Below are 57445 nucleotides of genomic sequence, written 5' to 3' on the forward strand. Positions count from 1 at the left end.
CACATCCATGTATTGCTTTTTCGCACTATCAATTGCTTTTTGCGCTATAGCTAATGGTTGTTCATGAGATTCTGCTGGGAAAAAAGTGACGTCAATTTGCTCTGCTAATACTTTTAGCTGTTGAATTGCCGCAGGTCGATATACGTCGACACTGGCTACCATGACTTTTTTATTTTCGGTTTCTTTTAAATAGCGAGCCAGTTTTGCCGTACTGGTAGTTTTACCAGAACCTTGCAATCCAGCCATTAAAATTACTGCTGGGGGCTGCGTTTTAAAATTGAGCTCCGCACGTTCACCACCCATAACCTGAATTAATTCATCATGGACAATTTTTACAAAGGCTTGATCAGGATTTAAGTCGTTTAAAACCTCTTGCCCAAGAGCCTTTTGTTTTACTTGCTCAATAAACTCTTTAATAACTGGTAAGGCAACATCCGCTTCAATAAGAGAGAGTCTGACTTCACGTAGGGCGCTTTGTACATTCTCTTCGGTTAAGCGGCCTTGTCCGCGTAAATTTTTAAAGGTGCGGGTCAAGCGTTCGGTTAAAGTGTCAAACATGATGGTGGTACCCGAAAAAAATAGTCACTATAGCACATTGAGATTATATTTTGCCAGCCTGGGATGTGCTTGTTTGTAATCGCTTTGATAGGGTACATCACTGTTAACTGCCATTAGTTAATGATTTCTTTTCTGCGCGCATTATTTAACGGCAGTAAGGGCCCCTCTAAGGCGATTACGTCTTATTATAGTTCTTTATGTAACGGTTTCTTTCATAAAGAACGACAAAATTGCAGAGATTTTCTATTTAAATCGTGGTATTTTAACTCAGCGATAATGTTTATCGTGCTCTGTTCGTGCTTTTCTAGATTAATAACAGAGGATTTTGTTTATTTATTACGCTATTATTAAGGGTTTCTTAAGCTTTGACTTATATAATGAGAGCTTCTGTGGGCCCAACACTGCAACGAAGGAATGCGATGAGCAATAAAAAACACTCACTAACTATTTTTAGCTTAACCATGATTACGGTTGGCTCTGTAGACAGCATCCGTAATTTACCGGCAACCGCTTTATTTGGTAGCCAACTTATATTCTATTTTGTTTTAGGGGCACTATTTTTCTTGATTCCTACGGCTCTTGTTTCCGCAGAACTTGCCTCAGGATGGGCTAAGCAAGGTGGAATTTATATTTGGGTTAAACAGGCCTTTGGGAAAAAGATGGGCTTTTTAGCCATTTGGTTACAGTGGATTGAGAATGTAATTTGGTATCCCACTATATTATCTTTTGTTGCAGGCACGATAGGTTATTTAATTAACCCTGCATTAACTAGCAATCCTTATTTTCTTTGGTCGGTCATCGTAAGTTGTTTTTGGGGGGCTACCTTACTTAATTTACGTGGTATGAGCTCTTCGGCTTTGTTTAGTAATCTATGCTCATTGGCCGGTTTATTATTACCCATGTCGCTGATTATTGGTTTAGGCGTAGCTTGGATAGCTCAGGGAAATCCATTACAAGTTCAATTTGATGTACCCAGTATTGTTCCTCATTTATCAGATCAATCAATGTGGGTGTCCTTAACTGCAATTATTATGTCGTTTTGTGGTATTGAAATTGCAACGGTTCATGCCAATGATGTAAAAAATCCTCAAAATGCCTTTCCTAAAGTATTAGTTTATTCAGTAGGGATTATTTTAAGTACATTAATCCTTGGTTCTTTAGCCATTGCCATCGTACTGCCGCAAAATGATATCAATTTAGTGGCCGGAATTATGCAAGCCTTTGAAGCGTTTTTTTCTAGCTATCATATGACTTGGATGATGCCCGTAGTTGCGGTGATGCTGGTGTTAGGAGGCCTTGGAGGGGTGAGTAACTGGATTATTGCTCCGACTACAGGTTTATTAGTAGCAGCAGAAGATGGTAATTTACCGAATGCATTCCAAAAGACTAATGCGAATGGTGCACCGGTAGTAATGTTGTATACTCAAGCAACTATTGTGACGGTATTGTCAGGTCTATTTTTATTTATGCCTAGCGTTAATGGCTCTTATTGGCTATTAACTGCATTAGCTGCGCAATTGTACATGTTGATGTATTTTATTATGTTTATTGCCGCGATTAAATTGCGTTTGTCTGAGCCGGAACATCCCCGTGCATTTAAAATCCCGGGCGGAATGTTTGGCATGCTGTTTGTTGCTGGTGTAGGTATTATCGGTGTATGTACTACTTTAGCGGTAAGCTTTATTCCTCCCGATGGGATTGATGTCGGTAGCTTAGCGCGTTATGAATGTACCTTAATTTTTGGATTACTTCTGATGTGTTCGCCACCGTTTATCAGTTCTTGGCTGCAGGGTAAAACTCCGGATATGGAGCCAGCTGTTTAATTAATAGGCCCTCTCCCATCCTCTTCCGCATTCATCAGCAATCCCTTGATTTAAATGTTCTCCGCGGGCGAGGATAGTGGGAGAGGGGAAGCATTTTTTTCATAGAGTTATCCTCAAATCTAGGCACCCTTATGTCAATCGAAACAAAGAGGCTACTAACAACCCTTACCGCAAGACTACCTGAACTGGAATGGAAAGTCGGTGAATTAGGGAGTTCCTTTTCGAGCCATAAGTTACCTCGAGGCTTATTTCGCACTGATACACCAACTGGTAGCGCCTGTATTGCCGAAATTAAAAAAGATATTCAGAGCTTATCCAAGCATGAGGGAAATAGTGCCGCATATCTTGCGATGCGAATTCAACAAAAAGTAAATGTTTTGGTGGCTTTATGTCAAATTCATAGCCGTCATCATAAGCCCGAAAATAAAGCCTCATTTGGAGTCCAGATGCTAAGCACCAGACAGCAATGGCTACACACGCTTGAAACCGATATCCGGACACTTGAAAAACAACAACAAGCCATGTCCAAGACTTTAGAGCAAATGATGCGGGGACAGAACTCTGCTGCAATTTTACAGTTAAAAGCAGAGTTAGGTGAAATCGAGCGCCGCTTAACGCTGGCTAAAGAAACCTTAAATAGGGCTATTTCTTAGCTTTTGTTCACGACAGGAATACGGTACAGTAGGTGGTGTTTCGTACAAATATAAAAAGGAGCTTTTACACATGTCAGGAAAATTTTCTCAAGTTACTAAAGACATCAGTACTCAACTAGCTAAAATGCGTAAGGAAATGCCAGAGGTAATGGCCGGTTTTTCCGCTTTAGCGCAAGCCTCGTCTAAAGAAGGCGTATTAGATAAAAAAACTAAAGAGTTGATTGCTATGGCTTTGGCAGTTGCTAATCATTGTCCCGGCTGTATTGGTTTTCATTCGCAAACCTTAGTTAAATTACAAACCTCAAGAGAAGAGCTTTTAGAAACTCTTGCAATGGCAGTATATATGGGAGGTGGTCCATCTTTAATGTATGCGGCTGAAGCTTTAGAAGCATTTGAAGAGTTTAGCGCTTAAAATTAAGCATTAGCTGATGCAAGGCTGGTCTGTAAAGCCCAGCATCGGAGTTCGTTTAAAATAACACGTAACTACTTTATTTTGCTAATTTAACGCTTGTTGCAGTTGGTTTGCCTGAACCTGCTGTTGTACAGGCTGCTGAGGGGGCTGCTGTTGTTGTGCAGGTTGTTGTATTTGTTGCTGACCACCCCAAGCTGCGGCAACTAAGTCCATTTCTGTTTTGGCGGCATTGGTTTGGCAAGGGTATTTTTTGGTTATCCCTAACCAGGCAACTTGAGATACGGTCATCGAATCCTTATCACTTTGTTGGCTGGAAATTTCGTTATAGGTTTGCTGGATGAGGTCATTTAAGGCGAGTGGGTTTAACTGTACACTCGGAGGCAGACAAAAAATAGGATGCCCTTGGCTTTTTGCTGATTCGTTGGCTTGAATTAATGTTTCTTGAATACTTTCACTAGTAATCATCAGCACATGGCGTGCTGATCTTGCCCAGGCTTGAGCTTGAGGGTCGGCTTTCATTTCCATTTGCGGAATGTTATTAGCAATGTCCATATAGTTTCTAATCGTATCTGCATTGACATAATTTGCAAAAAAAATACAACAGATAAAGAATAAGCGCATAATAGTTCCTTAAATTATAACCTTAAATACCGTGAGGTTTAATTAACCCTAGTTTAAAAGCGATCATTAAAAAAATGAATAAACTTAATGAAATAGCAATTCTAATGGTTAATGCTTTTACTGTTCTTTTAGTGTTTCCAGAGTCTTTAAGTAAAAAAACAAGGCCGCTGGCAAGTGAGCCTGCGATAATAATCATGGTAAAGATGATGATGATTTTGGTGATCATTTGTTATACTCCCAAAACTGCTGATCAAATCTGAAAAATTTTTGAGCAATTAATAAACTATGCCTAGTGTACCCTTTTTTAAATTTCGTTTCACCCCAAGTTGGACAATGGTCTTTTTAACCCTCCTCTTCATGGGGCTATTCCTGCGTTTAGGATTTTGGCAAATTCATCGTGCTGAAGAAAAAGAGCAAATGCTTGCGGCCGAAAAACAGCAAGCAAGTCTTAAACCAGTGCTATGGACCGCAAAACAAAAGTTGCCATTACAATATACACCGATTAAAATAGAGGGGCGTTATTTACCAGAAGTATTTCTCCTCGATAATCAGCATCACCAACATCAGTTTGGTTACCATGTTTTATCCCCATTAGAACTTGTAGATGGTTCTGTTGTGATAATTGACCGAGGGTGGATTCCTGGCGATATGAGTCGCCGTATTTTTCCTAAAATTACGGCGCCTAAGAATTTAATTCAAGTACAAGGAACGACTTATTTTCCGAGTGAAGGCCAATGGGTTTTAGGACAAGATTATGAAAAAAAAGAGAATAAAGTCGTAATTCTTGAGCGTTTAGACAAACAATTGTTAAGTCAACTTTTGCAAAAATCAGTCTATCCGTTTATTATTCGCCTCGACAAGCAAGATACACATGGATTTGTACGAGAATGGGCAACGGTATCCATGCCTCCGCAGCGACATTTAGCTTATGCATTGCAGTGGTTTGCTATGGCTTCGGTTATCTTAATTATATTTGTAGCATTGAATCTGAAGAAACGAAATGAAGACACAGTCCAATAAATATTATGTTGTAGTACTCCTGATTATTATGTTCGCTGCTCCAGGTATCGCAGCTTATGTTTTTTATCAACATCCGAGTTGGCTAGGTTCTACCCGGGTAAATAAGGGAACTTTGCTGAATCCTCCCGTTGTTTTAAAAGCTATAGAGGGTCCCAAAAAGTGGCGTATTGTTTTTTGGGCGCCGAAAGCATGTAATTCTGCATGTAAGAATCAATTAGAAATTTTAGCCAAAGTACGTTTAGCTTTAGGCCGAAAGTTGTATCAGGTCGATCAAGTGTTAGTACTCGGTGATAAAGCAGCTGCTTTATCGGCTGCTGAACAATCAGCGTTAAATGAAATACAGTTTCAAGTGATACAATTGCCTACGGCTGAAGTAAGGGCTCATGAAGAATTATTCGCGGAGCCAAAGATATTTTTAGCTGATCCCAATAATTATTTAATTCTCAGTTATGCCTCATCGGTAAAACCCGATGATGTATATAAAGATTTGAAGTTATTACTTAATACAACAGAAAAGAATGGTTAATTAAATAATGCACAATAAATTATTACGCGTTGCAGTAACGGCTGCAGTCCTTTTATCATTGCTCGTGGTGATGCTGGGTGCATACACTCGTTTGACGGATGCTGGTTTAGGCTGTCCAGATTGGCCAGGATGTTATGGACGCTTGGTATTACCAAGTGCCAAGTCGAGTTTGCAAGAGGCACAAACGACCTATCCTCAGATTCCTATTGAATCAAGGAAAGCATGGACAGAAATGGTTCATCGCTATGCCGCAGGAACTTTGGGCCTATTAATTTTCTTTATCGGGTTTTCGATGCTGCGTAAGCGTTTACAAGGTTTTAATCTGCCTTGGCATTTGCCTGCAGCTTTACTGCTTCTGGTTGTTTTTCAAGCTGCATTAGGGATGTGGACGGTAACCTTAAAACTATTGCCTGTTGTGGTTATGGGACATCTTTTAGGTGGGATGCTGATAGTTGCTTGCTTGAGTCGCTTACGTTTACAGGTTAGTGCACTAAAGGGAGAGGATTTGCCACAATGGCGCCCCTGGCTGCGTTTAGCCGTTATTATCGTATTTTTCCAAATTGCACTCGGAGGTTGGGTGAGCTCAAACTATGCGGGTATTTCCTGTATTGGTTTTCCTCTGTGTAATGGGGTTTGGCTACCCGAGTTACATTTTGCCCAAGGTTTTAATTTGTTTTCTCCAGTTGGAGCCAATTACCAGGGCGGATTATTAGATCATGAAGTGCGCGTTACCATTCAATTCATTCATCGTCTTGGGGCTATCGTGACCGCGGTTTATGTATTAACGCTCGCCGTATTAATTATGCTTAAAGCTCGTTTTAAGTATTTAAAAGGTGCTGCCATAGCCATGTTTTTATTGGTGCTGATACAGTTCACCTTAGGAATTTTGAATGTGGTTTATTTGCTGCCAATTTCTGTAGCAGTTGCCCATAATGGTGTTGCAGCGCTTTTATTGGCAACGGTATTTAGCTCACTTCATTTGACACGTAAAGGGCAGGAATAATGCAGACAGATCAAACAATACAGGCACCAGCCGCTTGGCGTGACTATGTAGAATTATGTAAACCGCGTGTAGTGATGCTCATGTTGCTCACAGTTCTTGTTGGTATGTATTTGGCAGCACCCGGCTGGGTAAGCTGCTCATTGTTGTTCAACTCTTTGGTTGGTATTGGTTTATGTGCAGGAAGCGCTGCAGCAATTAACCATTTGGTAGACCGACGCATTGATTCGATTATGGCACGAACTAAAAAACGCCCTGTTGCCCATGGGCGTGTTTCTGTTCACCAGGCGGCTTGGTTTGCATTAATTATGGGTGTTTTGGGATTGAGCGTCTTAGCCCTGTTTGTAAATAAATTAACAGCATTATTAACCTTTATTACGTTGATTGGTTATGCGGGTATTTATACCGGTTATTTAAAACGGGCTACGCCACAAAATATTGTTATTGGCGGCTTAGCCGGTGCCGCGCCTCCTTTATTAGGATGGACTGCAGTAACTAATCAGTTAGATCCTCAGGCACTACTATTAGTATTGATTATTTTTACCTGGACACCTCCGCATTTTTGGGCTTTGGCAATTTATCGACATGAAGAATATCAAAATGCAGAAATCCCCATGTTACCGGTTACCCATGGCATCCAATTTACTAAGTTAAATGTTTATCTCTATACCATCTTACTTTTAGTGGTGAGTGCTTTACCTTTTGTCGTGGGCATGAGTGGCCTGTTTTATCTAGCAGGAGCTCTAGTACTTGGCGCTCGATTTTTATTTTGGGCCCATAAATTATATCGTACGGATAAGCCCGTGGTGGCGATGCAAACCTTTCGCTTTTCGATTGTGTATTTGATGTTATTGTTTGTATTTTTATTAGTGGATCACTATTTGTAGGGGATGAGAATGAATGTAAAGACTAAGGGCATTACCTTTACGGTGGTTATTTTATTAGCGTTGGCAGGATTATTTTCCGGCATTTTTGTCGGGCAGCATATGCATTTCAAGAAAAAAATCGATGTGGCCAATTTCCATGGGACCTATTTAGAAAATCCAAGAACTGTAAACCAGTTTAGTTTAATTGGCATTGATCAAAAAGCTTTTGATAACGCAAGCCTGCAAGGCAGATGGACGGTATTGTTTTTTGGGTTCACTAATTGCGGATACATCTGTCCTACTACTTTAGCTGAATTAGGTAAAATGTATCGTATTCTGGAAAATAAAGGCGTGAAGGATTTACCTCGAGTGGTGATGATTTCTATTGATCCTGATCGTGATGATCAGGAAAAATTAGGCAATTATGTTTCTTCGTTCCATCCTGATTTCTATGGTGCACGTGGAGAGGAGGCATCAATTAAAGCAATGACGCGAGAAATGGGAATTGCCTACGCCAAAATTATGGAAAAAGATACCTCAGACCCTAAAAGCTATGATATGCAACACAGCGGTGCTTTAATGTTATTTAATCCTCAAGGGGAGTTAAACGCATTTTTTACCACACCACATCATGCGGATTTGTTAGCAAAAGATTACATACAATTGGTTTCTTAAATAACCATTTAACGAAGCGCTTTTATTACAGTCAGGAAGTAATCCCATTAAGTTAAAGAAAACGTTATCCCGCACTACGTTCGGGATGACGTAGCTTAATGGCAGGAAGAGAAGGAGGACACTAAGAGGAGCTGCTTGGAGGACCTTACTCCGCCCTTGAGCGGGAGGAGATTTTCCAATTTATAGGCTAGGCTTTAGATATACTCATAAAGCATAAAATAATAAAAAATATTGAGGAACAGTACATTCATGAAAATTGCAATATTGGCCACCAACCCACAGTTGTATTCACATCAGCGCTTAAAAGCAGAAGGGGAAGCTGCAGGCCATGAGATTAAAATTATTAATCCCTTATATTGCTATATGAATGTTGCTGCTTCCTGCCCTAAAGTCCATTATCGTGGAGGTGCTCCTTTACCACATTTTGATGCAGTAATTCCCAGAATAGGTGCGTCAATGACTTATTATGGCACGGCTGTTTTACGCCATTTGGAAACTATGGGTATGTATACCGTAAACGAATCTATTGCCATCTCGCGTTCGCGCGATAAATTCCGTTCCTTACAATTATTGGCACGTAAAGGTCTGCCTATGCCCTTGACCAGTTTTGCGCAATCCCCTGATGACACAGAAGACTTAATTCGCATGGTTGGAGGAGCCCCTTTAGTTATTAAACTATTGGAAGGAACCCAGGGGAAAGGGGTGATTTTAGCAGATAGCCATCAATCGGCTGTGAGCATTATTAATGCATTTAAAGAAATGCATGCCAATATTTTAGTACAAGAATTTATTGAAGAATCGCGCGGTACAGACATTCGTTGTTTTGTGGTTGGTGAAAAAGTGGTAGGCGCGATTAAACGCCAAGCCAAAGAGGGTGAGTTTCGTGCCAATGTACACCAAGGCGGAAATGCGGTTAAAGTAAAACTTACTCCTCAAGAACGTGCTATTGCGGTGAGTGCAGCAAAAACAATGGGATTGAAGGTTGCTGGTGTTGATTTAATTCGCTCCAATCATGGTCCATTAGTCTTAGAAATTAACTCGTCACCTGGTTTAGAGGGAATTGAAAAGGCAACAGGGGTAAATATTGCCGGGAAAATTATTGAATTTATTGAAAAGCATGCCAAACCCATGAATTTGAGCCAGCGTTTTCATGGTTAATTAAATCGGTTTTTTTAAGAGTTCTGAATTGCAGACGCAAGCGCTGTTAGTGCAGAGGCTTTTCTCTTTAATATAGGCTGGGCCTTGCGGCAGTCCAGCCTATATTTACTATCTCACCGCTGTGATGCGTTCAGCATTTCCTTCTTCATCACTCAATTCATTGCCACTCTGTTCCGCTCTCATGCTTTGCATTCGGCTTCTTAGCGAACGGCTGCTATGGCAATTAGCTTGTTCTATTTCTGAGGCAGGATTATGGGTTTCTAACTCTTTACCTACTCTCTCCAGATTAGTCAACACTTTATCAAATGCCCTAATTGACCAGCTGACAGAGAGCGAGGGTGATGTTTTCGCTGCTTTTAAATCGTCAATTGCTTCTTGTGTTTTTTGCTTTAAATGCGCAATTGCTCCATGATTGTCTAAGTCTCGAGGATTGAAATGCGCGATTTCTGTCAAAAGCGCTTGACGGTTAATGAGCTGGGCAACTCGGTCTGGATTTGGATTAGCCTTGTTCAATTCTTTTTCCAGTTTGGCTTCGGTTACTGCCAGGCGTTTAACTACTTGCTTTTGTGCAATGGCAAAGTCGATTTGAGCTGAGGTGGTAATAATAGGTTTTGCATGGTCCTTATAATAGTCCATTAATGCTGGTTTATCCGTCACTTCAGGTAAATTCAACCATTTATCATATACTGATTTGGAAATAAGTTTTGTTCCTTCATCGTTTTGAGTCGCAGGCAGCCAGGGGCCTTTCGGATTGTTGGGATCGGGCTTTAACAGAACCAAATCATTGGTTATCACCATACTTAATTTATCTTTACTGTGTTTGTTAAACCATTTTTCGGCACATATTGAACCGGCTTTACCTGGGCCAAATCCTTGAGCTCCGTAGGCTTTGGATTCGCAGATGTCATCTTTTGATATATTTAGATCTATTGCTCGCTGGGTATCAAAGTCTTTAGTTTTCCAGGCTCTGCGAGACCCCATAAAAGCAACCGTTTTTTGAAAAATAGACTCGTCTGCACCTTCAACGCGAGCAAAGATTTGTTTGGTATTTTCGAGTGCATCCACCCGTTTCAGTAGATTTCTTGCCGCACTTAGAGGATTTAGCCATTTGGAAAACGTTTCAGGAATAACTACTCCAACATCAGGAGTTGCAAATGCTGCTGCTTGCACATAGCGCTTTGTCTTCTCTAAAACTTTGCTCTTGCTATGTAAGTCCTCCACACCCGTGAACCCTTGGTTTAGTGCGACCTGCACTAAAAGTTTTCGCATTTGTGATACTTCACGAACGATACCTCCATCTGCGGAGATTACTTTATTACCGCTCATATCTTGATCATCGGTGGGTAAAAAACGGTTGGCGGTTTTGATTGCGTTTTGGGCTGCATGAGATTTTCCACAACCTGAAGGTCCAGCAACAATAACCACAGGCCGCTCTTTTTTCCATTTAGGACCTTCATAATGAGTTGTTGAGGCTTCCGCCACTGCATATCGGAACTCTTTACTGTTCATCTCTTCTTCTAAGGCTAACTTATATAGCTTAACTCCTTCTTCTCCCAGCAATGCTCTCATTGAGATGGTCGCACTTTCCGGATCAGTAGCCCTATTATCTTTTCCACCTGGTTCAAACTTTGGCAGGTCGTGTTTTTCAATATACTCAATGAGTTGTTTTCTAAAAAAAAGCGGGTCATCGAGGCCATCTGCGCGCTCGGGTATGTTATGCTCTTTTTTATAAGCAGATACTTTATGGCGATGAGAGTCAGTATACTTTTGAATTCCGTGGCACAATTCCTCTTGGCCTTTCGCGCTTAAGCATGATTCAGTAGAGTAAGTGCTATATTTTCCTATCTGGCCGATAAGATCTTTTTTACTAATGCCATAAATGCCCATATAGAAGCACTCCACAATAAATCTTACTTACAGTATAGCAATATTTTATTTTTTTTAATGAGACGATTCATCTTTACCAACAAGCCAATCCGCGCTAACCTCGAACTCTTTAGCCAAGGTATCTAATATTGCGGCATCAGGAGTTGTTGCCCCATTGAGCAAGGCTTCTGCTTTGAACTTGGGGACTTTGATTAATTTGGACAATACTTCAATGCGTTCATTCGCTGACTCAGGAGCACCAATATTATCGAGTTCTTTATTTAGTCGTTCCGAAAATCGCCTGTTAATCATAGAGTTCTCCTGATTTTTTATTTTAGTGAAAAGTAAACCAGTTCTATTAATTTGATATAGCATAAAACCTTAGTTTTGCAATGTAGGGCTTTATAAGGGATGGAATTTGGTTGATCTGCGTTCTCTTTCAATTTAGTATTGATTTCACTTGAATTCGGCATAATGTGGAATGATCTATGATTGAAGATGTTGCAGCGAAATATCCTTGTGATTTAATAATATTCGGTGCCTTAGGCGATTTATCTTGTCGTAAATTATTCCCTGCATTATATCAATTGGAATGTGCGGAATTGCTACATCCCGACACCCGAATTATTGGCTGTGCGCGTGAAGAGTTTGCTTTAGCAGATTACATCCAACTGATGCGAGAAAAAATTGAGTTTTTTACTCGAGAGGCTTTGGATAGTGCCGCATGGACACGTCTTACGCAAAGATTAATTTATTGCCACTTAGATATGGCAAAGCCAGAGGATTATTTCAAATTAACTGAATATGTTCGCCCCGCAGAGCGAGTAGCTATTTCTTATTTTGCAATTCCTCCATCATTATACGCACAAACTTGCCAGGGCTTGTCTACCATTGGTTTGACTAATCAACCATCGCGAGTAGTTCTCGAAAAACCAATTGGTCATGATTTACCCTCTTCAATTATCATTAATGATCAAGTGGCGCATTTTTTTGCTGAAGACCAAATTTATCGAATTGATCACTATTTAGGAAAGGAAACGGTTTTAAATCTTTTAGTTCTTCGCTTTGCTAATGCAATTTTTTCATCAAACTGGGATCAGAGTATGATTGAAAAAGTCGAAATTTCGGTGGCGGAAGAGGTTGGTGTGGAAGGGCGTTGGTCTTATTATGATAAATCAGGGCAAATGCGTGATATGCTCCAAAACCATCTGTTACAAATAGTAGCATTGGTGGCCATGGAGCCACCAATGAGTCTTTCTGCAGACTGTATCCGCAGTGAAAAATTAAAGGTATTAAAAAGTTTACGCTTTATTAGTGATGCGCAAGTTCATGAGCAAACCATACGTGCTCAATACATTAGTAATACCATCAAGGGGCAAAGGGTGCCTGGTTATTTAGACGAGGAAGGGGCGTATAAAAATTCTAAAACGGAAACTTTTGTCGCAATTAAAGCGTTTATTGATAATTGGCGCTGGTCTGGCGTGCCGTTTTATCTGCTCACGGGCAAACGCTTACCTAAAAAACAAAGTGAAGTGGTCATTTATTTTAAACAGCAGCCATACAACATTTTTAAACAATTAAAACAAGAATTATCGCCAAACCGCTTAATTATCCGTCTGCAACCTGATGAAGGGGTTGAAGTACGGATGATGAATAAGGTTCCTGGGTTGAGTGACAGTATGCAACTACGTGACAGCAAGTTAGACTTAAATTTTAACACGCAACGTATCGCAGATGCCTATGAACGTTTATTATTGGAGGTAATGCTGGGGAATCAATATCTATTTGTCAGCCGAGAAGAGGTGGAACAAGCCTGGAAATGGATCGATAATATTAAACAGGCTTGGGAAAAACAGTCTATTCCATTATATACCTACCCCTCCGGAACTTGGGGACCTTTAGAAGTGATTCGCTTATACAATGGCAAAGCTCATGTCTGGGGGGAGCAAAATGCAGTTACATAGTTTCGGCGATGCGAATTTATTAGTTATCGATTTAGTGTTTCAATTAAAACATCTTTTGTTGGATGCCATAGCACGGCGAGGTCATGCTTATTTGGTTGTTTCCGGGGGTAAAACGCCGGCAGCTCTTTTTCAGGCTTTGTCGAAGGCCATATTGCCTTGGGATAAAGTGACCATTACTTTGGCTGATGAGCGGTGCGTACCACTTAATGATGATAACCGTAATGAGCGCATGGTTAGGCAATTGCTGCTGCAACATGAAGCCAAGGGTGCACATCTTTTAAGTTTGTATTCGGAGAGTGATCCTGATTTGCGCCATGTGGAGCAAGAGATTTCTGCATTACCAACTTTTGATGCAGTAATTTTAGGGATGGGTGATGATGGACATACCGCCTCCTTATTTCCCAGTGCCAATGAATTAAATTTAGGGCTTGATGAAAATGCCCCAGCAGTGCTGTTGGTTAATCCCAAAACGACGCCTCATCAACGCGTTAGTCTATCCAAAAGACGATTATTAGACAGCCGAGTTATTTTTTTACATTTGGAAGGGCAAAATAAATTAGCTGTATTGCATCAGGCCATGGCCCAGCCCGATCCTATGATTATGCCAATTAGCGCTTTTTTAAATAGCCCCCAAGCTAATGTACAAGTGATGTATGCACCCTGAGGAATTAAAATGCACCCAGTAGTAGAGCAGGTTACAGCTCGCATTCGCGAACGCAGCGCACGAAGTCGTGCGTTTTATCTAGAGCAAATGGAAAAGGCACGCACTCGTGGCCCGCAACGAACTATGCTGCACTGTGGCAATTTAGCCCATGGTTTCGCTGCCTGTACGTTAAAGGATAAAGCCAGTTTAAGTGCTGTGAAAAAAGCGAATATTGCAATTGTTTCTGCCTATAACGAGATGCTCTCGGCACATCAACCTTATGTTAGTTATCCGGATTTAATTAAAGAAGCGATAGCGGCTGCGGGTGGTGTTGCTCAATTTGCAGGTGGTGTGCCGGCAATGTGTGATGGAATTACCCAAGGGCAGCCCGGAATGGAATTAAGTTTATTAAGCCGAGATGTGATTGCTATGTCTGCGGCAATAGCCCTTTCACACAATATGTTTGATGGCGGTTTAATGTTGGGGATTTGCGATAAGATTGTCCCCGGGCTATTAATGGCAGCGTTAAGCTTTGGTCATTTACCCTTTATTTTTATTCCTGCCGGCCCCATGCCATCAGGGATTTCAAATCAGGAAAAAGCACGTGTTCGGCAGCTATATGCTGAAGGGAAAGTTGACAAAGCGGCTTTATTGGAAGTTGAGTCAGCCTCTTATCATTCTCCTGGAACCTGTACTTTTTATGGTACAGCAAATTCGAATCAATTAGTGATTGAAGTAATGGGAATACAACTTCCAGGTTCATCTTTTATCAATCCTGGAACGCCGTTGCGTGATGCCTTAACGCAAGCTGCTGCACAACAAGTGTTGTCTTTTACAGATTTAGGCGAGCAGTATTTGCCCATCGGTCAGTTAATGGATGCCAAAAATATAGTAAACGGCATCATTGCCTTATTAGCATCTGGTGGCTCGACGAACCATACCATGCATTTAATCGCTATTGCTGCGATGGCTGGTTATACCGTTAATTGGGATGATTTTTCCCAATTATCCGCCGTAACCCCATTAATTACCAAAATTTATCCTAATGGCTCTGCTGATGTGAATCAGTTTCAACGCGCAGGTGGTCTGGCTTATTTTATCCGTACCTTGTTGGATGCCGAATTATTGCACGCGGATGTGCATACGGTGATGGGGCATGGTTTAGAACATTATACTCGTCAACCCATTTTGGATAATGGACAATTGTGCTGGATTGATGGGCCAAATGTTTCCACCGATGAGGCGGTATTAACCTCAAGTGCAACCCCATTTAAAGCTCAAGGTGGTTTACAAGTATTGAGTGGAAACCTCGGACGTGCTGTGATTAAAACCTCTGGTCTGGCGCCGGGGAAAGAGAAAATTAAAGCACCAGCAGTGGTTTGTTCTAGCCAAGATGAGTTTGAGCAGTTATTCAAACAAGGTGCATTAAATAAAGATTGTATTGTTGTTTTACGATTTCAAGGGCCCAAAGCCTGCGGTATGCCGGAACTACATCAGTTAACCCCCAAGTTAGGTATATTGATGGATAAGGGGTATCAAGTTGCCTTAGTTACCGATGGCCGCATGTCGGGGGCTTCGGGTAAAGTCCCTGCAGCAATCCATGTCACTCCCGAGGCCTTAGATAATGGAGTATTGGCCCGAGTTGAAACGGGAGATATGTTGTTGATTGATGCTGAGCGAGGGCAGTTAGAATTATTGGTTAGCGAAGAAGAATTAAGCTCGCGTCGTGCCGCAGTAATGAGTGCTGAGGGGCTTTATTATGGAACTGGGCGGGAATTATTTGGCAGCTTACGTACCCAGTTCACTGGGGCTGAGCAGGGAGCCTGTAGCCTCTTTCAAGGAAGAGAGTCTGCTTATGATGTTTGACGAGTTTAATTTATATGCGATTGTAGCAGACATCGGTGGAACATTTGCCCGTTTCAGCTGTGTGCGCTTAGATACCCTGGCTATCGATACAATTGAAATTTACTCCTGTGCTGAATACAGCAGTCTTGAATCACTGCTATTAGCTTATCAACGCAAACATAAATTAGAGCATATTACCCAAGTTGCTATTGCAATTGCTTGTCCAATATTGGGTGATGAAGTATGTATGACCAACGCTCATTGGCAATTTTCAATTAAAGAACTGCGACAGAAATTGGGCTTATCTGAACTTACGGTATTAAATGATTTTAATGCCATTGCCATGAGCCTTCCGGTTTTATCCGAGCATGAGTTAGTACAGTGTGGCCAGGGCGTTGCAGATAAGCATAAAACACGAGTAGTTCTTGGTGCTGGAACTGGATTGGGTGTTGCCTACTTAGTTTTTCAGGACCATAGCTATATAGCTTATGCTGGTGAAGGTGGGCATGTAAGTTGGGGGGCAAAAACAGAGCAAGAATGGTTTATTGCCTGTTATCTCAATAAAATATACGAGCATGTTTCTTATGAGCGTTTATTATCAGGCCAGGGATTAGAGAATTTATATAGAGCATTGGCGGCATTTCATCAGCACGATGAAACACCACTGTCTGCTGCGCAAATAGTTGCTTTAGCCTTAGCGGGTGAATCGGTAGTTGCTAAGGCAACCGTCGAGCAATTTTTAGCAGTTTTAGGTGCTTATGCTGGCGATTTAGCCCTAATTTTTGCTGCTTTTGGTGGTGTTTATATTGCTGGAGGCATCGTGCCCCGGTTACTGCCAATATTGGGCCATAGTGATTTTAGAGCTCGGTTCGAAGAAAAAGGACGTTTCAGTAGTTTTAATGCGCAAATCCCTTCTTATGTAATTACTGCAAAACAGCCCGGGATATTAGGGGCTGCAGTACATTTAAAGCAGCGTTTGCAATCTCAAGTTGAACGGGTACGAAAAGGAGACCTCGATGTCATTTTCTAATTGGGCTGTGCAAGCAGATACAGTGTTTTGTTCTTCACCTGTAATTCCGGTGATTCAAATTAAAGAGATCGATCAAGCTATCCCTTTAGCTACAGCATTATTTGCCGGAGGAATTAATGCTCTGGAAATCACGTTAAGGACGCCAATCGCTTTGGAAGCTGTACGATTATTAGTACAGACTTTTCCTGAGGCGTTAATTGGCGTGGGTACCATTGTTACTCCTGGGCAGCTTGAACAGGCTATGGAAATGGGGGCAAAATTTGCCTTTAGTCCAGGCTCTACTCAAGCTCTATTAAAAGCAGGAATTGATGGCAACATTCCATTTATTCCAGGGGTAACTAGTGTTTCTGAACTTATGGAAGGATTAACTTTAGGCTATACCCATTTTAAGTTTTTTCCTGCAATTGCAGCAGGTGGCATTCCTATGTTGCGTTCATTTTATGGTCCTTTTCCGCAAGCACGATTTTGTGTAACCGGAGGAATTAATGAGGCAAATTTTGCTGATTTCCTGGCGCTACCTAATGTAGCTTGCGTAGGCGGTTCATGGATTGTCCCGGATGAAGCAATTAAGAAAAATGATTGGTCGTTAATAACAGAGCTATGTTTTTCTGCACGTCAAGGTATGCGCAGTTGGGGATAGCCTGACTAAGAGGAAGAGGGCGTTTTAACCTGTAGGCCATTGGAATAGGCCTGGCTTATTACATTAAGAATTAATGTTCAAGGAGGAATGATGACTTGGATGGTCGCTGTTATAGGCTCTGTTGCTGGTTTTTTATTTGGTTATGATGAAGGAATCATCGCTGGCTCTTTAGAGCTGGTCAAAAACCATTTTGCATTAACGGCAACTGATATTGGGGCAATGGCGGCTGCTTTGCCTTTTGGAGCACTGATGGGTTCCATCCTTATTGGAATACTTTTGGCTTCAAGAGGGGTTAAGCGCTTTGGACGACGAACTTTGTTATCGTTTGCTGGCGGCTTATTTTTTTGTGGTGCATTAGGCGCAGGTTTTGCTGAGTCAATTATGATGTTGGAACTATCACGATTGATACTTGGTTTGGCGATAGGCGTAGCTTCGGTAATGGCGCCTTTATATTTAGCAGAAACCGCTCCTCTAGAAAAGCGAGGAGCTGTAGTTGCTATTTATCAATTGGCATTGACGGTAGGAATAGTTTGTGCCTATTCAGTGAATTACTTATTGATGGAACATCAAGCCTGGCGTGCAATGTTTGCTTCAAGCGCCTTGCCTGCTTTAATTTTGGGTATAGGTATTTTATTTATGCCTGAGTCTCCTCGTTGGTTATGTAGTGTCGGCCGACAAGGGGCGGCAAATAAGGCATTAAAAAAATTACGTAAAGAGCGGTTTGACGAACAAGAGTTGCACGATATTGAGGCAACTTTAGCTCATGAGCCCAAACAAGGGAGTTGGCGTTTGTTGTTTAAGAAGCCTCTATTGCCAGTTTTAATGTTAGGCACTCTCTTATTTTGTTTACAACAGCTAAGTGGAATTAACGTTGTTATTTATTTTGCCCCAGAAATATTTAAGAGCTTGGGGCTAAGTAGCGCTATAGGGCAAATATTAGCGACGATTGGTATAGGCCTTGTTAATTTGCTCGTTACTATATTAGCAATGCTTTGGGTTGATAAAATCGGACGCCGCAAGCTTCTGCTTCTTGGCTTTGTAGGAACGGGGGCAAGTTTACTTGCGTTAAGTTTATTTTCATTGAATCAGGTAGCATGGCTTCCCTATTTATCGATGATCTGCCTTACCGTCTATATTTTTTCATTTGCTATCAGTGTAGGGCCGATTCCTCATATTGCGATGGCCGAAATTTTTCCCTTACATGTTCGCGGAGCAGGGATGGGGTTGTCGGCAATGAGTAATTGGACGTTTAATACAGTGGTTATTTTTAGTTTCCCATTATTGGACAAAGCTTTGGGCATTGAGTTTACTTTTGCTCTATATGGCACTATCTGTTTTTTGGGATTCATTTATAACTATTTTTATATGCCTGAAACCAAAAATATGAGCTTGGAGCAGATAGAAAACTACGTGATGGAAGGGAAGCCTCTACGTTTGTTGAATGTAGAAGAACCAAAGAAAGAACCTAAAGATGTTTCAGTATTAGCACCTAGCTGATATCAATAACGTAGCTCTTCATTTAATAGAGCCAGTGCTTTATTTGCTAGGCTTTCAGCCTAGCCTATTTTATTTCCTAGGAAAATTAATTAAAGCAATGAGCAAATTGTTGGTTTGAGTTAGTACCTCATTACCGTAAGAAAGCCTGGTTGCAAGCAACCAGGTTACCGATATTTAAAATGCATATTGGTGATGGTATTGCTGCTCTTGTAGTTTAGCGTCAACTTTATTTCTTAAATCAAGAGCGTGAAGGACTGAGACATAGCTCCAGGTTAATGAGTAGGCTCCTTGCTGAACTCCTGTATTTAAATTGATTTGCTCAGCCAAATTCATGTCCGGTGCATATTTTTTAATAAGTTCTAAATAGGAATCGCCTGTATCAATGTATTTTTTCATTGAGGCTTGTTGGTTGGGTTTCATGGACAGCATGTCCGCTAAGGTATAATAATACTCAGCCATGGTTGCTGTTAAAATAAACCAGGGATTGCCTTGGCTATTAGTTTGATAGCCATCATAAGTATCCCCTGGATAGCGTCCGAATAAAATAGCTCCTGGATTATTTTCATTAATGGGGAACATTTGGTTAAATTGATTATGTAGCGCATTAATGGTTTTTTCGACGTAAATACTATTTGGAGCCAGGAGGCCTCGTTGTGGGTTAAATAATATGCCCAAGATTACTGCTGAATCCAGTTCCTGGTTTTTTTGCGGACCTAAATGAGGGGGAAGAGTGGCTTGAATTAGTTGATTTTTTTGATCTAGATGTTGGAACAAACGAAAGTCCATAAGCCGCGCTTGTTGCTCATAATAAAGAGCGGCCCGTTCATCATCCATGCGACGAGCAAGTGCTGCGCCATCAAGCAAGGCTTTTTGTTGTACCATGGTGGTGAAAAAATGATTACCATAAACCTCTTCCCAGAGGTCAAAATTTTCATCAGTCCAGTGATGGGCTATATATTCCAAGTCTAATTTAATCACGCTCATGCCGCGTGGTTCCATGCTTTTATTGTATAAATACGTTTGCACGTACTCTACTTCATTTTGATTTAATAATTGTTGCGCAAAACGAATTAATGCGGTTGCTCTTATTGCCGGACCATCGTTTTGTGGTCTGCCCCAAGCTCCATCGAAGGGATAACCATTAATATAGAACTTAGGCTCACCGAGAATATCTTGTCCGGGCAGTGGATCATTTTGATGCTGGATCATTCGTGTCCAGGAAACATAATGGAAGAGACGCTCTTTATTGGCGGCGGAGTGATTTTCTTCATACCAGTTTTCGATTAAATTCATGGCAATCGCTGAATCTCGGACCCAGTCATAGTAATAGTTGGGGTTTTGCTGTGACGGAGAGGCGACAATTGCGCCATTAGGATGGATATTTGCTAAAAAATTTGCTTTTAGTTTGCTAACTTCTTCAGGACTAAATACTGCACCAACTGCTTGGGTAACAATAAAGAACCATAAAATAAATATCCGTTTCACTCTAATCCTCCTGATAAAAAATAAATTTAAAAGTGCAATTTTCGCCATAGTACATGAAAATTTGCCTGTAGAGTAGTGCTAATATCACTATTAAAAAAGAGCCTGCTTAATACTAAAACATGCCATTAAGTGAGACCAAAATCGGTCATTTCTGGGGTGAATTGAACTTCATTTAAGAATAAACCCAGCTATGTAGAAATAATCTCTGTAATTGCTTTTACCCATAGAGGATGTTCATTTAAACAGGGGACTACCATTAATTGCGTACCACCTAAAGTAAGCCATTGTTGTTTTGCGCGAATGCTAATCTCCTCTAAGGTTTCCAGGCAGTCTGCGACAAAGGAAGGACAGGCGATGACTAGTTTTTTAATTCCTTTAGCCGCAAGTTGGTTGAGCATCTCATCAGTATATGGTTTTATCCAAGGAGTTTTGCCTAACCGAGACTGAAATGCGGTGCTGTAGTGCTGTTCTGATAATTGCAGTTCTTGGGCTAATAAGCGGCTGCTTTGGTGGCATTGGGCTTTATAACACCCTTGACTCTGTACTGAAAGCGCTGGACAGCTATCCTGACAGACTGATTTACAGTCGTTTTTAATAATTTGACGCTCAGGAATTCCATGGTAACTAAAAAGAATATGCTCATAATCATTAACATGTTCTTTAATCACGGCTGCTTGCGCCTTAATGTAAGCGGGATGCTGAAAAAAGTCACGAATCACGGTGAGTGAGGGAATCAGCTCCCAAGATCTAATAATCGTCAGTACTTTTTCAATTGATGAGCCACTAGCGGCAGAGGAATATTGCGGGTATAAAGGTAAAATAGTAATGGATTCGCACTGTTTTAGCTGATTTAGTTGCCTTGCGAGCGAAGGCTCACCATAACGCATACCCATGACTACATTATACTTGGGGCCTAATTCTTGTTGGACTTGAGTTAGTAAATTTTGGCTATGCCATAGCAAAGGAGAACCTTGTTCAGTCCAAATTGTTTGATAGGCATGGGCAGAGCGTTTTGCGCGAAAGGGTAGTATAAAGACATACACCAAGATGTAGCGAAGCAACGCTGGCAAATCAATAACACGTTTGTCGGTTAAAAATTCGCGTAAATAAGTGCGAACGGCAGGGGTCTGAGGGGCTTTAGGAGTCCCTAGATTAATAAGTAATAAACCACGTCTCATGAGACAATATTGACCTTAATAAAATTAGGGTCATCATACCGGAAGATGGTGTTAAATGCAGTAGTTGAGACAATTTAGTCGCAGCGGCATTATAAATTAACATTAGTTTGGCATAAAAGCATACACATAAGCTTTTATAACGCGAACCGAAGTTAGGCAATTACAACGCCGCGAGCTGATTAGGCCATTTCTACTTCAGCAGCTTCTTCGGTCACTACGAACACATTTGCCGCATGAAGACCTTTATCGCCTTGTCCCACTTCATAGGTTACTACCTGTCCAGGGACTAATGTTTTATAGCCAGTGCCATGAATTGATGAAAAATGAACAAAAATATCATCGCCACCTTGTTCTGGAATAATAAATCCCCATCCTTTGGCATTATTAAACCATTTAACTTCGCCCCTAGCCATATCAAATTCTCCTTTTGCTCTAGTTCGCAATTGCTACAATGTACTGAGCAATTGTATTTCTTTATCCCTAAATAACCTAATCGTGTAATTAGGTAGTTTTAACATAACGTAAAATGTACCCACTACTCAATAGAATTTTTGGTGTTCAGCAGAAATTTTTTAAAATGCAGGTTGATGTACGTCATTTGAAGACAGTTTGTATATTTTAGTAATCATTTTTACCTGGCTTCGGTATCATAAATCCCAGAAGATACTCTGCTATAGCGGAGTTTTGAAAAAAATCGCATTCTTAATAGTTTCTTAAGTTATTTGTGTTATCTTAAATATCAATATGTGTCGCAATTAGGAGTATCCGATGAGCAGTCATGCTAAAATATTAGGAAGATTAGGCCTATCTACATCTAGCGAGCCGCGGCATGTCAAACAAGCAGATACTGAACTGCAAGGCTATGAAAAACCCCAGTTAACGCCTTCTGCTAAATTTGAGCCTGACATGGAAAATGTATTAAGGAATGCTCTAAATGGACCATCTAAAAAATTAACCCCTCAAAAATAATAACGCTAGGAAATACAACAGCAGCTTGTTTTCATCGCATCGCATTTATAGAAATCAACTCGCACAAAAACTAGCATTTTGAAGCATCTTAGGTATATACTTTTTCCATAGATAATTATTTTTTTTGAGGTATAAGTATATGGCTGCTGGTGGCTTTGCGGAGACCGCGCACTGGAGGGATTCTGCGCGCAGTGCTCGTTTCTTTCTGGTGGATGCACGCGCTGCGTTTCCTTTATTTATATTTCTAATGCATATTCGAGTTTGGACTGGGGTTATTGTACTTATTTCCGCAATTTTTTTTGGTATCATCGAACATTATGGCTTTACTGTGCCGGTCTTTTTACGTTGGATAAGAGGTTTCCTCGCCGGGAATCTTAAGTCTGCACAACCATGGTGGCGATGATAAATGGAACGAACTATTAGTCAATGCATGGGCATTATTGCTGCAAGTATGAATGCTAAGTTTTATTTGAATGACCGATTTGTCAGTTATGATGAAGTGTTCGCAGAAACAGGTTTATTACCTGCAATTGCCAAGCGAGCAGATCAATTATGCTCTTTATGCTTAGGTTATGGCTTGGGTGCAACTTTTGATGAATCAGAAGGTGCTCTATTGGGTTTGCGTGTAGTCTTTGATGAAGTGACACCTAATGTGTTGCGCTTGTTATGTATGACGGATGTAGTAAATGAATTAATTCAAGGTGGTCCCAGTAAAGATTATACCCCCTTGGATGAGTTAATGTATGACTAAGCGTGTCATTTTTAAGTGAATTGTAAAGAATTCGAAAGTAAATAGAAATTGGGGTTCACTTTATAATTTGTTTTGTTAGACTCAGGTTATAGGTATAAGTTTTGAGGAGCAGTATATGGCAGCGTCAGATAAATATAGAATCACTCTTTTCCAAACTAGCGGTGTGACTTCTGCTAACGGGCTGGCTTCTGTAAGTGCAATGGTGCCAATGACACCTGAAGATGCGCACCGGATCGTAGTTAATCCTGTGTATACTGCAAAAACGCAGACAGAGAAGGCAGCACATGTCCGCTCTGATTTCGAGCCTAACCAAAAGGCTGCTGAAGTTTTAAATAAATGTTATAACCGGGTAAATGCTGTTGTGAATAATAATTACGCAGTGGAAGAAAAAGTTACAGCAGAACGGGATTTTTCACCTGAGATGAACGAAGATGACGCTGTAGTGTCAACTCCTTCTTTCAGAAGATAATAATCTATAATTCGTGACTTAATTCGAGGGGCTATGCCTCTCATTAGAATAGAGTGTTGGTGTTATGAAAGAGATACTCTCAGATCAACAAAATGAGGCGATTCTCCAGGCCTTAGATGAAGCAATAAACAATGGCCCCTGGGACGAGTCTAATTTCCTACGCGCCATTGGTAAAAATTTAAATGATATTCGTGAAAACTTTGCCAATCAGCTGGGCACTCGCACTAAAGCACAAATCCAGGCCGAAACTCAACTAGCCAATCGTATGGCATTGAGAAGTGGGCAGCAAGAGGTTTTTGTATCACTTTATTCGGCTGATGGCTCCAACATTCAGTCATGGGAGCGTATCGTTGCTAACCTCCCCAGACAAATGATTTCGCGCCCTATTTATGCTGCAGAAGAGCATGTAAAAGAAATAATAAAAACTAAAGAAAATAAAATTAATGAAGCTTATTTAGGTATCTTTATTAATCAAAATAGTGTGATTCCACTTCCTCCTGACAAAGCATTAACCGATAAGTTAGGTAATCAATTATTGACGCTGAAGGATAGAACCTTAGATTTGGATAACATTAGCCGTTTTGTGCACGTGTCTGGAGTGTATCATTATAGTCGCGGCCGTTTACTGAAAGAAGCATAAATCAGGCTTTGCTAAGAGAGCATGCTTGAAATTTCAATCGCAGGTCTTCCTGTTTAAGTTTATGTTTGAATAAGAAAGGTTGGATTCGCTCAGCATAGAACCTTGCTCTGGCCGGCTACGCAGATCAACCTTCCTTTATAAATGTACTTCTTAACTTAATGGCAGTGGTATCAAATCATTTTTTCAGCGCCACACAATTTCCTGTGAATTTCTCGCAAAAATGCCTCAGAGCAGTATATACTTGAAATAATGAAACTAAGGTAAGTACGTATTAATGGCTCAACAATCGCAACAACAAAATACAGACAGTGGCATGGCTCCCGTATGGATTACGGTGTTGCTGTTTATTACTGTTTTTCTAGTCTGGAAAACAGGGCATCAATACATTGTAATGTTTGTTTTTCAAATAAACATTCTGCAAGCGAAATTGGTTAATTTATTCCTTCATAGTGAGCAATTAACCAGTTTGATTTACCTAATGCAAACAATAGATCCAAATGCAGTAGATTGGGATCAGCTTGTAGATACTACGCGTGCGGTAGGGGACTTTATGCGTTATCCCGTTGTTTTAGCGTTAGGGGTAATGGCCATTTTGCTTTATCAATCTAATCTTAAACTGAAATATCGCAAAGCTCATGATATGAAATCTTTGCGTGCCCAAGAGCAATTCAACTGGCCTGCAATTATGCCCGTCGTCAAAGAAGACTTAGTAAGCCAGGACGTAAATACTGGACCTTGGGCAATGGCATTAACTCCTATGGAGTTTGCTCGTAAATACAAGTTATTAAAAAAAGAGGATGTTTTGTTAGATAATCCTGTCCCTGGTATGGAAATGACTGCCGGTATACGGCGTGGTGATGCAAAGCGCGTTTTCACCTTACAGTTAGGGCCTTATTGGGATGGTTTCGAGCATTGTTCACCACAGGCCTATGCTTTGGCTGGTGTATTCATGGCACGTTTAAATCGTGACCGTGATGCGGCAAATAATATTTTATCAGTATTAGACCGTACCTTTGTGGAAGGAAAACCTGATTTCTCAGTGGCTAGACCTGTAGTTGAAAAATACAAAAATACGGAAGAGATCCAGGAAATAGTAGGAAAACATGCCTATACTTTAACTGTACTGGCCTCATTACTTGAGAAAGCTCGACAAGATGGAGTAGTGCCTAGTTCAGAGTTTTTATGGCTAAAACCCGTTGATCGACGCTTATGGTATATGTTGAATTGCGTAGGCAGACAAACACCATACGCGGAAGTTGCGGGTGCTTTTGCACATTGGCGCGCAGAAAAAGAAATGGGGCGACGTTCTTTAGTGCCAATGATCGACGAAGCTATTAGAGCTTTAGAGGTAGCCGTGAAAGAAGTTAAATTATCACCTCGTCAAATGCAGGAGTTAGAACCATGATGCGTGGTATTGAGTCTCGTCATGAAGTAGATCCTACCCTCCTCCTTAGGGACACGCGAACCCTAACACAGAGGATGGCTGATTTCTTCTCTGATCCGACGAACGTTTCGATTATTCTATTTTCTCTGGCTGCTGCCTCATTCTATATTTCGGAAGTGGCAACCCTATTATTATTAATTGGTGGAGGAATTTTTGCTTACAGTTATACACGTAAACAAAAACTTCCTTTCAGACTGCCGCTCATTTCTCGAGTAAAAGATTACAACGACTTGAAGCCGGGCATAAATAAGCCCAATACAGCGCGCGGCATCGCTTTTTTTGGAAATGACCGCAAAAGTGGAGAGGAGCTGTGGTTTGCCAATGATGACATGCGTACCCACGCGTTGATTTTTGGTTCAACAGGTAGTGGTAAAACAGAATGTTTAGTTTCTCTTGCTTATAATGCCTTGGTTCAGGGTAGTGGTTTTATTTATGTGGACGGAAAAGGGGATAACTCGCTTTATGCGAAAGTATTTTCTATGGTTCGTAGTATGGGACGTGAAGATGATTTGTTGCTAATTAACTTCATGACTGGTGCGCGAGACATTGTTGGTCCTCAAGAAAAAAGATTATCAAATACCCTTAATCCATTTTGCCAAGGTTCTTCCAGTATGTTAACTCAGCTGGTAGTCAGCTTGATGGGATCCTCCCAACAAGGTGGTGACGGGGATATGTGGAAAGGCCGTGCGATCGCATTCGTTGAGGCGTTAATGCGTTTATTGGTTTACATGCGTGATGATGGTGCGATCCTTCTGGATGCGAATACTATTCGTAACTACTTTGACTTAACCCGGTTAGAATCAATTGTAGTTGATAAAATCTTTCCACGCGACGATATGGAAAGTGTAAATATTGAGCAGGTGCCAAAACTGGTTACTGACCCTTTACGTAACTACTTAAATACCTTACCTGGTTACAACAAAGAGAAAAAAGGAAAACAAGTATCGCAAGTACTTGAGCAACATGGTTTTATCACCATGCAGCTCGTACGAAGCTTCTCTTCTTTGGCGGATACTTATGGACACATTATTCGTACCAACTTGGCAGAGGTAGATTTTAAAGATGTGATCTTGAATCGCAGGATTTTGGTTGTGCTATTGCCGGCACTAGAAAAATCACCTGATGAGCTGGCAAACTTAGGTAAAATCATTGTTTCCTCTTTAAAGGCCATGATGGCAGCAGGTTTAGGGGAGGACGTTGAAGGGGATTACCGCGATGTGATCTTGAGAAAACCTACTAATGCGCCTACACCTTATATGTGTATTCTTGATGAGTATGGATATTATGCCGTACAGGGTTTTGCTGTGGTACCTGCTCAGGCGCGTTCTCTTGGATTCTCTGCAATTTTTGCCGGACAAGACTTGCCTGCGTTCCAGAAAGCATCGAAAGAAGAGGCTGCATCTATTGGTGCAAACACCAACATTAAAATTTGTATGAAGTTGGAAGACCCTACCGAAACCTGGGACTTCTTTACTAAAACTGCGGGTGAGGCTTATGTGACCAAGGTGGACTCATTCCAGGCTAAAGAAAATACTATGTCGAATAGTTATGCGGACAGCAAGAGCTCTTCATTTGAAAAAAGAGCCCGGGTAGACCTTTTAGACCTTAAAGAGCAAACCGAGGGTGAGGCGCATATATTCTTTAAATCAAAAATTGTTCGTGCTCGTATGTTTTATGCGAATCCCAAACCAGTTAAGCAATTAAAAATTAATCAATTCTTAAAAGTTGAGCCGCCACCAGATGATTACTTAATGAAGTTACAAAAACAATTAACTTCATTCCAGGCTATTCTTGATAGTGGTGATTTATCGATTAATAAGACTGCGGATAGTGAGGAAATTACGCTTATCAGCAAGTTGTTACGCGAGTCTACCGTAACCGAACCTATTGAACGTGGTGTAACCGCATTAATCGCATTCCACAATTTTAACGAGCCAGAACCGGTTGAAGAGTTAATTGAGGAAGAAGTAGAAGGTGCATTAACCATATTTAGCCCATTACGAATTAATGCGGGAGGACCTCCATTATTAGTTCGTGATAAAGAATCCTTCTCGGAATCATTATTACCGATTAATGAAACACGAAATCAAATGATGACCATTGAACGATTGGCGGGAGCTAAAGATAAATACGCCGGTACAGTCGCTAATGAGTTAATTAAAGACTTCCAGTTGGCAACCAGTTATCCGCCTGAAGAACGTGATTTTATTGATCCACAAACGTTAACAGATATTGTTAAAGATCTGGCTGCTAAATTTGCAAGCGAACGAGAGAAAGTGAACAAAAAGAATGAGGAAGGATTAGAATAAGCCGCAATCCTATAGTTTAAATTGCTACCTGGTTGCTCGCAACCAGGTTTTCTTTTTAAACGTACCCGAATCAGAAAGTAACCGGTGTGAATATTACTCCACAACAACCGTATGATTGATAAACGTCTTAATTTTTCGAGAAACTATTAATAAGAATACCGCCCCAGCAAAAGCCCACATCCCTAATTGCTCAAAAATAGATAAATAACGCTCATTGGTAAGCGCTGGTGCAAGCGTCTGATTTTTTACCATTTCATTCGCGAAATAATGCGATAAAGAAGCCGCCGCCCCTGCAACCAACATCCACGAACCCATCATTAGACCTTGTAAATGTGAGGGAGCAATACGACCAATCATTGCATAGCCTACAGGAGCGATGAGTAACTCGGCGATCCCCTGAAAAATAAAATAAAATATAACCCATGATAAACTTACAAACCCATCAGCCTCTGAGAAATTGATGCCGAAGGCAAGGGCTAAAAAGGAAAAGCCTAATAAAATAAAACCACAGGCAAACTGTACCGAAACAGAAAAATTAAATTTCGTTTGTAATGATCGGATAAGCATAGACAGTATTGGAGCACAGATAACAATGATCAAGGGATTAATGTTCAGTAGCCATTGAGTGGCAATTTCATAGCCGAAAAGGTGCCGGTCGGTATTATTTTTAATAAAGAGGATAACACCCATAGGTCCGGTGAAATAAATCATCCAGAATAGTACGGAAATAAGAGCCAGGAGTAAATAAGCCATAATGCGCTCTTTATCTTTGGGGTTTTTTTGACGAAATCCTAAATAGAAAAGGGTTAAAAACATGAGCGAGCTTATGGTAATGACCAGGACATTACTTAATGCCGTTGTTTTAAAGCACAGCATTAGCAGAGGAACACAACCTAATGTAATCACGGTTCCAATTAAATTATTTCTTAATCGTTGTGACCCATTGGCTTGGGTCAAGGGAGTATTTATATCCGCTAAAACTGGCCAATAACGCGCAATAAAGAATATCGTAAGCGCATCCATTAGAATTGCACTATAAAAAAGTCCCTGATATTGATTGGTATAATCAAAGAAGCCACTTAGTGTATATCCCGCGCAAAAACCAATGCTCATCATTGCATAACTAAGAATAAAGGCAGTTTCTCGGCGCTCATCGTCTGCGTTGAAGCGCTGAGTGAGCATATTATTATAGCAGGTAAAACTAATACCACAGCCCACTAAAAACATACTTAAACTGGCGAATAACAGCGAAGTAGAGCGAGTTGCTAAAGTAAATAAGCCGAGAATTTCAATGAGAGAGGCCAAAAGAAAAAGGGCTCGATTACTTAAAAGACGCCCCCCTAACAGACCGCCAGCCAATTGCAATACATAATTAAGGGCAAGAAAAAGCGCAACGATGCTATTGGATAGCTGGTGTTCTACCCGTAATTGTTTGGTAAGAAAAAGTGCTAGAGATGAATAAAGAGTAGCGTAAGAAAATGTCGTCAGCGCTTGCACCAGATAAAGCGCTACGATTCCCTTGGGCATATTGGATACTATTTTTTTCATCATGGATTCATTAATCAGAGGAAATAAAACTCTAACATTAAAAAGAGGTTTTGATAAATATTTTTACACATATGATGCATAAATGGACGGAAATTAATAAAAAAAATGTTAAGAGATAAATAAATATTTAAAAAAATAGCAATTTATTTGAATTCATTGTAACGTAATGATTTGTAAATTTATCTTAACCTTGGGTTAATGGCTTTTCGCCAATTATGACCATTTGAAGTGGTATTTTGTAACATGAGGGATCAAAAGTGAGATCAGTACTTACTAAATATATAGTCTTACTAACTAGGGCTGTAGGAGCGATTGCCTTATGTATTATGATAGGTTCTTGTAGTAAAGAATATTGGGCTTTACCACCTGACTTACCTAAAGGTCCTTGTAAAGATACTGGTGCTTGTGATTCTACAATTATTAAGTACATGAAAAAATTTAATAAGCACGGGGTGAAAGTTGTTAGCATTGGTCAAGATTATATGGTTAGTATTCCTGCTACCTATTTATTTCATCCGCAAACTCCCAATATTAAATGGCGCTCTTATAGATTGCTAAATGATGTTGCTATATTTTTAAAACAGTTTCGCAAAATTTCTGTTTTCATAACTGGATACAGCAGTAAATATGGATCTCCACAAAGAGAGCATGCTCTAACTTTGGCGCGTACTCGTGTAGTTGGTGAATATTTATGGTCCCAAGGTATTGATAGTCGCTTTATCTTTACCCAAGGTGTAGGTAGTGATAAACCCATTATTGCATACCCACTCGGCGGTGATTTTTCCACTAACGCGCGTATAGAAATTACCTTTAGGCGAGCTGCGGGTTAGGAGTAAAAATGAATCGTGAAAGTTGGGCCATAATCAAACAGAAAAAAAGCTTCAACGTCAATGTTTTCCGACGGGGTTTAATTTCCCTAATTATTTCTTTAGGGCTAAGTTGTATTTTGGGTTTATTAATGTTTTATGTCTATTTAACAGAACCCGAACGAGATTATTATGCTACGAGTGGGGTAACTCCACCAATAAAGCTTACCCCAATGTCAGCTGCAAATATGTCATCACAGGCGTTGTTACCTCCAGATCCGCCAACTGATGAGGAAGAAAAACTAATACCGCAATAAGCACAATAAAATAGAGGATATTATGGCTGAAGATGCCTTAACAGTCGTTACACTAAGAAATAAATTTTACAAAGATAGCCAGAGAAAGGTAATGCTTGCTTTGCTCGTTGCATTATTGGTTAACCTGGTGTTGGCTTCTATGTTGGTTTACATGGTGACCCATCCTCCGGCGCCGCGATATTTTGCAACCAGCATTAACGGCCGTATTACGCCTTTGTTTCCCTTAAATGAGCCAAACCAATCTGACTCTGCGGTATTGCAATGGGCAAACCAGGCTGCTATTGCTGCATTTACTTATAACTTTGTGAATTATCGAGATGAGTTACAAGCATCATCAGGGTTCTTTACTGCAGAAGGTTGGGATCAATTCCTTAACGCCTTGCAGCAATCAAATAACCTCGATGCGGTTAAAGCTAAAAAATTAATTGTATCTGCCGTAGCTACAAGAGCGCCTATTATTTTGCAGAAAGGGGTTTTAAATGGTAGTTACTCATGGCGTGTACAAATGCCAATTCTGGTAACTTATCAGAGTGCCAGCGAGTTTACGCAACAAAATAACGTAGTGACTATGTTAATCACCCGAGTTTCAACTTTGAATTCTCCTAGAGGAATTGGTATATCACAGTTTGTTGTTGGACCTGCCAGTGGTGGAGTTTCTCAATGAAGAAGGTGAATCAGTTTTTTAAGTTTTGTGTTGTATGTAGTATTGCTCACTGGGGGGCTAGCGCCTCCTTTGCCGCTCCTCCGCAACAGCAAGATAGTGCCCAGCAAGCATTGCAGCAATTGCGTATGTTACAACAGCGTTTATCAAATAATCCGGGGCAGGGGGGGAATCCAGGTCAGGTTGCTCCTGCCCAAAATCAGGGTGGTGGTAATAATATACCTATTCCATTATCTGACTCTTTATATCAGGCTCCACCACAAAAGCCTGAGCCGGCACAACCACAAACTCAAAATCCTAATGAGCAAGTAGTTAGTCAGTCAGATGAAGAGGTAATTGATAATAAAGCGTTTAAAGATATGACTCGTGGTTTATATCCTTTAACTCCGGAGCAAATTGTACATTTAAGACAAATGCAACAAACAGTAGAATATGCAAAAGCGTCTACTCCTGGAACGCCGCCTAAACCTACAGCGACCTCACAATTTGTTAATTTGTCGCCAGGATCTACACCTCCAGTTATTCGTTTGGCGCAGGGATTTGTTTCCTCGTTGGTATTTTTAGATTCTACAGGTTCTCCTTGGCCAATATCTGCTTATGATTTGGGTGATCCTTCTGCGTTTAATATCCAATGGGATAAAACAAGTAATACCTTAATGATCCAGGCATTGAAATTATACAATTACGGAAACTTAGCCGTTCGTTTACAAGGGTTAAATACACCGGTAATGTTAACTCTTATTCCAGGTCAGAAAGCAGTGGATTATCGCGTTGACTTGCGGGTTCAAGGTTATGGGCCCAATGCTAAAAACAGACCCATGGAAGCGGGATTACCGCCTTCAGCGAGCGAATTGCTTTTACACGTTCTTGATGGGGTTCCCCCTCCTGGAAGTAAACGATTAGGAATTATCGGCGGTGATGCGCGAGCTTGGTTATCCAATGATCGAATGTTTATTCGTACAAATCTTACTATATTGTCACCGGGCTGGCTTGCAAGTATGACCAGTGCTGATGGTACGCATGCTTATGAAATGCAAAAATCTCCGGTGTTATTAGTGTCCTGGCATGGAAAAGTCATGCAGCTCAAGGTAGAAGGGTTATAAATGGCTGGCAGAAAAGAAAATCTTAAATCGCTTTTTTCTAATACTCGTTCACGGGTCATTATTATTTTTACCGCAGTGCTCCTAGTGCTTGCTGTAGTTATTGGTTACTTTAAGCTAAGAGCCATTAATACTGGACCAAGTGCTGAGGCAACACTAAGCCAGGCGCCGGGCAGTATCCAATCGATTCCTGGGGTACTTGATCCCACAGCCCAATACGCCCGCTTACAAGAGGAACAAAACGTTACTCAAGCAAAACAAGCAGAAGCGACAGGGGGCAGTGCTATTCCTACAATTATTCGTACTCAAGCTTTGGGACAGGGAGTAGGCGTTATTGGTTCTCAGAATGGCCAAGGTGGAGTTGGTTTTGCAACGCTGGCTCGAGAAAATGAAGAAGGGGCACAACGCTCTTTATGGATTCAAAATTTACAAAATAGTGGCTGTTCAAAGTCTGTGCTCGCTCAAATTTTAAGTCAGGGCGCGCAATTGTCTGATATTAAATCAGCATGTAGCTGTGCCCAATTAAAAGATAATGGGTTTAAATTACAAGACCTCAATCAGGTTTGTGCTTGTAAGGATTTGAAGGCGGCTGGATTTAACGCAAGGCAATTAAGGGATGTTGGCTATACTGCAAGCCGATTAAGGGACTGCGGTTTTAGTGCTTGTGAGTTACGCAGCGCCGGTTTTACTGCCCAAGAAATGAAAGATGCAGGTTTTTCTGATGGCGAATTAAAAGGTGCTGGTTTTACTGATGATGAAATTAGCCGAGCAAGCGGGCTGCCCCAGGGTATTTCTGCTGCAGATGTATTAAAGGCCGGATGTAATGTAGATAACTTAATTAAATTACGTAAACAAGGGGTAAGTGCTTCTGCAATTCGACGCATCAGTGGTTGTAGTGCTGAGGCATTAAAAGCTGCAGGGTATACTGCTAAAGATCTAAGAGAGGCAGGTTTTAGCGCCGCAGATCTGCGCAAAGCCGGATTTACGCCGGAGCAATTAAGGGCTGCCGGATATAGCGCCAGAGATTTATTAAATGCCGGGTTTACTCCCGAAGATTTAGCCAAAGCAGGGTATACTGCTGCACAGATTAAAGAGGCTGAGGCAGAGCTACCACCAGGTATTAGCGCTGATGATGTTAGAAAGGCTGGCTGTGATCCCGATGCCTTAAAAAAAGAAAGAGCTGCAGGTGTTAGTGCGACATTAATAAAACAATATGCGGGCTGCAGCGCGCAAGCCTTAAAAGCAGCAGGCTTTACTGATGCAGAATTAGCTAATGCCGGGTTTACCCCGCAAGAAATTAGTGCAGCTACCCCGTTAACCGATGCGCAAGTTAAAGCAGCAGGTTGTGATCCAACAGCCTTGAAAAAATTATTTAACGCAGGCGTTAGCGCCAAGCGTATTAAAGATTTGAATGGGTGTAGTGCTGATGCGTTAAAAAAGGCTGGCTATGATGCTAAGTCATTACTTGATGCGGGCTATACTCCTGCACAGTTGATGGCGGCAGGCTATACAACTGGTGATTTAGAAAATGCAGGCCTATCTCCTGCCGAAATTTTAGCTGCAGGGCGGGTATCTGATTGTAGTGTTGACTCTTTAAAAAGAGCGCGAGCTGCGGGCATTAGTGCGGCAACAATTAAGAAAACTTTAGGCTGTTCCGCGAAAGCCTTGAAAGATGCGGGATATACGGCCAAAGAATTAAAAGATGCAGGCTTTACTGCCGCTGAATTAAAAAATGCAGGCTTTACTGCCGCGCAACTTAAAGCAGCAGGGTTTAGCGCTAAAGAACTTAAAGATGCAGGCTTTAGTGCTAAGGATCTGAAGGATGCTGGTTTTACCGCCGCACAACTTAAGGCAGCAGGATTTAGTGCTAAGGATCTTAAAGACGCAGGGTTTAGCGCTAAAGATCTTAAAGATGCGGGTTTTAGTGCCAAAGATTTACACGATGCAGGCTTTACTGCCGCGCAACTTAAAGATGCAGGTTTTAGCGCTAAAGATCTTAAGGATGCAGGGTATACTGCAGCAGAATTGAAAGCCGCAGGCTTCACTGCCGCACAACTTAAGGATGCAGGCTTTGGAGCGGCAGAGCTTAAAGCTGCTGGCTATAGTGCTAAAAACTTAAAAGATGCAGGCTTTGCTGCCGCAGATTTAAATGCAGCTGGATTTACTCCCGCTGAAATGCAGCTAGTAGGTTTAGGTAATCCTAACATCCAACAAGGCGCATTTAGTATTAGTGGCGTGCCAAGCGTAGGCCAAGGAGGCGTAGCAAATCAAGGTGCTGTTGCGTCAAACCAGCAATTGCAGGCTATTTTAAATCGCCAGACCCAACAAATGGCAGAACAAAAGTACCAACAAAAAATTCAACAACGAAGCGCAGATATGCTTTCTGCTGCAAATCAGTTATTAGTCGATTGGAAAAATGTGAGTACTCAAGCCTATGCTGCGGGTAATGAAGATAAGAATGCCATTGCTAGTGGTGCTAATAATGGTGCAGGAGGCGGTGCAGGCCCTCAAGGAGTTATGGGTAGTTCACAAGAACAGGTAGCCATAATTAAAACCGGTGATGTTTTGTTTGCGGTGATGGATACCTCCGTTAATAGCGATGAGCCAGGCCCTATTCTTGCAACAATTGTTGCCGGAAAATTAAAGGGAACCAAATTGATTGGTAGCTTCAATTTGCCTTCAAAAGCGAACAAAATGGTTATTACCTTTAATACAATGTCTATTCCAGGTGCCCCTAAAACCATATCGATTTCTGCTTTTGCGATTGATCCCAACACGGCAAGAACAGCTCTATCAAGTAGAACAGACCATCATTATCTATTACGTTATGGTTCTTTGTTTGCTTCTTCATTCCTGGAAGGATTTGGTAATGCGTTCCAGTCGGCGAATACCACAATCACCATTGGTGGTACTGGAGGAGGTAACAACGTAACTGTTGCTAATGGTGTGGGGCGCTCAACGTTGCAAAATGCGGTCATTGGATTGGCAACAGTGGGTAAAACCTGGGGACAACAAGCTCAGCAATTATTTAATACACCAACGACTGTTGAGGTATATGCAGGTAGTCCTTTAGGAGTGTTGTTTACACAAGACGTAAGATCACTTTAATTTGACGGTAGAAGACGATGGCAGAAAACGATCAAAATGATGAATATAAATTTGACGAGTATGAGTCTTATGACCACGAGTCAATGGACGATGCTGGGTCAGGATCAAGTACTTCACCACAGCCTCCGGGTAAACCTCCACGAGGACCTACAGATGTACGACGTAACGCATTGATTGCGGTCGGCGTTATTATTGCTGCTATGGTGGGATATAAGGTTGTTGGGGGTATTTTTTCAGGAAAGAGTGCTCAGAATAAAGGCAGCACCCTTCCTCCTGCGCCAGTTGCTACAGTGGTACCTCAGCAGCAAATACAACCAACAGCGCAAGTTCAACCACAACCAACTCAACAGGTTCAGCAGGAAGTTGCTCCTCAGCCTATGCCACAACCAACAACTCAGGTGACGCATGAGGATAACACCGCGCTGAAACAGCAAGTAGAATCTATTGCGACGAACCAGCAAAATGTTCAGTCACAGGTTTCCTCAATGAATGAACAGGTTGGAAATGTAAGTACTAATATAAACAACTTAAGCGCTCAAATTAATCAACTCAATCAGACAATTACTAATTTGACCAATCAGCTAAGTAAACAGTCAGAAGAAATTACTATACTCATGCAACGTACAAAACCAAGGCCGGTTCGCAGATTATTGCCTCCCCAACGCTATGGGCAAGCAAATATTTATTATATTAATGCAGTAATTCCTGGTCGGGCTTGGCTAATTGGCACAAATGGTTCTACACTTACAGTAAGAGAAGGGACAAAGATTGCGGGATATGGAGTCGTTAAGCTTATTGACTCTATGGAAGGTCGAATCTTAACGAGTTCTGGAAGGATAATTAGGTTTAGTCAAGACGATAGTTGAGGTAAATATTTATGGCTGATTCAACATGTACAGGCGGGACGGTTGCGTGCTGGGTAGCGAGTCAGGCAAACATACTAACCAATATTGCAAATTCATTGGTGCCTGTACAACGCTTAATCACGGGCGGTGCATATCTAATAGGTTGTGCTTTTTTGTTTAAAGCAATTTATAGCCTAAAAGTATATGGTGAGGCGAGGACGATGATGTCCAGTCACACAAGTGTTAAAGAGCCTGTAGTCTATTTGATGGTTGGGGCAATATTTATTTATTTCCCCACAGCTTTTGCAACCTTAATGCAAAGTACTTTTGGTTATCAAAATGTTCTTCAATACGCCCCAGTAAACAGTAGCAATCAGACATTAGATTTCTTGTTTGGTAATGGTAGCGTGGTCGGAAGGCCGCTGACGATTATCATCCAGGTTATTGGGCTGGTAGCTTTTGTGAGAGGGTGGGTATTGATTGCGCGTTCAGCGTCACAAGGGCAGCCTCCAGGAGGAACAGGAAAGGGTTTAGTCCATGTTTTTGGGGGAATTTTGGCAATCAATATTGTAGGGACTATCAATATGATTAATAATACAATATACGGCACGTGATAGTATTTTAGTGTGTATTTTTTACTTTTAAATTTAGGAGACAATAGTGAAAAGTAAAATCATTAGTAAAGCAGGCTTCAAGTCTTGGTTAAGCAGTATTGTTTGTCTAAGCTTATTAGCCTTAGTTTGCCAGGATGCAGTTGCTGGCGGAAGTATGACTGTCGGTGCTATGGCGTCATCAATTACAGGGTCATTTACGAACTTGACTAAATTAATCACAGCAGGTTCTTATTTGGCTGGTTTGGGTTTCTCAATCGGTGCGATTATGAAGTTTAAACAGCACAAAGATAACCCAACTCAAATCCCAATTGGTACACCAATTGCACTAGTCTTTATTGCTGCAGCATTACTGTTCCTCCCTTCAATTTTAGGGGTAACTGGAGCTACCATGTTCGGTTCTGCCGGCGGTAAAACAGCAGGTCCTACTGGTACTGTATATACTGGCTCATAATAAATTGGGTTCCAACAAAAGCGGGTAAATTAAATTTGCCCGCTTTATTTATGTAAAGCGGTTAAATTTCAAATTAGGCCAATAGGCCAAGATAGTAAAATATCAGTTAATAATAAAGGTTGTATTAGGCAACGTGAGCTGAAAATATGGCAGTGAATCAAGAAAAGAGACAGTTGAAATTATTGGCTACGCCAGGTTCTTGGCGTTTGTATTCAGCCAGAAAAGTCGACGAGCGATTTAAGTCATATGAGCAAAAAGTTTTGCAGCGAGATCGATATACCTGTCAGTTTTGTGGTTTTCAAGCTCGTTTGTTTCAAGAAGTTGTAAATCTTGATAATAATTACTCCAACAATAAATTAGCAAACCTGGTAACAGCTTGCTGCTTCTGCGCGCAATGTTTTTTTATTGAATCTGTTGGTGTTGGTGGATATGGCGGCGGGACACTGATCTATCTTCCTGAACTCACCCAGACTGAGTTAAATAGCCTATGTCACGTACTTTTTTGTGCTATAACTAATGATACTGGATATAAATCCAGTGCGCAGAATATATATCGCGGATTTAAATTTCGTTCACAGCTTGTAGAGGAAAAATTTGGTGAGGGTACAAGTGATCCTGCCATTTTTGGTCAATTAATGATTGACGCAGGAGTGAATGATGAAGAAAGAAGGTCGCAATTGTTTAAAAATATACTCTTACTGCCTTCTCGAGCAAAATTTCGTAAACAGATCGAAAAATGGGCTGCGAGTGCCTTAGAAGAGATTACTGTATAAGGCTCGTTGACCTAGTGGTTATTTCCATTTGTCCATTAAAGTAGAAATGGAAATTGACCCTAAGCTACACTAAATGGGGATAATAAGAATGGCGCATTGGTCAGAATCATTTTTTGAAGGAGTTGATACCTTCTTTGCCTGGCTAAGTACTTCACTTAAGCAAACAACAGAGTCTTATATTGATTTAGAAACGGCTGATAGTGAAACCGTGCTAGTAAATCATGATGGTTCTTTATTATCAATCATTAAAATCGAAGGAATCGCCGCACTGGCTGGTCCTGATGAATTTGAACAGTTAGTTTCAGGCTTAACAAATGCATTTCAAGCGGCCATGGGGCGTCCAGGGCATGGGTTACAAGTTTATTTTAGCCATGATAAGCAAAATATTAAAAAATTAATTCGTGATATTTATGATCCTGCCATGGCAACAGCAAAACGTCTTGATTTAAATTTAGGCGATTTGTTTGAAGAGCGAACTGATTATATGGCACAATACTGTGCTGAAGAACGTCTATTTTTTGTCTTAATTACCCGTCCCTTCAATTTGACAAGCGAGCAGTTAAAAGCGGCTAATAAAGCTAAAATGAAGATGCTCAAAGATACAAAAGCACCTCCATTTAAAAACAGCCAAACTATTTACGCGGCAATCCCTGAATTACGTGATACGCATGATGCATATGTTCGCGCTATTATGAATGATTTAGATTCTTTGCATGTTGCAGGTAAATTATTAAATGTCCATGATGCAGTACATGCAATTCGTATGACTGCAGACCCGGATTATACCGCTGATGATTGGCGTGCAACTTTACCTGGGGATATGATCCCCGTCCGCGAATTTAATAGTTTTGAGGGTGATGCCTCTGATCTATTATGGCCCTCCTTAGCCAAACAGGTGCTTCCACGAGATGCGGAGGTTTTAGACTTACGCACCGTTAAAGTAGGCGATAAGATTTACTCATCCACCTATATTGATCTATTTCCTAAGGATGTAAGACCGTTTGTTTATTTATTTGGACGTATCCTCCCTTCTCATATTCCTTGGAAAATTTCATTCTTAATTGAAAGTGAAGGACTGGGTACTATTAAATTAAAAGGTATGTTAGCCGGAATTTTAAGTTTTAGCTCCGCGCAAAACCGGTTAATCAGCGATTCTGTTAACTTATTAAAATATTTACAACTTAATACGGATGAATCAATTATTCGTTTACGAGTGGTTGCTACAACCTGGGCACCTGAAGGGCGAATACCCTTATTGCGCCAACGCAGCTCCGAATTAGTTAAAGCGATTCAAGGTTGGGGCTCTACGGATGTATCGGAAATTTGTGGTGATCCCTTTGGTGGTTTTGTCTCCAGTATGCTTGCGGGAACATTGAATAGTACAGCTGTACCTACCGTGGCTCCTTTAAGCGCTGTAGTTTCTATGCTACCGATTACACGTCCTGCATCTCCTTGGAATAAAGGTGCCTTACTTTTTAGGTCGCCTGACGGCAAGCCTTGGCCCTTCCAACCTGGTTCTACAGAACAAACAACCTGGATTGATCTAGTTTATGCACGTCCTGGTTCGGGTAAGTCTGTTTTATCTAACGCGATCAACTTAGCGCTTTGCCTGTCTGGTGGTTTATTGCGCCTGCCTCGCATTGCCATTATTGATATTGGACCTTCAAGTAGCGGACTGATATCGCTTTTGCAAGAAGCCTTACCTGCTTCAAAACGTCATTTAGTGGCTTATCACCGTTTAAGAATGACTCCTGATTATTCCATTAATCCGTTTGATACTCAGTTAGGTTGCCGTTATCCGACTGCTTTAGAGCGAGCATTCCTGGTTAACTTTATTACCTTATTAACCACGCCTTTGGGCGCAGAAAAACCCTATGATGGCATGCCTGATCTGGCCGGTATGGTGGTCGATGAATTATTTAAGAGTATGGCGGATGAATATAACCCCACTCCCTATGCTCCAGGTGTTGAAGTATTTTTGGATAGTATCTTGGAGGAAATTGGTTTTGTTCGTGACTCCAAGTCAACTTGGTGGGAAGTGACCGACTCGCTATACTCAGCAGGATTTGTGCATGAAGCGATGCTGGCTCAACGTTATGCTATGCCATTGCTTGCAGATGCTGCCTCTATTTGCCGTACTCCTTCGATTGAAGACTTATATGAAAAGATTACCGCACCTACGGGTGAGTCATTAATTAATGCGTTTTCGCGAATGATTTCTGCTGCCGTGCGTGAATATCCTATTTTATCACGGGTGACCAGTTTCGATATTGGGGACGCACGCGTAGTTTCTCTGGACCTTGACGAAGTAGCCAAGAGTGGGGGAGATGCAGCAGATCGGCAAACGGCAGTAATGTACATGTTGGCACGCTATGTTTTAGCACGTCATTATTATTTAACTGAAGAAAGTTTAAATAATATTCCCGAACAATATAAGGAATATCATAAAGAGCGCGTACGTGAGATACGAGAAGATCACAAGCGTATTGTTTATGACGAATTCCACCGTACTTCTAAATCAGCGGCGGTGCGTGAGCAGGTCATTATTGACATGCGTGAAGGGCGAAAATGGAAAGTACAAATTGCTTTGCTCTCACAATCTGTGGATGACTTTGATCCAGTAATGATTGATTTCGCGACCGCAATTTATATTATGGACGCCGGACCTTCGCAAGCGATTGAAAAAACCACCTCAATATTCGGGCTTTCAGAAACAGCGAAGGCAGCCTTACGTAATCGAGTGCATGGACCACGACTTGGTGGCGCTACATTTCTTGCGCAATTTGCTACAAAGAGTGGAGTCAACGTGCAATTGCTTACCCTGACTTTAGGTCCAGTGGAATTGTGGGCGTTTAGTACTACTGCTGAAGATGCTGCAGTACGAAACCATTTATACCGTCATCTTGGGCCTGCTGAAGCGCGACGAGTGCTTGCCGCGTTATTCCCTAATGGTTCTGTAGCGAAGGAAATTGAAACTCGCTTAGCAGGAATGAAGGAAAAAATCGGTTTAATTGAAGAGGATATGAAGGAAAGTATTGTAGAACAATTAATTAACGACATCCTTGATGCTTATTCGAAGAACCCTGACGTTAAGAGTTTGCCAGCAAAATTATCTTAATATTATCTTAAGAATACTTCCCTATAATGCGCCTCATCATATAACATTGGATGAGGCCATTATGAGAAAACTCCTCGCAGTCGCGTTGGTATTATTTAGTTCTTTTAGCGCTAATTTCGCTTTTGCGGAAAGCGTTCCTAATCGAGTTCCAGATGAATTCTTCGTGAAAGAACACTGGTTTAGCATGACTACAAGTTACGATATAGAAACTAGAACTCAAAAGTTAGGAACCTTATATAGAAAATTTTTTAGTTTCCTATTAACGTATGATTTTTATGACCCATTCGATAACAAAATTGCCTATGCGCGTTCAAAATTCTTTTCATTTACGGCACACTTTGATGTATATGACAATTTTGAAAATTATTTAGGTGCAGCAGACGAGCGCTTGTTCTCATTTTTCCCTACATTTGATATTTATGACCGTGATGGTTATACGAAACTTGCTAAGGCATCAATGAACTTTTGGGGAACCACATTTACTATTTATGATCCCGTAACTAACCAAGAAATGGCTCATATGTCTCGTCCATTCTTTAGATTGAAAAATGACTGGACCTTCCATGTAACTGACAGGGAAATGTTTGACCATAAGGGTATTGACCCACGTGTATTGATGACGGTTATTGCATTCCAAGGCGATAGAGAATATTGGGAGCAACAACAACGTGATGAGAATAATGTAAGGAGAGGCATCAAGAGCAGCGAGGAATCAACCCCATCCGCTGATGTAAGCAAACAACAACTGAGTGTGCTTTTAGATAAAATCGCTGCTATAAGCAAGCAAGAAGGTTTAGATAAAGCTCAAGAGCCTGATGAAAAAACAGCAATGGCGGTTGCGGCTGAGTTAGAAAATGGTTACAACACGCAAATGGCTAATGATTCAGTACAAACAAGCCAAGAACGATTGAATGCTTTTACTGATTACTGTTTACACTTGATTCAATCAAATGCGACGACTACCGAGAAAAAGAAAACCATTCTTTTCTTATTAAAAAACCGTTTGCAAGCAAACTCATAAGCTCTCTAGGCTGGGCTTTACATCCCAGCCTACATCCTCTTGATGTATCCCTGTTTTAATGAGTCCGTAATAAACTCTGATTTTGTTGCATCCCATCTAGGCTACTATACGAACAACCATAAACCTTTTTTGCATCATACATCGCCAAATCTGCCTTAACGATGAGATCTGTTGCCGTTTTCGCGTCATCTGGATAAGTGGCTGAGCCGATGCTAATTGAATAACAATAGGGCTCATTATTTTCAAGAATGGCTATTGGTTGAAACTCCTCAATAATACGTTCTGCAATTATTTGTGGGGTACGTTTATTAGGAGCATGAGGAACAATAGCAGTAAACTCATCACCACCAAGTCGTGCAATAAAATCCTTTTCTCGAAAACACAATTGGAGTCGCCTGGATGTTTCTAAAAGCAATTGATCACCAATACTGTGACCATAGTGATCATTCACATGTTTAAAATTGTCCAAATCGATAAAAAATACAGTAATGCAATGATTTGGGCTTATTGTATTAATTAGTTCATGCAAATGCTGAATAAAATAGCGGCGATTAGGCAAATTGGTTAAATGATCGAAGCGGGCTAAATAGTGATATTTATCTTTTTCTGTTTGTAATAAATAGTTTCTATCATTTAATTCTTGCTCATAACGTTCATTTTCCCGAAGCAAACTGGCGAGTGTTGTCACAATAATAAGATAGGTGAATAAATGATTAACGAGCTCTATAGCCAGAAATTGATAATGCGGTAAATTATAATAAGGTGGAATGACAAATTGATTAAAGACAATGAGTATTAACATGGAGGCCATGGAATAAATCAATAAGCCGCTCATTCCGGTAAGTGATGCAGCCAGCAAGGGCATCACATAAAACCATTGGGTATGTAATGGGCCTATACCCCAAACCAGGTAGTTTCCAATAACAATTGCGCCAAAAATTATTGCGGTGAGGAGCTGACTGCACAAATACACATTTTTACTGCGTTTAAGGAGCCATAAATTAGCTAAGGCTAATCCACAAGTAATACTAACGGTGGTAATTAAAACCCAAAGCTGAGATAAGGAATAGAAAATTGTTACAATAACGCAGACAAAAAGGAGCTCCCAGGTGACATAATTAATCAGGCGATACTCGCGAGTATATTTTTCGATGCTATCAGAATGTTTTAGATAATTAAAAATCTTATATAGCATTTCGTTTTCAGTCCTTGGCCTTTATTGATTTCCTCCTCATTAGTTTAGTTGAATTTATTCATAGTAGGCAATTTTAATCAGGACTAATTGCATTATCATGCAGGTTTAAGGGGTAAGGTTATGCAAACCTTTAAGCCACCTTCTAATAAATTACTTAGAGAAATATCACCTTGATGCATTTGGACAATTTCGCGAGCAATGGTTAATCCTAAGCCTGTGCCGCCAGTGCTACGTGAGCGTGAGTGCTCTCCCCGATAAAAGGGAAGAAAGGCTTGCTCGAGCTCTTCTGCTGGGAGTCCAGGTCCTTTATCGGTAATAATGATTTCCACCTGTTGGGGCAAGCATTGCAAATGAATTGTTGCTTGAGCGCCGTAATGGACGGCGTTATTAATTAGATTACTTAATGCGCGCTTTAATAAATTCACGGACCCCAAATAGATGAGTTTAGGGCAATCACTAGTAAAATGTACCTCATAATTTAACTCCAAGGCATCATCGCTTAATGAAGATAATAAGGCTACCAAATCAAAGCGTTGTGGCTTTTCTTCATGATTAATATCGCGAAAATAATCTAAAGTCTCCTGAATCATGAGCTCCATTTCATTAATATCCGCATTAATTTTTGCATAATGAGGAGTATCCGTTAAATATTCAGTTCTCAGTTTCAAGCGCGTCAGTGGGGTGCGTAAATCATGAGAAATAGCGGTTACCACACGGGTACGATTGGCTAAAAGCTTATTTACTTTTTCTTGTAGGTCATTAATTTTTTTAAAAATAGCCTTTTGATCAGAGTTTCCAGTTAATGGAATGGGGAGCCAATTTTCCAAATTTTCATTATAACTTAGACTTTGAATTAACGTTTGAATTGGTTGGTTTAATGTTCTTACAGCCCAGTAATTAATCAGAATTAAGGTTCCTAATAAAATAAATAATAAACTGACAATAAAATTTAGTTGATTTGAGGCCGGAGGAATCATGCTAACGTTCAACCAGGCGTTTTCCTGGATAAATAAAGAAAACTCCAGCTTTTTATTTTGTTTCATAAGATTGAAAAGGACTGGGGCTTTTAAAGTTAGCAGGGCATTTTGTTCATAAACGGGGGTCGGGGATAAGCTAATTTCAGACCAACGGGAATGGCGGTTTTGCAAAATAGAGGGCCAACTGGATTGAGGGTTTTTTTGCAGTTGGTTCACAAGACGCGTTAATGAGCGTATGGCATTAGCAGAAATAAATGAATGAGTGTGCGCGTAATATTGTCCCAATTGCAACAGTGCGAAGCCAATAATAAGATTACCTAAAATTAGTCCCAGTAGTGTTTTTCTGGCTGTTGTAGTTAATTGGCTCATAACATCTCAACCTTTGTTTTGAATTGATAGCCGCCACCACGTATGGTTAATAGTAATTGGGGATTGCGAGGGTCAAGTTCAATTTTTTTACGTAAACGACCAATTAAGACATCAATTGTACGATCTTGAGAATCAAAATTTTTATCATATAAGAGATCCATTAGTTGATCGCGACTTAGAATGCGTCCGGGATGCTCTAAAAAAATAAGTAATAACTCATATTCGCGTTGGCTTAAAGGGATGGTAATTGCATCTTGGTCGATTAATGCATGGGTATTGCGGTCGAGAATCCAATTTTCAAAGTGAATTTGCTGTAAAGGAGCAAGTTTTTTGCGCTCCTCACTTAGCTCACCCTGAGTGCGTCTTAATTGTGCTTTGACTCGCGCTAAAAGCTCTCGAGCGCTAAAAGGCTTGGAAATGTAATCGTCAGCGCCTAATTCTAAGCCTGCAACTTTATCAGCAATGCTGTTTGCAGCGCTAAGCATAATAATGGGCATGCTGTGTGTTTGGCGAATGGTTTGACAGAGCTGGAGGCCATCCATTCCCGGCAGCATAATATCGAGAATTACCAGATCAAAATTATGTTCGCGTAACAATTGTTTGAGTGTAAGCCCATTTAAGGCGCAAGTAGTGCGGAAACCGTTTTTAATCAGGTAATCATTGATTAAATCGATAATCTCTTGATCATCATCAATAATCAAAATATGGTGTTTTTTGTTATTCATTCAATGACCTACAGCGAAGGTAGGAAGTGCCTGATTTATTGTAACAACATTGTTACAATAAACAATCCATTTGTCATATTCCTATTACATTCAACCAGTACACTTAGCAATGAAGACGAATAATAGGAGAAAAAAATGAATATCAAACGTTTGTTACTTGTTAATAGCTGCGCTTTCGCATTAGCTGGGGCCTCAGTGGTATTTGCTCAAACCGCAACAGAAAATGTAAATAAAGGGACACAGAAACAAGAGCAATGCGCTAAGTATAAATCGCTTTCTACACAGCAACGTGCTCAATTGCAGGCTTTAAGAAAAAGTATGCGTGCAGAAATAAAACCTTTAATTAAGGAAAAACACGCTATAAGAGCGCAAATCAAAGCAGCAATTACAGCACCTAACGCCCAATGGAATAACGTTGAGGCTTTAGTGGCTAAAAGCAATGAGGTAAATAATAAAATCACCATGGTTGTGGCAAAAAGTCGATTTGATGCTTTTCAAAAAGTAGGGGTATTAATGCCTTTCAGACATCACCATAGATGCCCTCATGATAATAAAATAGCTCAACAGTAAAAGTAGAAAGTAGCCTTGAGGCATCATCAAGGCTACTTTAGTTCGACTACAATAACTTTGATTGGATGGTCACTCACATTTTCATCAGTATGCAATTCGCCGGGAACATCTTTAAGCAAATAATAAGCTTGATCTTTCTCTAATTCGAGATAATGTACCTCACCTTTATTATTAGTAACTTTAAGTTTTCCCGAATCTAAAGCCACCACAACCCGGTTATGTTCATGGCGATGCATGGCTAAACTTTGCTCTTTGGCTGGATAAATCAAGGTCTTCCAAACCTGTACCTTATTATTCGCGAGCAAGGGAATACGCTGAGTGTTAGCCTGAGCTAAATATGAACTTAACATAAAAATTAATATAATAAATTGACGCATTTTTTCTCACTCTTTTTGCAAACAGAAGAAAACTATAATACAAAGTCACGCTGAAGTGTATCCGAAACGACTTGTTGGATAAGCTGTGCCAATTTATTATACATTTGGATTTTATAAGAGGTGGTACGCCAGGCTACACCTATTTCCCTATACGCTTGCTTATTTGTTAAGGGCATAGCAATTAACTCAGTCCCATTAAGAATTCCGCTGTTGATGGCTAATGTGGGTAAAAAGGTAATCCCTGGTTGATGATTGACCATTTGAATTAACGTATGGAGGCTGGTGGCAAAAAAATGATTAATTTGTTTACTCTCTTTCAGTTCGCAGGCTTGCAATGCATGCCCTGTCAAACAGTGCTCTTTTTCCAGAAGAAAGATGCTGTTTTCAGGCAAATTGCTAATTTCAGGAGTAAGTCCTTGCCAAGTTTTTGGTAAGACTAGTTGAAAGTAATCTTTAGCCAGAATACGAGTATGCAAATCCGAGGTAGGATAAGGTAGGGCAAGAATGACCATATCCAATTTCCCTTCGCTTAATAGTTTTAATGCATTTTCGGTGGTATCTTCTCTAATAAATAGAGCTAGATCGGGATAGCGCTCCTGACATAAATTTTGCAATCCATTTAAAATAAAAGGAGCAATGGTGGGAATAATTCCCAAATAAAAATTACCTTGCATCATTTTTCCCTGTGTCATTGCATAGTCAACTAGGGCATCACTTTGTTCCAGAAGAGCTCGGCTGCGTCTTACAATTTCCTCTCCCAGCGGTGTAAACAAAAAGGTCTTGTGATCGCGCTCTAATAATTGTACTTCAAGCGTTTCCTCCAAATTGGTAATTGCGGCACTTAACGTGGATTGACTAATAAAGCACGCCGCTGCCGCACGTCCAAAATGCTGGTGTTCATAGAGGCTTAGTAAATAATGTAAATGTTTTAGGTTCGTTAATTTTCTCATCGCTTTTTCCGATTGCATATATCTGTTTTATTCATTTTAAATAATTATACACCATCACTATACTCAAATTGTACCCAGTAAAGAGGAGAATAATTATGTTAACTGTTGGCCAAAAAATACCAGAATTTTCTGTTGTTGCGGTAAAACCTGGTTTTAATAACCATGAAGAAAATGGGGAAAGTGCTTTTGAAGTAATTACGGAACAAAGTTTTGCTGGTAAATGGAAAGTACTTTATTTTTATCCTAAAGATTTTACTTTTGTTTGCCCTACAGAAATTGTGGAATTTGCTCGATTAAATGGCGAATTTAGTGATCGGGATGCTGTGGTATTAGGAGGTAGCACCGATAATGAATTTGTAAAACTTGCATGGCGTCGAGAGCATAAAGATTTACATGCCTTAGATCAATACAGTTTTGCCGATGTGAATGGAAAATTGACGGATGGTTTAGGTGTAAGAGATGCGGAAAGTGGTTGCGCGTTAAGAGCCACGTTCATTATTGACCCCAATAATGTCATTCAACATGTTAGCGTTAACTCGTTAAACGTAGGTCGTAATCCCCAAGAGATATTACGTATTTTGGATGCTTTACAAACCGATGAGCTTTGTCCTTGTAATCGTCCAGTGGGTGGGGAAACATTATAAAAACCAAGGTTGGGCCATAAGCCTAACCTACTTACGTGAGGTCATTATGTCTATTGAACAATTAAAGCAAAGTATTCCCGATTATGCCAAAGACATACGTCTTAACGTCAGCAATCTTTTTGGGAATATAGCACAAACAGGTTTAACGGAGAGCCAATTTTACGGAACCACTTTGGCTATTGCCTACAGTATTAACAATAAACAAATCCTGGAGGCTATTTTGGCTGAAGGAGAGGCTTACATAAGCCCAGAATTACTACAAGCAGCCAAAATAGCTGCAACGCTCATGGCCATGAATAATGTATATTATCGTGGTATTCATTTGGCTGGAAATAAAGAGTTATCCTTATTGCCTGCTAATTTACGTATGAATGCCATGATAAATCCTGGAGTACCTAAAGCAGATTTTGAACTTTTTGCTTTAGCGGTATCTGCTTTAAATGGTTGTGGGATGTGTATTCATTCTCATGTAGCACAGCTTGAAAAAGAGGAAATAAGCAAAGTGGGGATTCAGTCAGCATTTCGTATAGCTGCCGTACTCAATGCATTGGCTTTGGTGCTCACACTGGAATAATAGGCTGTAATGCTATCCCGTATTATGACCTTACCTAATACGGGCTACCATTATGGGGTACTTTTTAACCAATCCTTACCTTCTACTAATCGAGCGACCATCATACTACCCACTGTATTACAGGTAACATTAAGCATAGTTGCTAAAGGGTCAATAATGATGCTGATAGCAGCAATTGCAATTAAAACAGAAGGAGGGAAGCCATAGACGCTTAATATAAGTAATTCCCCCAACATACCACCACTGGGAATAGCACCCATAACGGTACCTACTAGTAAAGAAACGCCAATGGCCGTAAGTAATACGCTTGCCCCAGAAAAATCCCAATGAAAAATCCCAAATAAGAATGCGATTTTAAACATGCCGCCAATAACAGAACCTTCTTTATGAATAATTGTGCCTAATGGGATTACTGTTTCATAAACTTCTGGAGGAATCCGCATTTTTTTGGTAGCTACTAAATTGGCTGGAATACTTGCTGCACTGCTGCATGTGGCAATTGACGTTACTGAGGGAAGGAAAATAGCGTGCCAAAATAACCGAACACCCAATGTTTTCCCTGCAAAATAGGCATAAAGAGTAAAGCCCAGAACAAAATATAAGAACGTATAAAAATAATAAAGCCCGGCAATACGCAGGTAATTTTCCATTAACTGTGGGCCTAATTCATTGATTAGCACTGCAAAATAGGCGAAAAAACCTATAGGCGCATAATACATAATCAGCGTAAAAACCCGCATGAAAATTTGCTCTCCAGTATGCAAAAAGTCAATAAACACTAAGCCTTTTTCACCTAAGTGTGCTGTGGAAATGCCTACTAAAAGAGAAAATACGATTAAGGCCAAGATGTGTTGGTGTGACAGCAAATGACTAAAATCTTTTACGGTAAAGATGCCGGCAATTTGGCTACTAAAATTGGCAGTATTAGGTTGCATTGGCGTGGAAAGAGCTAAGGTAACTCCTTGTGCTGGCGGAAACATTTTAACGACAAGCAGGGCATAAATTGCCGCGATTAAACTAGTAATAAAAAAAACTACAGCCATATTAAAAATGATTTTACCAAGCTTTCCCATGGAGCCTAGGCGTGCAATAGCGGATGTTACGCTGAAAAAAATCAAAGGCACAATGGCTGTGAAAATCAAGTTAAGAAAAATTTCACCAAAAGGTTTTAAGTAGGGGGTGAGGGTACCAAAGTAATAACCAGTTAATCCTCCCAGCAAAATAGAAGAAATTAAAATAAAAGGAAAAAAATAAGTTCCTAGAATTTTTTTTACTGCAGCCATGTAGTGATTTCCTTCAATTAGGCAGGGATTTTTAAGCTTTGTATTTTATACCCAAGATCCTGCAAATGCTATTTTTATACTGGAGATAAAATGAGCTATGAATAAGTTTTCATGAATATAAAACGCATTTATTGACTTAAATATTTACATGCTGTATAATTCGTGCTGCCTACATAATCAAACCGTGAGGGTTCTTATGCCAGCTATTGACGTTGTTCGTTACACGCCATCTGAGTTACAAATCTGGGATATTGCATTAAAAAATAATCACGCATTAATTCTTAATTACACCAATCGTATTAATCAATATCAGCTCGTTTTAACTCCCTTAGAAGAAAGATTACAACAAATAGATCAGTCAATTAATGAAGCTCATGCAGCATTAAATGTGCTGACTGGTGTATCTCTTGATTTGTCGGCTTATCTGAATCCAAACTATCATCCTCCTCGACATGGGGATCATAATACTAATTATCGAATTATAGATTTACAACGCCAATTAATTTATTGGTCTTCGCTAAGAAAAGATCATATAGATGATATGGCACCCTATCAAAACAACATTCATCGTCTAACTCAAGAACAAAATAAATTAATCGCTAAAAATGAACTGATAGAACAACAGATTGAATCAGCAAATTCATTCTTAAACGTATTGTCTAATAACCCCCGTGCTTTGGTGATGGACTTACGGGACACACTGCTCACAGCTGTAAATGCTTATGAAGATAAGCATATGCGAAATCAATCTCTGGCTGTACGTAGCAGCTTGCATGCAATTCATAATGGCTTAAATTTTTTAATTAACGATGCATATGATTTAAGCGTACAGCGGCAAAACTATTTACGCTTATGTGGCTTTTTAGCGGATATATATGCTCAAGTTCAACGAGCAAATAAAGATGATGCCTTTCTCGATATGTTGGCAGAAGTTATTAATACCACCCACATCCATCCACAAGAAGATCTTTTAGATGAGCTTGGCCCTCAATTTAATGCCATGGCATGGTTTCGGGTCATCAAAAAAGAGCATCGTCGTACTTTTGCAATTACCGAATCTGAATTAAACAGCGATGAAGCTTCGCAATGTCAGCAAACCATGGATAGACTTTTGGATGATTCGTTAACACAAACGACTTATTTACAACAGAGCATTAGACAATGTGCGCAAGCGATAGATTTCGAACTTTGTGAAAAAATACGCAGAAACGAGCCTATTGATTATCACTTTTATATCTGCTTAGCTAATACCTTAATGCAATTGCATCATGACAGCAGCAATTCACGTGCCTTAGAGCGTTTGCTGCATATGACAGACCAAGCAACTGGGGCTTCTTCATTCGGTAAAAAGTTATTAGGCGCTTTAATGATTGTCTTAGGTGTAGCAATGATTGCCACCAGCGTTTTAGCTTTTGTATCAGGGCTTGGCAGCACAACGGCCCTTAGCATTTGGGGAAGTACTTTAGGATTGAGCCTTATTCAAACTCAAGTTGCGGCTCTTACCTTGAGTTGTTCTATAACCGCTGCAATGGGGACGGGCCTCACCTTCTGGGGAGCTCGTACGGTAAGTGCCAGCGCGCGGCAAGGTTTGTCACAAGATTTAATGGAAACTTATGATGCGGCATTAAAGAATGTAGACCCATCAGCTCCTTTAGCTGATGAGCATACCTCATACTACCCTCAGCCGATGTATCATTAATTCTTCATTGCTACATTTAATTAAGCTCTATAATCTATAGATGGAAAAGGGAGATATAGGGCTTAATATCATCACTTAAATTTTCATAGGAAATGAAAATGCAAGAGAAACAAAATTATTTTTTTAGAACCAGGACAGCAAAAAAGGCGTCCAATCATCAAGAATACGGAATTCAAATTCCTTCTCCTATTGATATTCAACAAATGCGAGAGATGCCTGCTGGTGGTCATGAAGATCAATATCAGCGCTTAACGCATATGACAGAAAAAATAAAACAAATTGAATCAGAGAATCCTTCCCTACCTGTAATGACTACGGATCAAGTTGCATTACCTGAGGTTTGGAGTAATGTATTTAATGCAATAAGGGAGGGGGATGAAACTGCCGCATTGGCATGGCTAAGTGAAATTCCTGTTCGAGATATGTTGTTACAAGCCATACTGACTACCCATTCTTTTGAATACTTGCAAAAGCTGGTGCATTACTGCATCCAGGCAAGAGCGAATGGTGTTTTGGATTTAGATAATGACGTAGTAATAACTCCCGGAACCTTCGAGGTGGTGGTTAAGGATCTGGCTACCACATTAACTCATGGCGCAAAACTACATTTCTCTTTTGGCCTGCCTAGCCATCATGCATTCAAAGATGAAGGCAGTGGTTTTTGCATCTTAGATAAAACTGCAATTTTAATTAAATACGCAGCGCAGGCTAATCCTACCTTAAGATTTCTGGTAATTGGAACCGATATTAATCGCGATAATGGTTTAGGTGATGATTTAATCACTACGGCTGCTCATTTGTCCATTCGGCATGTGGATATTTTTGATTCACGTGTTTACCCACGACAAGGTCATTCTTTTATACAAAGAAATCTTGGATTTACTAGCGAAAAAATAGAGGAGGGTATTAACTGTTGGCAGCATGCTAATGCACGGTATCTAGCCGTGGATTTAAGCTTAATCAGCCGACAAAACCAGGAATTCCATCCTGCGCTTGCCTTTGCAGTTCAACAAATGAAAGCAGAAATTACTCAGGCAAAAAAGGATAAGCAGAAAATTATGATATTCTTACCAACAGGTTGGGACTCTCATGAGGATGAAACGGCCTATTGTGGTAAATACATTACTAACCGCATAATGAGCAAACTTGAGGCAAAAAAACAACGTTTCAGCAATGAGGATATGCTTCGATTTTACGAGGAAGTATTTGACTTATACCAAGACAATAAGAAATTAATAGCTGGAATATATTGGGGGCTAGAAGGCGGATATTATCGGCCAATGTATGAAAAGCAAATAACCCTACTCTTAAATGAAATGCTTAAAAAGCTAGTAAATGAAGAAACAAGTAGCCTTGATGCTATGCAACGTACCCAAGGTTGTCAAAGCAAGTAAGTATAATCCTGGAGATAGGAACATAGGCGAAACAGGGAACTATACTCCTGAACAGGTATGATGATTTAGCATCGTACCTGTTTCAGGAAAGCCATTACCCTAAGTTTCTCAGGATGTTGAGAATTAGGGTAAATAATAATAAGGGTTGGGTAATTTGAATCCTTTTTCAGCATAGCCGCCTTTGATATCGCTATACTGATCCCCAATTGTTGCAATAATGGTATAGCCTTTTTGGGTAATTAATTTACGTGTGTTCGCCTTAAATGGAATAATGGATTTTTCTGCATAATCACTAGGACGTAAATAAAGCCCAGCCCATCTATGATAACCTGCGCGATGTAAATTTTTTGCTGTTGCGTTAGCTTCGGGTTTGCGCCTTCCTGTAACAAAAAAAACGTTTACGCCACGATTGACAGCGTCTTTATATAAACTGAGCATTGGTTTAATTGCCGGGGAATTAGCAGCCATAACATCCTGATGGAAATCAGCACGCGTTCCAGAAAAATCACGTTTAATCATGTATTTATAATTTGATAAGCTGGTTTCGTCGATATCTAGAACAATTGCTAAGTTTTTGGGATTTTTTCTTTTTTTATTAAGACGTGCTTGCTGATTAATATAGTGTTTTGCTTTTTCAACTACTTGCGCTAAGTCTTTTTCATAACGGCCTGAGTCATGATACTTTTTTAGTTCATTTTTCACACAGCTTAAGTTTGGTGGCTCAGCATAAGTAGGTGCTGCCACAGCAAGCGTAGTACAAAAGGCTAATGCCGCGAGTGGAAATTTATAGAATGGTTTCATTTAGATACCTATGTTTTACCGATGGCGGCATTATACTCAAGATACTTAATAATTTGGTAGTACAATCCTTAGTAAAATGCAGCGTTTTTATATTTCCTCAGTTATAATGCGCGTTTATTTTGTTTAAATTGCCAAGGTCATGCATTTAAAGCAATTAAAATTAGCGGGTTTTAAATCTTTCGTAGATCCTACCGTAGTGCATTTTCCAAGCCAATTGGTTGCCGTGGTTGGTCCAAATGGTTGTGGAAAATCTAATATTATTGATGCCGTGCGTTGGGTTATGGGGGAGAGTTCTGCGCGTAATTTACGCGGCGAGTCCATGACCGATGTTATTTTCAATGGTTCATCCAACCGTAAACCAGTTGGGCAGGCCTCGGTGGAATTAATTTTCGACAACAGCCTTGGACGTTTGACTGGACCATTCGCCAGTTATGGTGAAATTGCTGTAAAACGTGTAGTGACTCGTGATGGAGATTCTTCTTATTATCTGAATGGCAGCCGTTGCCGTCGTAAAGACATCACGGACATTTTCTTAGGCACTGGGGCTGGCGCGCGTGGTTATTCCATTATTGGCCAAGGTACCATTTCGCAGTTGATTGAAGCAAGGCCTGAGGATTTACGCGTTTTTCTAGAAGAAGCAGCAGGTGTTTCTAAATACAAAGAGCGTCGAAAAGAAACCTTACAACGCATCGCACATACCCGAGAAAACCTTACTCGTGTTGCTGATATCCGTGATGAATTAGATAAGCAATTGCAGCGATTAGAGCGTCAGGCCAAAGCGGCAGAACGCTACCTTATTCTGAAAGAAGAAGAGCAATTATGCCGTGCAGAAATCTTAGCCTTAAAATGGCGCGATTTTGTTGCACAACAGCAGGTGAAACAACGTGAGTTACAAGAGTTAGCGGTTAACCATGCAGAGCAGCAAAGCATTTTAACGAAAGCCAATACCGAACGGGTGATGTTCAATGAGAAACTTCACGATGCGGATGAGCAGACCCAACAGATACAGGCAACTTTTTACCAGTTGGGGACGGAAATTGCGCGTTTAGAAGAAACCATACAACAACAGGCTCGTGAAAAAAAACGCTTGGAGCAAGATCAGCAGCAAATGCAAGATGATTGGCAGATTGCTGAGGAACAATTAAAACAAGATCAAGAAGAGTTATTACAGTGCCAACAAAAAGCAGAAAGCCTTGATTTACAATTAACTAAGTTACGGGCTCAATTTAAAGAGTACGAAGGGCAGTCGCAGGAAACTCAAAAACAACAGGCACAATGGGATATACGTTGGCAAGAGGTGCAGGCCCAAGCGAACCACTTGAAAAGAGAGTTTCAAGTAGCGCAAGTAAATGCCCAGCATTTGGAGCAAAAACAGCAACAAACCTTAGTTCGTTTGGAAAAACTGCAATTAGAGCAAGAGTCCATATCCCTTATTGAATTACAGCAGACCCGTGAGGACTTGGAAAAACAGCGGGAAAAGCTAATAGAAAATCATCAATTTGATGAGACACAATTAAAACAAAGTCAAGAGTATTCCAGTCAATTAAGGGCCAAGGCGCAGGAAACAGAACTGCAATTACACCAACTGCAAGATGAGTTTCATCGTGCAAATAGTGAATATGCCGCCTTGCAGGCCGCTCAACGTGCAGCTAGGCAAGGGATGCAAACCAAGCAAAATGGAGTTAGTGTCTGGACTGATAAACCGCGCTTAATGGATGTACTCCAGGTTGAACCTAAATGGCAAATTGCCTGTGAACGCGTATTGGATGAAGCGTTGCATGCTTATGTTTTAGAAACCTTTGAAGAACTGTGGCCACAACGAGAACTATGTGAGCGCCAAGGGGAAAATATTGTTACGATGCGTGCGGTGACAGCGCAAACGGCTAGTCGCCCATGCCTCATCGATAAAATACAAGGAGCTGTTCCGGCACATGTGCATCCTTTAGAGCATATTTTTACTGCAGAGCATTTTGATGAAGCCCTAAGTTGGTTGCCAGAATTGGCTGAACATCAGTCGATTATTACTCCAGAAGGTTTTTGGCTAGGTAGTGGCTGGGTTAAATTTGTTCCCACCAAGGAGCAGGATGAGTTAGGCTTACTGACGCGTCAACAAAAGATTGCTGATCTAACTCAAGTCGTTGCCGCTCTTGAACAAAAAATTGCTGAATTAAGGGTGCTGCGCGATCAGTACCATCACGAGGTAGAAAAAAGCATCCAAGCTGTGGAGTTGCAACAGCTTAATGTGAACTCTAGTAATGAGGCATTAAGAACGAACAGCACCGCATTAAGTACCAATGAGCAAGCTATTCTTCATGCGGAAAAGCTTGCGGCAACGTTAGCGGATGAATGTGATGAATTGCAAATGGTACTGGAGAATACTGTTGCGGAACACATGGCGATTAAAGAGCGTTTGCACGATTTAGAGGGGCAATGCCAAGAGTCTGAATTGCAGCAAGAACAATGCTTGCATGCAAAGCAAGAGTGGCTCAATGCTCTTGTATTGCAGAATAAACAGGTTGAAGATGCGCGTATAGCCTTGCATCATGCAGAGCTAGAATATGAGCGGGAAAAAAATAAAATACAGCAATTAGGTGATCGTATTGCTCGTGAGCAAGAACGCTTGGATATCCTACAAGAGCGTTTAGAAAGCCTGGCATTGCTTTGTTTGCAATCAGAAAACCCTGGCACAGAACTTAAAGAACAATTAGAGCAGCTACTTCTGCAACAAGCTGAAGTCGAAATGCAATTAACCATGAGCCGGGAGCAGCAGGCGCAACTGCGCATGGATCTTGAAGATCTTGAGAAAAATATTTTAAACTGTGATCGTGAAGTCAAGCGAGTGCAAGAGTTAATTGGGCAAGCACGTATGGAGGAACAGGCTTTAGCTGTTCGGGCGAGCTCGGTCCAAGAATCCCTGGATGAATCTGGTTTACAGGCGCAAGCTTTGTTAGAACATATTCCTCAGGGTATAAGCCAAGGAATGCGAGAAGATGAGCTACTTGCTTTGACTGATAAAATTAAACGCTTGGGAGCGATTAATTTAGCTGCAATCGAAGAGTTCGCCAGTGAGCAACAGCGTAAAGTTTATTTAGATGAGCAACATAATGATTTATGTGAAGCCTTAGCAACGCTTGAAACTGCCATTGAAAAAATGGATAAGGAAACTCGAGTACGTCTTGAAAATACTTTTGACGAAGTAAACACTTCATTTAAAGCTCTTTTTCCCCGACTTTTTGGTGGTGGTCGCGCGCAACTCGAATTAACTTGTGATAATTTGCTAGAAGCTGGTATTGTAGTAATGGCTCAGCCACCTGGAAAACGAAATAGTACGATTCATTTATTATCCGGTGGGGAAAAGGCAATGACTGCGGTGGCTTTAGTATTTGCTATTTTCCAGTTAAATCCTTCACCATTTTGTATGTTGGATGAAGTGGATGCGCCTTTAGATGATGTTAACGTGGGGCGTTTTTGCGCGATGGTAAA

55 protein-coding genes (2 of these 55 running past the window's edge) are annotated in these 57445 nt (G+C 40.6%); 39 read left to right on the forward strand and 16 right to left on the reverse strand.

The annotated features are described in order from the left end of the window. Positions 1–558 carry the start of a signal recognition particle protein gene (gene ffh / locus BN3124_RS01475; protein WP_058533088.1) on the reverse strand. 822 nt of this gene lie to the left of the window's left edge, so only the first 558 of its 1380 coding nucleotides appear in the window; it begins with the start codon at positions 556–558; its stop codon lies beyond the left edge, outside the window. Between the two features lie 419 nt (positions 559–977). On the opposite strand from ffh, the gene BN3124_RS01480 reads away from it, so the two are divergent. The 3 genes from BN3124_RS01480 to BN3124_RS01490 all read left to right on the forward strand — a co-directional run bounded on the left by BN3124_RS01480 (position 978) and on the right by BN3124_RS01490 (position 3446). Continuing rightward, a complete protein-coding gene (locus tag BN3124_RS01480; protein WP_058533089.1) occupies positions 978–2381 on the forward strand; it encodes an APC family permease in 1404 nt (467 codons plus the stop codon). Between the two features lie 131 nt (positions 2382–2512). Then, entirely contained in the window at positions 2513–3034 is a 522-nt protein-coding gene (gene priC / locus BN3124_RS01485) for a primosomal replication protein PriC (protein ID WP_058533090.1), read from the forward strand. Between the two features lie 70 nt (positions 3035–3104). Further along, complete coding sequence (locus BN3124_RS01490; protein ID WP_058533091.1) at positions 3105–3446, forward strand: carboxymuconolactone decarboxylase family protein; 342 nt, start codon at positions 3105–3107, stop codon at positions 3444–3446. An 84-nt stretch (positions 3447–3530) separates the two neighbouring features. Here BN3124_RS01490 and BN3124_RS01495 read toward each other — a convergent pair whose 3' ends face one another. After that, complete coding sequence (locus tag BN3124_RS01495; protein ID WP_230849039.1) at positions 3531–4067, reverse strand: phosphatase; 537 nt, start codon at positions 4065–4067, stop codon at positions 3531–3533. 22 nt (positions 4068–4089) lie between these two features. Continuing rightward, entirely contained in the window at positions 4090–4293 is a 204-nt protein-coding gene (locus BN3124_RS01500; protein ID WP_058533092.1) for a twin transmembrane helix small protein, read from the reverse strand. Between the two features lie 59 nt (positions 4294–4352). Here BN3124_RS01500 and BN3124_RS01505 point away from each other — a divergent pair, with 59 nt between their 5' ends. The 6 genes from BN3124_RS01505 (at position 4353) to rimK (ending at position 9312) form a co-directional block, all read left to right on the forward strand. After that, entirely contained in the window at positions 4353–5087 is a 735-nt protein-coding gene (locus BN3124_RS01505) for an SURF1 family protein (RefSeq protein WP_058533093.1), read from the forward strand. After that, entirely contained in the window at positions 5068–5613 is a 546-nt protein-coding gene (locus BN3124_RS01510; RefSeq protein WP_058533094.1) for a hypothetical protein, read from the forward strand. Before BN3124_RS01505 ends, BN3124_RS01510 begins: the two co-directional genes overlap by 20 nt. Positions 5614–5620: 7 nt before the next feature. Further along, positions 5621–6616: a COX15/CtaA family protein gene (locus BN3124_RS01515; RefSeq protein ID WP_058533095.1), complete on the forward strand. Its 996-nt coding sequence runs from the start codon at positions 5621–5623 to the stop codon at positions 6614–6616. Beyond that, positions 6616–7500, forward strand: a complete 885-nt coding sequence (cyoE, locus tag BN3124_RS01520; RefSeq protein ID WP_058533096.1) for a heme o synthase — start codon at positions 6616–6618, stop codon at positions 7498–7500. The genes BN3124_RS01515 and cyoE overlap by 1 nt, the downstream gene beginning before the upstream one ends. A 9-nt stretch (positions 7501–7509) precedes the next feature. Then, a complete protein-coding gene (locus tag BN3124_RS01525; protein ID WP_058533097.1) occupies positions 7510–8154 on the forward strand; it encodes an SCO family protein in 645 nt (214 codons plus the stop codon). 249 nt (positions 8155–8403) lie between these two features. Next, positions 8404–9312 carry a 30S ribosomal protein S6--L-glutamate ligase gene (rimK, locus tag BN3124_RS01530; RefSeq protein WP_058533098.1) on the forward strand — a complete coding sequence of 303 codons (909 nt, stop codon included), beginning with the start codon at positions 8404–8406 and terminating at the stop codon, positions 9310–9312. A gap of 108 nt (positions 9313–9420) precedes the next feature. On the opposite strand, the gene BN3124_RS01535 is transcribed toward rimK, so the two are convergent. Both BN3124_RS01535 and BN3124_RS01540 read right to left on the reverse strand, forming a co-directional pair. Then, entirely contained in the window at positions 9421–11199 is a 1779-nt protein-coding gene (locus BN3124_RS01535) for a hypothetical protein (protein WP_058533099.1), read from the reverse strand. Positions 11200–11253: 54 nt separating this feature from the next. Then, positions 11254–11490, reverse strand: a complete 237-nt coding sequence (locus tag BN3124_RS01540; protein ID WP_058533100.1) for a hypothetical protein — start codon at positions 11488–11490, stop codon at positions 11254–11256. Positions 11491–11666: 176 nt separating this feature from the next. Between BN3124_RS01540 and zwf the strand changes: the two genes are divergently transcribed. From zwf to BN3124_RS01570, 6 genes are all read left to right on the forward strand, one after another. Beyond that, positions 11667–13142, forward strand: coding sequence for a glucose-6-phosphate dehydrogenase (gene zwf / locus BN3124_RS01545; protein WP_058533101.1), 1476 nt, complete (start codon positions 11667–11669; stop codon positions 13140–13142). Continuing rightward, positions 13129–13806, forward strand: a complete 678-nt coding sequence (gene pgl, locus BN3124_RS01550; RefSeq protein WP_058533102.1) for a 6-phosphogluconolactonase — start codon at positions 13129–13131, stop codon at positions 13804–13806. The genes zwf and pgl overlap by 14 nt, the downstream gene beginning before the upstream one ends. Positions 13807–13815: 9 nt before the next feature. Further along, positions 13816–15651 (forward strand): phosphogluconate dehydratase, encoded by a 1836-nt coding sequence (gene edd, locus BN3124_RS01555; protein ID WP_058533103.1) that lies wholly within the window; start codon positions 13816–13818, stop codon positions 15649–15651. Next, positions 15641–16660, forward strand: coding sequence for a glucokinase (glk, locus tag BN3124_RS01560; RefSeq protein ID WP_058533104.1), 1020 nt, complete (start codon positions 15641–15643; stop codon positions 16658–16660). The genes edd and glk overlap by 11 nt, the downstream gene beginning before the upstream one ends. Continuing rightward, entirely contained in the window at positions 16647–17300 is a 654-nt protein-coding gene (locus tag BN3124_RS01565; protein WP_058533105.1) for a bifunctional 4-hydroxy-2-oxoglutarate aldolase/2-dehydro-3-deoxy-phosphogluconate aldolase, read from the forward strand. The genes glk and BN3124_RS01565 overlap by 14 nt, the downstream gene beginning before the upstream one ends. 90 nt (positions 17301–17390) lie before the next feature. Beyond that, positions 17391–18797 (forward strand): sugar porter family MFS transporter, encoded by a 1407-nt coding sequence (locus tag BN3124_RS01570; RefSeq protein ID WP_058533106.1) that lies wholly within the window; start codon positions 17391–17393, stop codon positions 18795–18797. Between the two features lie 174 nt (positions 18798–18971). Here the strand turns inward: BN3124_RS01570 and BN3124_RS01575 are convergent, their stop codons facing one another. The 3 genes from BN3124_RS01575 to BN3124_RS01585 form a co-directional block, all read right to left on the reverse strand. Further along, complete coding sequence (locus BN3124_RS01575; protein ID WP_330137827.1) at positions 18972–20282, reverse strand: glycoside hydrolase family 15 protein; 1311 nt, start codon at positions 20280–20282, stop codon at positions 18972–18974. A 188-nt stretch (positions 20283–20470) separates the two neighbouring features. Further along, positions 20471–21460: a ferrochelatase gene (gene hemH / locus BN3124_RS01580; RefSeq protein ID WP_058533107.1), complete on the reverse strand. Its 990-nt coding sequence runs from the start codon at positions 21458–21460 to the stop codon at positions 20471–20473. Positions 21461–21639: 179 nt separating this feature from the next. Further along, the gene (locus tag BN3124_RS01585; protein WP_058533108.1) at positions 21640–21873 is read right to left on the reverse strand and encodes a cold-shock protein; all 234 of its coding nucleotides are present in this window, start codon (positions 21871–21873) and stop codon (positions 21640–21642) included. 355 nt (positions 21874–22228) lie between these two features. Between BN3124_RS01585 and BN3124_RS01590 the strand changes: the two genes are divergently transcribed. The 7 genes from BN3124_RS01590 to BN3124_RS01620 all read left to right on the forward strand — a co-directional run bounded on the left by BN3124_RS01590 (position 22229) and on the right by BN3124_RS01620 (position 28042). Then, positions 22229–22429 carry a hypothetical protein gene (locus tag BN3124_RS01590; RefSeq protein WP_058533109.1) on the forward strand — a complete coding sequence of 67 codons (201 nt, stop codon included), beginning with the start codon at positions 22229–22231 and terminating at the stop codon, positions 22427–22429. Positions 22430–22568: 139 nt separating this feature from the next. After that, positions 22569–22832 (forward strand): IcmT/TraK family protein, encoded by a 264-nt coding sequence (icmT, locus tag BN3124_RS01595; protein WP_058533110.1) that lies wholly within the window; start codon positions 22569–22571, stop codon positions 22830–22832. Positions 22833–22835: 3 nt separating this feature from the next. Beyond that, on the forward strand, positions 22836–23180 hold the full coding sequence (locus tag BN3124_RS01600; RefSeq protein WP_058533111.1) for a type IV secretion IcmS family protein: 345 nt from the start codon (positions 22836–22838) through the stop codon (positions 23178–23180). Positions 23181–23295: 115 nt separating this feature from the next. Next, the gene (locus BN3124_RS01605) at positions 23296–23649 is read left to right on the forward strand and encodes a hypothetical protein (RefSeq protein WP_058533112.1); all 354 of its coding nucleotides are present in this window, start codon (positions 23296–23298) and stop codon (positions 23647–23649) included. A 64-nt stretch (positions 23650–23713) separates the two neighbouring features. Further along, positions 23714–24289, forward strand: a complete 576-nt coding sequence (gene icmQ / locus BN3124_RS01610) for a Dot/Icm secretion system protein IcmQ (RefSeq protein WP_058533113.1) — start codon at positions 23714–23716, stop codon at positions 24287–24289. Between the two features lie 274 nt (positions 24290–24563). After that, on the forward strand, positions 24564–25694 hold the full coding sequence (gene icmP / locus BN3124_RS01615) for a type IVB secretion system coupling complex protein DotM/IcmP (RefSeq protein ID WP_058533114.1): 1131 nt from the start codon (positions 24564–24566) through the stop codon (positions 25692–25694). Continuing rightward, positions 25691–28042: a TraM recognition domain-containing protein gene (locus BN3124_RS01620; protein ID WP_058533115.1), complete on the forward strand. Its 2352-nt coding sequence runs from the start codon at positions 25691–25693 to the stop codon at positions 28040–28042. The genes icmP and BN3124_RS01620 overlap by 4 nt, the downstream gene beginning before the upstream one ends. 93 nt (positions 28043–28135) lie before the next feature. On the opposite strand, the gene BN3124_RS01625 is transcribed toward BN3124_RS01620, so the two are convergent. Next, a complete protein-coding gene (locus tag BN3124_RS01625) occupies positions 28136–29593 on the reverse strand; it encodes a peptide MFS transporter (protein ID WP_078061448.1) in 1458 nt (485 codons plus the stop codon). A gap of 323 nt (positions 29594–29916) precedes the next feature. On the opposite strand from BN3124_RS01625, the gene icmN reads away from it, so the two are divergent. From icmN to BN3124_RS01680, 11 genes are all read left to right on the forward strand, one after another. Then, positions 29917–30420, forward strand: a complete 504-nt coding sequence (gene icmN, locus BN3124_RS01630; RefSeq protein ID WP_149865180.1) for a type IVB secretion system protein IcmN/DotK — start codon at positions 29917–29919, stop codon at positions 30418–30420. Between the two features lie 8 nt (positions 30421–30428). After that, positions 30429–30713 carry a type IVB secretion system protein IcmM/DotJ gene (gene icmM / locus BN3124_RS01635; protein WP_058533118.1) on the forward strand — a complete coding sequence of 95 codons (285 nt, stop codon included), beginning with the start codon at positions 30429–30431 and terminating at the stop codon, positions 30711–30713. Positions 30714–30735: 22 nt separating this feature from the next. After that, a complete protein-coding gene (locus BN3124_RS01640) occupies positions 30736–31377 on the forward strand; it encodes a type IVB secretion system apparatus protein IcmL/DotI (RefSeq protein ID WP_058533119.1) in 642 nt (213 codons plus the stop codon). Next, on the forward strand, positions 31374–32477 hold the full coding sequence (locus BN3124_RS01645) for a DotH/IcmK family type IV secretion protein (RefSeq protein WP_058533120.1): 1104 nt from the start codon (positions 31374–31376) through the stop codon (positions 32475–32477). Before BN3124_RS01640 ends, BN3124_RS01645 begins: the two co-directional genes overlap by 4 nt. Next, the gene (gene dotG, locus BN3124_RS01650; RefSeq protein WP_058533121.1) at positions 32478–35582 is read left to right on the forward strand and encodes a type IVB secretion system protein DotG/IcmE; all 3105 of its coding nucleotides are present in this window, start codon (positions 32478–32480) and stop codon (positions 35580–35582) included. Between the two features lie 17 nt (positions 35583–35599). Further along, a complete protein-coding gene (icmG, locus tag BN3124_RS01655) occupies positions 35600–36448 on the forward strand; it encodes a type IVB secretion system protein IcmG/DotF (RefSeq protein WP_058533122.1) in 849 nt (282 codons plus the stop codon). An 11-nt stretch (positions 36449–36459) separates the two neighbouring features. Continuing rightward, complete coding sequence (locus BN3124_RS01660; RefSeq protein ID WP_058533123.1) at positions 36460–37041, forward strand: hypothetical protein; 582 nt, start codon at positions 36460–36462, stop codon at positions 37039–37041. Positions 37042–37087: 46 nt separating this feature from the next. Continuing rightward, on the forward strand, positions 37088–37492 hold the full coding sequence (locus BN3124_RS01665; RefSeq protein WP_058533124.1) for a hypothetical protein: 405 nt from the start codon (positions 37088–37090) through the stop codon (positions 37490–37492). Positions 37493–37638: 146 nt separating this feature from the next. Beyond that, positions 37639–38265 carry a type IVB secretion system protein IcmJDotN gene (gene icmJ, locus BN3124_RS01670; protein ID WP_058533125.1) on the forward strand — a complete coding sequence of 209 codons (627 nt, stop codon included), beginning with the start codon at positions 37639–37641 and terminating at the stop codon, positions 38263–38265. 88 nt (positions 38266–38353) lie between these two features. After that, positions 38354–41383, forward strand: coding sequence for a type IV secretion protein IcmB (locus tag BN3124_RS01675; protein ID WP_058533126.1), 3030 nt, complete (start codon positions 38354–38356; stop codon positions 41381–41383). A 61-nt stretch (positions 41384–41444) separates the two neighbouring features. Further along, the gene (locus BN3124_RS01680) at positions 41445–42404 is read left to right on the forward strand and encodes an LURP-one-related family protein (protein ID WP_058533267.1); all 960 of its coding nucleotides are present in this window, start codon (positions 41445–41447) and stop codon (positions 42402–42404) included. Positions 42405–42459: 55 nt separating this feature from the next. Here the strand turns inward: BN3124_RS01680 and BN3124_RS01685 are convergent, their stop codons facing one another. The 3 genes from BN3124_RS01685 to BN3124_RS01695 form a co-directional block, all read right to left on the reverse strand. Beyond that, positions 42460–43599 (reverse strand): diguanylate cyclase domain-containing protein, encoded by a 1140-nt coding sequence (locus BN3124_RS01685; protein WP_058533127.1) that lies wholly within the window; start codon positions 43597–43599, stop codon positions 42460–42462. 95 nt (positions 43600–43694) lie between these two features. After that, positions 43695–44945, reverse strand: a complete 1251-nt coding sequence (locus BN3124_RS01690; protein ID WP_058533128.1) for a sensor histidine kinase — start codon at positions 44943–44945, stop codon at positions 43695–43697. Further along, a complete protein-coding gene (locus tag BN3124_RS01695; RefSeq protein ID WP_058533129.1) occupies positions 44942–45670 on the reverse strand; it encodes a response regulator transcription factor in 729 nt (242 codons plus the stop codon). The genes BN3124_RS01690 and BN3124_RS01695 overlap by 4 nt, the downstream gene beginning before the upstream one ends. A gap of 135 nt (positions 45671–45805) precedes the next feature. Here BN3124_RS01695 and BN3124_RS01700 point away from each other — a divergent pair, with 135 nt between their 5' ends. Beyond that, a complete protein-coding gene (locus BN3124_RS01700; protein WP_058533130.1) occupies positions 45806–46240 on the forward strand; it encodes a Spy/CpxP family protein refolding chaperone in 435 nt (144 codons plus the stop codon). Positions 46241–46272: 32 nt separating this feature from the next. On the opposite strand, the gene BN3124_RS01705 is transcribed toward BN3124_RS01700, so the two are convergent. Together BN3124_RS01705 and BN3124_RS01710 are read right to left on the reverse strand one after the other, a co-directional pair. Beyond that, the gene (locus tag BN3124_RS01705; RefSeq protein ID WP_058533131.1) at positions 46273–46617 is read right to left on the reverse strand and encodes a cupin domain-containing protein; all 345 of its coding nucleotides are present in this window, start codon (positions 46615–46617) and stop codon (positions 46273–46275) included. Between the two features lie 32 nt (positions 46618–46649). Further along, positions 46650–47567, reverse strand: a complete 918-nt coding sequence (locus tag BN3124_RS01710; RefSeq protein ID WP_058533268.1) for a hydrogen peroxide-inducible genes activator — start codon at positions 47565–47567, stop codon at positions 46650–46652. 95 nt (positions 47568–47662) lie between these two features. Here BN3124_RS01710 and BN3124_RS01715 point away from each other — a divergent pair, with 95 nt between their 5' ends. Both BN3124_RS01715 and BN3124_RS01720 read left to right on the forward strand, forming a co-directional pair. After that, on the forward strand, positions 47663–48211 hold the full coding sequence (locus BN3124_RS01715) for a peroxiredoxin (RefSeq protein WP_058533132.1): 549 nt from the start codon (positions 47663–47665) through the stop codon (positions 48209–48211). Positions 48212–48257: 46 nt separating this feature from the next. Then, positions 48258–48785: a carboxymuconolactone decarboxylase family protein gene (locus BN3124_RS01720; RefSeq protein WP_058533269.1), complete on the forward strand. Its 528-nt coding sequence runs from the start codon at positions 48258–48260 to the stop codon at positions 48783–48785. A gap of 50 nt (positions 48786–48835) precedes the next feature. Here BN3124_RS01720 and BN3124_RS01725 read toward each other — a convergent pair whose 3' ends face one another. Continuing rightward, entirely contained in the window at positions 48836–50068 is a 1233-nt protein-coding gene (locus BN3124_RS01725; protein WP_058533133.1) for a dicarboxylate/amino acid:cation symporter, read from the reverse strand. A gap of 196 nt (positions 50069–50264) precedes the next feature. On the opposite strand from BN3124_RS01725, the gene BN3124_RS01730 reads away from it, so the two are divergent. Next, the gene (locus BN3124_RS01730; protein WP_058533134.1) at positions 50265–51767 is read left to right on the forward strand and encodes a hypothetical protein; all 1503 of its coding nucleotides are present in this window, start codon (positions 50265–50267) and stop codon (positions 51765–51767) included. A 98-nt stretch (positions 51768–51865) separates the two neighbouring features. Continuing rightward, positions 51866–53161, forward strand: coding sequence for an arginase family protein (locus tag BN3124_RS01735; protein WP_078061449.1), 1296 nt, complete (start codon positions 51866–51868; stop codon positions 53159–53161). A gap of 123 nt (positions 53162–53284) precedes the next feature. On the opposite strand, the gene BN3124_RS01740 is transcribed toward BN3124_RS01735, so the two are convergent. Further along, positions 53285–53962, reverse strand: coding sequence for an HAD family acid phosphatase (locus BN3124_RS01740; protein WP_058533135.1), 678 nt, complete (start codon positions 53960–53962; stop codon positions 53285–53287). A gap of 139 nt (positions 53963–54101) precedes the next feature. On the opposite strand from BN3124_RS01740, the gene smc reads away from it, so the two are divergent. Next, positions 54102–57445, forward strand: partial view of a chromosome segregation protein SMC gene (gene smc / locus BN3124_RS01745; RefSeq protein ID WP_058533136.1) — the 5' portion only. 151 nt of this gene lie beyond the right edge of the window; the window shows 3344 of its 3495 coding nt (coding positions 1–3344); the start codon lies at positions 54102–54104; its stop codon lies beyond the right edge, outside the window.

Origin of the sequence: Legionella saoudiensis (genome assembly GCF_001465875.1) — a bacterium.
GTDB lineage: Bacteria > Pseudomonadota > Gammaproteobacteria > Legionellales > Legionellaceae > Legionella > Legionella saoudiensis.

What these genes read in the sequence shown, in the direction of transcription:
- BN3124_RS01480 (WP_058533089.1), top strand. Translation starts at nt 978, where the DNA reads ATGAGCAATAAAAAACACTCACTAACTATTTTTAGCTTAACCATGATT.
- priC (WP_058533090.1), top strand. Translation starts at nt 2,513, where the DNA reads ATGTCAATCGAAACAAAGAGGCTACTAACAACCCTTACCGCAAGACTA.
- BN3124_RS01490 (WP_058533091.1), top strand. Translation starts at nt 3,105, where the DNA reads ATGTCAGGAAAATTTTCTCAAGTTACTAAAGACATCAGTACTCAACTA.
- BN3124_RS01495 (WP_230849039.1), bottom strand. Translation starts at nt 4,067, where the DNA reads ATGCGCTTATTCTTTATCTGTTGTATTTTTTTTGCAAATTATGTCAAT.
- BN3124_RS01500 (WP_058533092.1), bottom strand. Translation starts at nt 4,293, where the DNA reads ATGATCACCAAAATCATCATCATCTTTACCATGATTATTATCGCAGGC.
- BN3124_RS01505 (WP_058533093.1), top strand. Translation starts at nt 4,353, where the DNA reads ATGCCTAGTGTACCCTTTTTTAAATTTCGTTTCACCCCAAGTTGGACA.
- BN3124_RS01510 (WP_058533094.1), top strand. Translation starts at nt 5,068, where the DNA reads ATGAAGACACAGTCCAATAAATATTATGTTGTAGTACTCCTGATTATT.
- BN3124_RS01515 (WP_058533095.1), top strand. Translation starts at nt 5,621, where the DNA reads ATGCACAATAAATTATTACGCGTTGCAGTAACGGCTGCAGTCCTTTTA.
- cyoE (WP_058533096.1), top strand. Translation starts at nt 6,616, where the DNA reads ATGCAGACAGATCAAACAATACAGGCACCAGCCGCTTGGCGTGACTAT.
- BN3124_RS01525 (WP_058533097.1), top strand. Translation starts at nt 7,510, where the DNA reads ATGAATGTAAAGACTAAGGGCATTACCTTTACGGTGGTTATTTTATTA.
- rimK (WP_058533098.1), top strand. Translation starts at nt 8,404, where the DNA reads ATGAAAATTGCAATATTGGCCACCAACCCACAGTTGTATTCACATCAG.
- BN3124_RS01535 (WP_058533099.1), bottom strand. Translation starts at nt 11,199, where the DNA reads ATGGGCATTTATGGCATTAGTAAAAAAGATCTTATCGGCCAGATAGGA.
- BN3124_RS01540 (WP_058533100.1), bottom strand. Translation starts at nt 11,490, where the DNA reads ATGATTAACAGGCGATTTTCGGAACGACTAAATAAAGAACTCGATAAT.
- zwf (WP_058533101.1), top strand. Translation starts at nt 11,667, where the DNA reads ATGATTGAAGATGTTGCAGCGAAATATCCTTGTGATTTAATAATATTC.
- pgl (WP_058533102.1), top strand. Translation starts at nt 13,129, where the DNA reads ATGCAGTTACATAGTTTCGGCGATGCGAATTTATTAGTTATCGATTTA.
- edd (WP_058533103.1), top strand. Translation starts at nt 13,816, where the DNA reads ATGCACCCAGTAGTAGAGCAGGTTACAGCTCGCATTCGCGAACGCAGC.
- glk (WP_058533104.1), top strand. Translation starts at nt 15,641, where the DNA reads ATGATGTTTGACGAGTTTAATTTATATGCGATTGTAGCAGACATCGGT.
- BN3124_RS01565 (WP_058533105.1), top strand. Translation starts at nt 16,647, where the DNA reads ATGTCATTTTCTAATTGGGCTGTGCAAGCAGATACAGTGTTTTGTTCT.
- BN3124_RS01570 (WP_058533106.1), top strand. Translation starts at nt 17,391, where the DNA reads ATGACTTGGATGGTCGCTGTTATAGGCTCTGTTGCTGGTTTTTTATTT.
- hemH (WP_058533107.1), bottom strand. Translation starts at nt 21,460, where the DNA reads ATGAGACGTGGTTTATTACTTATTAATCTAGGGACTCCTAAAGCCCCT.
- BN3124_RS01585 (WP_058533108.1), bottom strand. Translation starts at nt 21,873, where the DNA reads ATGGCTAGGGGCGAAGTTAAATGGTTTAATAATGCCAAAGGATGGGGA.
- BN3124_RS01590 (WP_058533109.1), top strand. Translation starts at nt 22,229, where the DNA reads ATGAGCAGTCATGCTAAAATATTAGGAAGATTAGGCCTATCTACATCT.
- icmT (WP_058533110.1), top strand. Translation starts at nt 22,569, where the DNA reads ATGGCTGCTGGTGGCTTTGCGGAGACCGCGCACTGGAGGGATTCTGCG.
- BN3124_RS01600 (WP_058533111.1), top strand. Translation starts at nt 22,836, where the DNA reads ATGGAACGAACTATTAGTCAATGCATGGGCATTATTGCTGCAAGTATG.
- BN3124_RS01605 (WP_058533112.1), top strand. Translation starts at nt 23,296, where the DNA reads ATGGCAGCGTCAGATAAATATAGAATCACTCTTTTCCAAACTAGCGGT.
- icmQ (WP_058533113.1), top strand. Translation starts at nt 23,714, where the DNA reads ATGAAAGAGATACTCTCAGATCAACAAAATGAGGCGATTCTCCAGGCC.
- icmP (WP_058533114.1), top strand. Translation starts at nt 24,564, where the DNA reads ATGGCTCAACAATCGCAACAACAAAATACAGACAGTGGCATGGCTCCC.
- BN3124_RS01620 (WP_058533115.1), top strand. Translation starts at nt 25,691, where the DNA reads ATGATGCGTGGTATTGAGTCTCGTCATGAAGTAGATCCTACCCTCCTC.
- BN3124_RS01625 (WP_078061448.1), bottom strand. Translation starts at nt 29,593, where the DNA reads ATGATGAAAAAAATAGTATCCAATATGCCCAAGGGAATCGTAGCGCTT.
- icmN (WP_149865180.1), top strand. Translation starts at nt 29,917, where the DNA reads ATGATAGGTTCTTGTAGTAAAGAATATTGGGCTTTACCACCTGACTTA.
- icmM (WP_058533118.1), top strand. Translation starts at nt 30,429, where the DNA reads ATGAATCGTGAAAGTTGGGCCATAATCAAACAGAAAAAAAGCTTCAAC.
- BN3124_RS01640 (WP_058533119.1), top strand. Translation starts at nt 30,736, where the DNA reads ATGGCTGAAGATGCCTTAACAGTCGTTACACTAAGAAATAAATTTTAC.
- BN3124_RS01645 (WP_058533120.1), top strand. Translation starts at nt 31,374, where the DNA reads ATGAAGAAGGTGAATCAGTTTTTTAAGTTTTGTGTTGTATGTAGTATT.
- dotG (WP_058533121.1), top strand. Translation starts at nt 32,478, where the DNA reads ATGGCTGGCAGAAAAGAAAATCTTAAATCGCTTTTTTCTAATACTCGT.
- icmG (WP_058533122.1), top strand. Translation starts at nt 35,600, where the DNA reads ATGGCAGAAAACGATCAAAATGATGAATATAAATTTGACGAGTATGAG.
- BN3124_RS01660 (WP_058533123.1), top strand. Translation starts at nt 36,460, where the DNA reads ATGGCTGATTCAACATGTACAGGCGGGACGGTTGCGTGCTGGGTAGCG.
- icmJ (WP_058533125.1), top strand. Translation starts at nt 37,639, where the DNA reads ATGGCAGTGAATCAAGAAAAGAGACAGTTGAAATTATTGGCTACGCCA.
- BN3124_RS01675 (WP_058533126.1), top strand. Translation starts at nt 38,354, where the DNA reads ATGGCGCATTGGTCAGAATCATTTTTTGAAGGAGTTGATACCTTCTTT.
- BN3124_RS01680 (WP_058533267.1), top strand. Translation starts at nt 41,445, where the DNA reads ATGAGAAAACTCCTCGCAGTCGCGTTGGTATTATTTAGTTCTTTTAGC.
- BN3124_RS01685 (WP_058533127.1), bottom strand. Translation starts at nt 43,599, where the DNA reads ATGCTATATAAGATTTTTAATTATCTAAAACATTCTGATAGCATCGAA.
- BN3124_RS01690 (WP_058533128.1), bottom strand. Translation starts at nt 44,945, where the DNA reads ATGAGCCAATTAACTACAACAGCCAGAAAAACACTACTGGGACTAATT.
- BN3124_RS01695 (WP_058533129.1), bottom strand. Translation starts at nt 45,670, where the DNA reads ATGAATAACAAAAAACACCATATTTTGATTATTGATGATGATCAAGAG.
- BN3124_RS01700 (WP_058533130.1), top strand. Translation starts at nt 45,806, where the DNA reads ATGAATATCAAACGTTTGTTACTTGTTAATAGCTGCGCTTTCGCATTA.
- BN3124_RS01705 (WP_058533131.1), bottom strand. Translation starts at nt 46,617, where the DNA reads ATGCGTCAATTTATTATATTAATTTTTATGTTAAGTTCATATTTAGCT.
- BN3124_RS01710 (WP_058533268.1), bottom strand. Translation starts at nt 47,567, where the DNA reads ATGAGAAAATTAACGAACCTAAAACATTTACATTATTTACTAAGCCTC.
- BN3124_RS01715 (WP_058533132.1), top strand. Translation starts at nt 47,663, where the DNA reads ATGTTAACTGTTGGCCAAAAAATACCAGAATTTTCTGTTGTTGCGGTA.
- BN3124_RS01720 (WP_058533269.1), top strand. Translation starts at nt 48,258, where the DNA reads ATGTCTATTGAACAATTAAAGCAAAGTATTCCCGATTATGCCAAAGAC.
- BN3124_RS01725 (WP_058533133.1), bottom strand. Translation starts at nt 50,068, where the DNA reads ATGGCTGCAGTAAAAAAAATTCTAGGAACTTATTTTTTTCCTTTTATT.
- BN3124_RS01730 (WP_058533134.1), top strand. Translation starts at nt 50,265, where the DNA reads ATGCCAGCTATTGACGTTGTTCGTTACACGCCATCTGAGTTACAAATC.
- BN3124_RS01735 (WP_078061449.1), top strand. Translation starts at nt 51,866, where the DNA reads ATGCAAGAGAAACAAAATTATTTTTTTAGAACCAGGACAGCAAAAAAG.
- BN3124_RS01740 (WP_058533135.1), bottom strand. Translation starts at nt 53,962, where the DNA reads ATGAAACCATTCTATAAATTTCCACTCGCGGCATTAGCCTTTTGTACT.